At 61.1% G+C, this 57,671-nt stretch carries 38 protein-coding genes and 1 pseudogene (1 of these 39 running past the window's edge); 28 read left to right on the plus strand and 11 right to left on the minus strand.

Annotated elements, in window-relative coordinates:
* The first annotated feature begins 849 nt into the window (after positions 1-849).
* The gene (locus J2X42_RS12725) at positions 850-2,817 is read left to right on the plus strand and encodes an SIR2 family protein (RefSeq protein WP_310165642.1); all 1,968 of its coding nucleotides are present in this window, start codon (positions 850-852) and stop codon (positions 2,815-2,817) included.
* 179 nt (positions 2,818-2,996) lie between these two features.
* Here the strand turns inward: J2X42_RS12725 and J2X42_RS12730 are convergent, their stop codons facing one another.
* Positions 2,997-8,000, minus strand: coding sequence for a hypothetical protein (locus tag J2X42_RS12730; protein WP_310165643.1), 5,004 nt, complete (start codon positions 7,998-8,000; stop codon positions 2,997-2,999).
* A gap of 360 nt (positions 8,001-8,360) precedes the next feature.
* Between J2X42_RS12730 and J2X42_RS12735 the strand changes: the two genes are divergently transcribed.
* A complete protein-coding gene (locus tag J2X42_RS12735) occupies positions 8,361-10,181 on the plus strand; it encodes an AAA family ATPase (protein WP_310165644.1) in 1,821 nt (606 codons plus the stop codon).
* A gap of 181 nt (positions 10,182-10,362) precedes the next feature.
* Entirely contained in the window at positions 10,363-12,702 is a 2,340-nt protein-coding gene (locus J2X42_RS12740; protein ID WP_310165645.1) for a hypothetical protein, read from the plus strand.
* Positions 12,703-14,204: 1,502 nt separating this feature from the next.
* Here the strand turns inward: J2X42_RS12740 and J2X42_RS12745 are convergent.
* A complete protein-coding gene (locus J2X42_RS12745; protein ID WP_310165647.1) occupies positions 14,205-14,366 on the minus strand; it encodes a hypothetical protein in 162 nt (53 codons plus the stop codon).
* Between the two features lie 531 nt (positions 14,367-14,897).
* Here J2X42_RS12745 and J2X42_RS12750 point away from each other — a divergent pair.
* Positions 14,898-16,355 (plus strand): GntR family transcriptional regulator, encoded by a 1,458-nt coding sequence (locus tag J2X42_RS12750; protein ID WP_310165648.1) that lies wholly within the window; start codon positions 14,898-14,900, stop codon positions 16,353-16,355.
* Between the two features lie 664 nt (positions 16,356-17,019).
* On the opposite strand, the gene J2X42_RS12755 is transcribed toward J2X42_RS12750, so the two are convergent.
* The 3 genes and pseudogenes from J2X42_RS12755 to J2X42_RS12765 form a co-directional block, all read right to left on the minus strand.
* The gene (locus tag J2X42_RS12755; RefSeq protein ID WP_310165650.1) at positions 17,020-17,424 is read right to left on the minus strand and encodes a DUF6228 family protein; all 405 of its coding nucleotides are present in this window, start codon (positions 17,422-17,424) and stop codon (positions 17,020-17,022) included.
* Between the two features lie 378 nt (positions 17,425-17,802).
* Positions 17,803-18,234, minus strand: a complete 432-nt coding sequence (locus J2X42_RS12760) for a hypothetical protein (protein WP_310165653.1) — start codon at positions 18,232-18,234, stop codon at positions 17,803-17,805.
* A gap of 805 nt (positions 18,235-19,039) precedes the next feature.
* Positions 19,040-19,380 (minus strand): annotated as a pseudogene (locus J2X42_RS12765) (amylo-alpha-1,6-glucosidase); the annotation flags it as partial.
* 258 nt (positions 19,381-19,638) lie between these two features.
* Between J2X42_RS12765 and J2X42_RS12770 the strand changes: the two are divergent.
* From J2X42_RS12770 to J2X42_RS12785, 4 genes are all read left to right on the plus strand, one after another.
* Positions 19,639-21,033: an NAD(P)/FAD-dependent oxidoreductase gene (locus J2X42_RS12770; RefSeq protein ID WP_310165655.1), complete on the plus strand. Its 1,395-nt coding sequence runs from the start codon at positions 19,639-19,641 to the stop codon at positions 21,031-21,033.
* 26 nt (positions 21,034-21,059) lie between these two features.
* Positions 21,060-21,464: a Rid family hydrolase gene (locus tag J2X42_RS12775; RefSeq protein WP_310165657.1), complete on the plus strand. Its 405-nt coding sequence runs from the start codon at positions 21,060-21,062 to the stop codon at positions 21,462-21,464.
* Between the two features lie 137 nt (positions 21,465-21,601).
* Positions 21,602-23,083: an APC family permease gene (locus tag J2X42_RS12780; protein ID WP_310165659.1), complete on the plus strand. Its 1,482-nt coding sequence runs from the start codon at positions 21,602-21,604 to the stop codon at positions 23,081-23,083.
* Between the two features lie 177 nt (positions 23,084-23,260).
* Positions 23,261-23,929 carry a TetR/AcrR family transcriptional regulator gene (locus J2X42_RS12785; protein ID WP_310165664.1) on the plus strand — a complete coding sequence of 223 codons (669 nt, stop codon included), beginning with the start codon at positions 23,261-23,263 and terminating at the stop codon, positions 23,927-23,929.
* Positions 23,930-24,002: 73 nt separating this feature from the next.
* Here the strand turns inward: J2X42_RS12785 and J2X42_RS12790 are convergent, their stop codons facing one another.
* From J2X42_RS12790 to J2X42_RS12810, 5 genes are all read right to left on the minus strand, one after another.
* Positions 24,003-24,305: a Dabb family protein gene (locus J2X42_RS12790; RefSeq protein WP_310165666.1), complete on the minus strand. Its 303-nt coding sequence runs from the start codon at positions 24,303-24,305 to the stop codon at positions 24,003-24,005.
* Between the two features lie 185 nt (positions 24,306-24,490).
* Positions 24,491-24,934, minus strand: a complete 444-nt coding sequence (locus tag J2X42_RS12795) for a cupin domain-containing protein (protein ID WP_310165668.1) — start codon at positions 24,932-24,934, stop codon at positions 24,491-24,493.
* Positions 24,935-25,004: 70 nt separating this feature from the next.
* A complete protein-coding gene (locus tag J2X42_RS12800) occupies positions 25,005-25,829 on the minus strand; it encodes a fumarylacetoacetate hydrolase family protein (RefSeq protein ID WP_310165669.1) in 825 nt (274 codons plus the stop codon).
* Between the two features lie 9 nt (positions 25,830-25,838).
* Positions 25,839-26,627 carry a glucose 1-dehydrogenase gene (locus J2X42_RS12805; protein WP_310165670.1) on the minus strand — a complete coding sequence of 263 codons (789 nt, stop codon included), beginning with the start codon at positions 26,625-26,627 and terminating at the stop codon, positions 25,839-25,841.
* 473 nt (positions 26,628-27,100) lie between these two features.
* Positions 27,101-27,772, minus strand: a complete 672-nt coding sequence (locus J2X42_RS12810) for a TetR/AcrR family transcriptional regulator (protein WP_310165672.1) — start codon at positions 27,770-27,772, stop codon at positions 27,101-27,103.
* A 148-nt stretch (positions 27,773-27,920) separates the two neighbouring features.
* Here J2X42_RS12810 and J2X42_RS12815 point away from each other — a divergent pair, with 148 nt between their 5' ends.
* From J2X42_RS12815 to trpB, 11 genes are all read left to right on the plus strand, one after another.
* On the plus strand, positions 27,921-28,142 hold the full coding sequence (locus J2X42_RS12815; RefSeq protein ID WP_310165674.1) for a hypothetical protein: 222 nt from the start codon (positions 27,921-27,923) through the stop codon (positions 28,140-28,142).
* Positions 28,143-28,173: 31 nt separating this feature from the next.
* Positions 28,174-29,976, plus strand: a complete 1,803-nt coding sequence (locus J2X42_RS12820) for a helix-turn-helix domain-containing protein (protein WP_310165676.1) — start codon at positions 28,174-28,176, stop codon at positions 29,974-29,976.
* A 213-nt stretch (positions 29,977-30,189) separates the two neighbouring features.
* Complete coding sequence (locus tag J2X42_RS12825) at positions 30,190-31,137, plus strand: C-terminal binding protein (protein ID WP_310165678.1); 948 nt, start codon at positions 30,190-30,192, stop codon at positions 31,135-31,137.
* Positions 31,138-31,157: 20 nt separating this feature from the next.
* Positions 31,158-32,450 (plus strand): aminotransferase class III-fold pyridoxal phosphate-dependent enzyme, encoded by a 1,293-nt coding sequence (locus J2X42_RS12830; RefSeq protein ID WP_310165680.1) that lies wholly within the window; start codon positions 31,158-31,160, stop codon positions 32,448-32,450.
* A gap of 5 nt (positions 32,451-32,455) precedes the next feature.
* Positions 32,456-33,355, plus strand: coding sequence for a fumarylacetoacetate hydrolase family protein (locus J2X42_RS12835; protein WP_310165682.1), 900 nt, complete (start codon positions 32,456-32,458; stop codon positions 33,353-33,355).
* 30 nt (positions 33,356-33,385) lie between these two features.
* Positions 33,386-35,476 carry a hydantoinase/oxoprolinase family protein gene (locus J2X42_RS12840; protein ID WP_310165684.1) on the plus strand — a complete coding sequence of 697 codons (2,091 nt, stop codon included), beginning with the start codon at positions 33,386-33,388 and terminating at the stop codon, positions 35,474-35,476.
* 2 nt (positions 35,477-35,478) lie between these two features.
* The gene (locus tag J2X42_RS12845) at positions 35,479-37,239 is read left to right on the plus strand and encodes a hydantoinase B/oxoprolinase family protein (protein ID WP_310165687.1); all 1,761 of its coding nucleotides are present in this window, start codon (positions 35,479-35,481) and stop codon (positions 37,237-37,239) included.
* A gap of 83 nt (positions 37,240-37,322) precedes the next feature.
* A complete protein-coding gene (locus tag J2X42_RS12850) occupies positions 37,323-38,456 on the plus strand; it encodes a Gfo/Idh/MocA family oxidoreductase (RefSeq protein WP_310165689.1) in 1,134 nt (377 codons plus the stop codon).
* A gap of 184 nt (positions 38,457-38,640) precedes the next feature.
* Positions 38,641-40,590 (plus strand): 3D-(3,5/4)-trihydroxycyclohexane-1,2-dione acylhydrolase (decyclizing), encoded by a 1,950-nt coding sequence (gene iolD / locus J2X42_RS12855; RefSeq protein ID WP_310165693.1) that lies wholly within the window; start codon positions 38,641-38,643, stop codon positions 40,588-40,590.
* A 90-nt stretch (positions 40,591-40,680) separates the two neighbouring features.
* Positions 40,681-42,036 carry an aldehyde dehydrogenase family protein gene (locus J2X42_RS12860; protein ID WP_310165696.1) on the plus strand — a complete coding sequence of 452 codons (1,356 nt, stop codon included), beginning with the start codon at positions 40,681-40,683 and terminating at the stop codon, positions 42,034-42,036.
* A 134-nt stretch (positions 42,037-42,170) separates the two neighbouring features.
* On the plus strand, positions 42,171-43,493 hold the full coding sequence (gene trpB, locus J2X42_RS12865; RefSeq protein ID WP_310165781.1) for a tryptophan synthase subunit beta: 1,323 nt from the start codon (positions 42,171-42,173) through the stop codon (positions 43,491-43,493).
* 73 nt (positions 43,494-43,566) lie between these two features.
* Here the strand turns inward: trpB and J2X42_RS12870 are convergent, their stop codons facing one another.
* Positions 43,567-44,751, minus strand: a complete 1,185-nt coding sequence (locus J2X42_RS12870) for a Gfo/Idh/MocA family oxidoreductase (protein WP_310165699.1) — start codon at positions 44,749-44,751, stop codon at positions 43,567-43,569.
* 185 nt (positions 44,752-44,936) lie between these two features.
* Between J2X42_RS12870 and J2X42_RS12875 the strand changes: the two genes are divergently transcribed.
* The 9 genes from J2X42_RS12875 to J2X42_RS12915 all read left to right on the plus strand — a co-directional run.
* Positions 44,937-45,704: an SDR family NAD(P)-dependent oxidoreductase gene (locus J2X42_RS12875; protein WP_310165701.1), complete on the plus strand. Its 768-nt coding sequence runs from the start codon at positions 44,937-44,939 to the stop codon at positions 45,702-45,704.
* A 54-nt stretch (positions 45,705-45,758) separates the two neighbouring features.
* Entirely contained in the window at positions 45,759-47,519 is a 1,761-nt protein-coding gene (locus J2X42_RS12880; RefSeq protein WP_310165704.1) for an IlvD/Edd family dehydratase, read from the plus strand.
* Between the two features lie 70 nt (positions 47,520-47,589).
* Entirely contained in the window at positions 47,590-48,573 is a 984-nt protein-coding gene (locus J2X42_RS12885) for a D-2-hydroxyacid dehydrogenase (protein WP_310165706.1), read from the plus strand.
* Positions 48,574-48,719: 146 nt separating this feature from the next.
* The gene (locus J2X42_RS12890) at positions 48,720-50,183 is read left to right on the plus strand and encodes an APC family permease (RefSeq protein WP_310165709.1); all 1,464 of its coding nucleotides are present in this window, start codon (positions 48,720-48,722) and stop codon (positions 50,181-50,183) included.
* Between the two features lie 39 nt (positions 50,184-50,222).
* Positions 50,223-51,230, plus strand: a complete 1,008-nt coding sequence (gene iolG, locus J2X42_RS12895) for an inositol 2-dehydrogenase (protein ID WP_310165711.1) — start codon at positions 50,223-50,225, stop codon at positions 51,228-51,230.
* Positions 51,231-51,857: 627 nt separating this feature from the next.
* Positions 51,858-52,745 carry an ATP-binding cassette domain-containing protein gene (locus tag J2X42_RS12900; RefSeq protein ID WP_310165714.1) on the plus strand — a complete coding sequence of 296 codons (888 nt, stop codon included), beginning with the start codon at positions 51,858-51,860 and terminating at the stop codon, positions 52,743-52,745.
* Positions 52,742-53,740: an ABC transporter permease gene (locus J2X42_RS12905; protein ID WP_310165715.1), complete on the plus strand. Its 999-nt coding sequence runs from the start codon at positions 52,742-52,744 to the stop codon at positions 53,738-53,740. The genes J2X42_RS12900 and J2X42_RS12905 overlap by 4 nt, the downstream gene beginning before the upstream one ends.
* Before the next feature lie 67 nt (positions 53,741-53,807).
* Positions 53,808-54,776, plus strand: coding sequence for a sugar ABC transporter substrate-binding protein (locus J2X42_RS12910; RefSeq protein ID WP_310165716.1), 969 nt, complete (start codon positions 53,808-53,810; stop codon positions 54,774-54,776).
* A gap of 125 nt (positions 54,777-54,901) precedes the next feature.
* Positions 54,902-57,671, plus strand: partial view of an FAD-linked oxidase C-terminal domain-containing protein gene (locus J2X42_RS12915; protein WP_310165717.1) — the 5' portion only. Its footprint extends 170 nt past the window's final position; only the first 2,770 of its 2,940 coding nucleotides appear in the window; it begins with the start codon at positions 54,902-54,904; its stop codon lies beyond the right edge, outside the window.

The raw sequence follows: 57,671 nt of genomic DNA on the forward strand, positions 1-57,671 counted from the left end.
TCGCCGCATGCCAAAAGGCCGACATTGGACCTTCCGTCCGGTTGATGCGTGGATTGGTGTAGCCGGGGATTCGGTCATCGGCCCGGAGCGTTGTCACGCTTTCGTTGGTTTTGCACAACTGAGCAGGAGGGCGCCGCCCGTACCTGGGATCACGTGCCTGCCTGGGCACGCCACCTGAACAGCTGACACTTGCCTTGCTGCGGAGCCGGATGGCAAGGGTTTGGGCCTAGTCATGTGGTTGTGTGCCTGAAAGCTCATGAGATGGGTGAAGGAGGTGTCGCCGCGATGACGTTTTTGATTGTTGACCGTCGTATGTGCCGGTCGTTGAGTGCCGCCACCCGTGCGGGAGGCCTCAGCCAGAACGTGGGACGGTGCGAGCCCGTACGTCGTCCCGGCCTTGCCGGTGAAAGGAAGAACCGCTTTCCCTCAGCAGGGAATGCGGTTCTTGTTTGGAGCGCGCAAAACAGCGAATTTAGGGGTGTGCACAATGTGCACACTTTCGCCGTCGGACTGGGTCGTATGGGGGTCGGACTAGGCCGGATTCCGCATGTTTCCGCGGGTGCCCAGTGTTTGCGGGGGCTGGAATGCAGTTCGAGTCCCACCTCGGGCACAGTGTTATCGCAGGTCAAAGGCTTATTCCCTTTTTAGTGTTGACAGAGCTTGACAGAGGGCAGGCCTTGGTGTTGCGATATTCCCAATTTTGTGCCTGACAGCTCCTTTTCGGGTGGGTCCTCATGCCTTCCTGTTGGCCGGAGCAGACTGACCGTGCCTTCCTGCCGTGCTTAGGTTTCGCTGTCGACGCCAATGGCTAAAGTGGGGGTGTTCCGGCAACTTCCCAGGAGAACTTACATGCCTTCGCCCGACATGGCAGAGCTCGATCAGCTACTCAGCCTGGCCTTCTCATTGCACACTTCACCCGGTTCCTACGCATTTGTGCTTGGGGCTGGGATTTCAGTACCCAGTGGAGTTCCCTCTGCGTGGGGGGTCCAGGAACAACTGATCCAAAAGGTTGCGGCCGTAGAGAACGAATCGCCGACGGATCCGTTCGAATGGTACTCGCGACGGTTTGGTCTTGAACCGTCCTACGAGTCCTTGTTGGAGAAGCTGGCGCCTACGCAAGTTGAACGCCAGAGGCTTCTTCGTAGTTTCTTCGAGCCGGACGAGGAAGAGCGTGAACAAGCTCTGAAGCGACCTACGCAAGGCCATCGTGCGATAGCTAGGCTTGTGCGGTCCGGGGAGGTGCGAATTGTCCTGACCCTCAATTTCGATAGGTTGATGGAGGCGGCTCTCCGCGACGAAGGTATCGAACCTGTCGTCGTTAGCCATCCCTCTGACATTCACGGGTTGCCGCCGCTCCACACCCTCGGCGCTCTCGTCGTCCACCTGCATGGTGATTACCTCAATCCGACCGCGATGCGAAACACGCAGCAGGAACTGTCCGGCTACGAATTGCACGTCGATCAGTTTCTGGATCGAATCACTTTCGACTACGGGCTGGTGCTGGTCGGCTGGTCGGCAACGTACGATCCAGCACTCGTTCGTGCCCTGAGTCGTAGCCCTCGTCGCATTTACACCCCGTATTGGGTTGAGCCGAGAGACCTCAGTGAATTGGCTCAGGGCCTACGATCTGCACTCGGCGCTGTCAAGGTTTCCTCGACGGCGGACGCCGCCCTTGGGAATTTGGCTGACGCCGTTGACTCGTTGAAGGAGCGTGCTGCGCGGCACCCCTTAGCGGTAGCTGCCGCGGTAGGCACTGCCAAACGCTATCTTTCCGGCAGAGCCACTGCTATCGGGCTTCACGATCTCATCAAGCAGGAGCTTGATCGGCTAAGAAATCAGAACGATCTCCTCCAAAGTCATACGGGTGAAGAGTCGCCCGACGGCGGATACCACGCGATGGTCGCCCGCGTGGAGGAGGCAAGCTTCGTGCCGACCGCTTTGCTGGCCACAGCAGCCTACTGGGGGAGCATGTCCACGGACCGCTGGTGGATTCCGGAGATTCCCAGATTCGCCGGACAAGCCAGAGGAAGTGGACTGACAGATGTTCTTCGCCTCCAGATGGTTTGCGCAGGCCAGTTTCTATACTCCGCAGGCGTGGCCGCAATTGCCTCCGGACGATACGAACTCGCTCGATCACTGATTTGCATGCCGGTCCCGGCCCCGTATGAGGGAGTCAGGCTGGCTGGAGACGCGCTGACACCCGAAACCGTAGTTTCGAGTTCAGGCTCGCCAGCCAAGCTGCTGTTTCAGCGCATTGAGCCAATTTTCGTTGAACATCTGGCTACCGGAAAGCAGCAGTTCGACGATTCGTGGGAGGCATTTGATTTTCTGAGAATCGTAGAAATGACACTGCAACGCGCCGGTTCGCAGGTGGCCGCGGACAGGCTCCGAGCGTCCAACGGTGCCCTTGCGGCAGCCAAGGAGCGAATGGCCGCGGCAAATGCTTCTAACGATGCCGATGAACACGACGAGGCTTCGTCGGCGCTCCGGTCGGCGACGCAGGCAGCCGACCGAGCGCTTGGCCAGTACGCTGACATGATTCCAGTATTCCGCCCCTACCTACGGGTCCAGCACGCTCCTCGGGGAATGGGCCATCGTTCGGTCGTGGGCGGAAGAATTCTCGGACAGTTGGAAAATGAGGGCCAATCCTCGCCAATCTTGATCGCGGGATTTGGCGGAGGTGATCTTGAGCTGTTGATTGCCACGTGCCAGGCGGTCGACTTGGCAATCGGTCGAGTGGGGCACGAGGCTGCCATGGCCAGTCTCCCGCGCGGAGGCGGCATCGTTCCGGATCACTTCCGAATCGGGGACCTCTAGACGCGGCGTGATTGGACGATCTCACGGCCGCTGGTGGTTTCACTTTTGCGGTTTGTAGCAGTTGGATCCAGCCGAGGTAAAGCCTACAAATCTGCTGCGGGATACGGCTTTTGCAACCCGGGTGGCGCCGGATCGCTCGCGTGGCTTGCCCGAACTGCGTTTGTCACTTTCTCGTCTGTTCAGCGTGAGAATTCTGCGAGGGTCCTGTTGCCTGCGTACACCAGACGGTCGACGAGGTTGAGCCAGTTGCTTCCAGCTCCTCGTGCGTCGGCCTCGGGCTTGATCTCCACCAGCCACTCGTCCATCGGCGCATAGGAGACGAGCTGTCGGTCCGTCCGCGAAAGGCACAGTGCGTCAAGCCAACTCAGACCTTTGCTCAACTGCGCGTTGATTGGGAGTTGGCGCAGGAACCGGATGAGCTCGAGCAGGCATGAGGATCTGCCGGCCGCGTATGGGAGCCACCGAGGAATAAAGTCCAAGAGATCGTCGGGTTTCACCCACTGGAAGGCGTGGTGGCCGAGCTCATCATGCAGTGACTGGGTAGTCCCAGGATGATTCGGAAGAAGGTGGCTCAATGCGTAGTCATTGAAGCCGACTGCCTGGTCGTAGATGGCCCTGTTCGCTTCCACCTGGTCGAGGACGTGTGCGAATAGGGTCGGCCAAACTTCTCTCGCCGCCTCAGCGAGCTCTTGGGTCTCTGCTCCGACCGCGGCCAAGTCCCGCAGGAACGCGCTGAACACGTGGCTGGCGGGGGCAAGGGCCGTGACGTACTCAGACAGCAGGTCGTCGACTGGGTCCGCGCGCGACTGGATGTGCAGCAGTGCCCGTGCCGCGGAAATGGTCTGGGCGCCGCGGTCGTCAACAAAGTAGCCGTCGTCGGAAAGCTCCTGGGTGACCATGGCGTGTGCCTGTGCCTTCAGGAGCGTTTCCAGGTGCTGTTGGGCGATCTCGGCGACGCAGGCGCTGGACGAGGAGGCGCGCCCGAGCGCGCGGATGGATGCACTGAGGCGGGACGTCTCGAGCCTCTCCGGTGCAATCACAGGAATTCGAACCATGACGTCGCCGGTTACCATGACTTGGGGGAATTGCTGAAGCGCGTCATCGAACTCGCCGACTTCGCAGAGCCGGGCGAGGTCGAGCGCCCACTGGTAGGCGGTCAGATGCAGACATGGGTCCCCTGAGCACGGATGCTCCCAGATGGTGTCACACGCGCGGGAGAACCTCAGGCAGGTGTCCGTTGCTGCGAGTGGACCGAGGGCCGAGGCCGCCGCGGCGACATCGTCCGGGGTGGCGCCGGCCTTCTGGAGTTGTTCGGCAAGTTCAGGAAGAAGCAGGTGCGGGATTGCTGCGGCGGCGGCTCCTCGCGTTCCAATGTCGTTCTCAAACCTGAGTGCGTCGCTGTCGCGTGCGGCGTCCTGCGCAGCCCTTTCGAGGATGCCCAGGATGGAAGTGATCGCGAAGGAACTATTCTGGTCGAATGCTTCGGGATTTCCTTCCGCGGCGCTACGGATTGCGGCTGATGCAACGTAGGCGAGTGCGAGGAACGGGTCGGATGCTGCGAATGCAGGTGGGTTGTCGTGCAGGTCCTTGACCAGTGCTAGGTCATCCGCAATCTCAGCCGGAGTTGGCGGCGTCCAACCTTCTTTCTGCTGTCGTGCCGGAATCCAGTACTTGTTCTGGAGCCCTATGAGGAGGTTGCCGCGGGCCATGTCGGCTCGCAGCGGAGCGAGCTCTTCTTCGATGATCCTGGGCTCCTTGACCGAGATGAGCACTCCGCCCTCTGTGGGCTGGGTCGTCATGTTGCCTGAGTCGAGCGCGGCTGCCCAGCGCTGGACGGTGGACTCGCCAGCGTCATACCGGGCGGCGTTAGCGACTAGCTTAGTGCCCAAGTCTCTGAGCTCTTGTTGGCGCTCTGGGCCGGCGCTTACCGCAAGGACCCCTACGATGTCGCGCAGGTACCACTTACGTCGTTCGGGATTTGTGATGCCGTCATCGGGCGCACGCATGAATCCAACGGTCTCATGAGTAGCTCGGATGGAGTCGAAGTCCCAGACGAGCGGCTCGACAAGGTAGCGATCAAGCACCTTCGGGTCGTCGGCTAAGTGACGAATGGTGGCGCCGACAATGAGTGCAGGCATGGCCAGGTTCTCGCATCCGTTCAACAGCACTGTCGCCACATTTCCAATCGCAGCCCCGTCGGCGACCATGCGGTCGACCCACCGTTCAACCGCCTGGAGTGCGCTCATGCACGGGTACGGTCCATTGGTATTGCCCCGGTACCATCCCCAGACGTTGCTGTCTCCGACGTAGGCTCGCTCGGTGCCGTCGATCGCAAGCGTGAACTTCGAGCCGGCAGCGACAGCTCCTGAGCCGTCCTCAGCGAGGCAACGGATGTTTGCTGCATGGTTCAGTATCCGGTTCACGACCGGAACCCAGTCTTTGTGCTGACACATTCGCATCAGAACCCAGAACGACCCATACCCGTGGTTGCTCAAACTTTGGAAGCCGCGTGTCTGGTGGTCGCGTATGCCGTTCCATAGTCTCGAGCCGCTACCGCCCCGGTTGTCGATGTAGTAGGCCTCGGTGAGCTGGAGAAGGAACTTGGGGTCGTACAAACCGAGGCTCCATGCGCTCCAGTCGAGGTCGACTGCCGGTTGGAGTCTCGACGGCGAGTGTTCAGCCACCTCGGACAGACAGGCGCGTACATCCTCGTTGATATCTGGGCCGAGGAGCGCGACCAACCGGATGTACCGCTCCTGGGTAATCTGCCAGTTAAGGGTACTTTGGCGTCGTCTCTTGTTCGTGTAGCCGACAAAGACGTTGAACACGACCTCTTCCTTAGACTCCGTGGAGCTTTCTACGGGAGCGGTCGGCGGGTGGTGGTTCCGCCAGTGGTCAAGTAGGAGGTCTCTTAGAGCCATCCGGGTCGGGTTGCACGTGGGCAACCCGATCACGATGGCGGAGTTGAGCCATTCGCATACAAAACGGAACACTTCGTCGTCCTGGTGCCACAGCTCGTTGACCTCCTCGATCAGGAGGCGCACGACCGGCTCACCGCGTGGCACGTCGACCATGTTTTCGTGCCGCTGATGGAGCGAAACGACTCTGACGAAGGTCGCGAGAATGTCGTCCGAATCGGCGGCACCTGCGTCAAGGATGTACCGGAGAAGGTCGTACGCGTTCGGCATCTCAAGTACAGCTTCAAGCGGTACGTCCTTCCAGCGGGCCGTGGAATCGTCACCGAGGGCGTCGAACTGGGCCATCAGTGCCGCAAGCTCAGCATTGGGATCGTCCGCACCGGTGAGCTTGCCTTCGCATGCGAGCTTGGCCGCGGACATCGACCATCGCATGGGTCCGGATGTTTTCAAGGTTTCTGTGATGGATGGTGACCGTACCAAGCGGACGGCTGTCGCGAAGCGACGGACTTCTTCGTGCGCGAACTCAGGCTCGGCTTTGCGCAGGTTCTCTGGCGCCACCAAGAGGTCGGCCCGCAGAGCGTCGAGCGCGGCATGGTCAGGGCGAGGGGAGGTTCTCTGGGCCTCCGGCAGTTCGAGCTCGGCCTCGCTCATAGCCACCAGGGCTTCGCTACGCGCTGTCGCTGAACTCCCGCCTGCTGCGCGGCCGATGAGGTTCTTCCAAATCAGCTCAAGACAGCCCCAGTTATCCAGGGGCGTAGTTACCGTGCTGCCGGTCCGAGCTAGAAGATCAACGATCGCCAACCGCCGATACAGCGACTTGGCTGGCAGGTTGCGGAGCGCGCCGGCGATTGCCGGTACCTCCTCTCGTACGACATGTAACTCAGCGTCGTCGAGCCCGGGGACCTCGAACTTCCGAGGCTTCGAGTAGATGCCGATTAGTGTGCTGGCGGCATCCTCAGCGGCGGTGTCGGCGGCGATCAGGATCAGGCCGACATCGGCAGCATGTGCGGCGTCCGCGAGTTCTCGCAGGAGCGGAGCACGTCCTTCGATTGTTGCGTCCGCTGCGTCGACGATGAGGAGGCGCGATGGTGCCGACATCTCGCTGAGTAAGTCGGCGAGCGGCATCCCGAGGTCCGATGACAACGCCGCGACGCTGCCGCGGGTCCTCCGCAAGTTGAGGACGACAAACTGAAAGTCGTCGTCGGCTGCAGCGAGCGCCGAGGCGGCCGACAGCGTCAGAGCACTCTTGCCGGTTCCTGATTCACCCGTAATCAGGGCTGCCCTACGGGTCGTCCCGGCGAGAACGAGCTCAGCTTGGACAGTCTCCCTCAGCTTCGTGCGCAGGAGGTAAACCCCATCCGGCAAGTCGTGGCGGACGGCAACCATTGCAGAGTTTTGTTCGACATCGAGCTGCGCCCATGCAGCTTTTGATCTTCCGGCATGGGGTGCTAGTACGGAGTGGAGTTTGCGTCGAAGTAGGGGAAGATCAGCCACCGAGCCCTTCTGATCGAACTGCGAGGCCCCGGCCGACTGGAGATAGTTGCGGACATCAGCACCACTTTTTCCTGGCCGCGCGAGCGGGTTCAGCCGGTTGCCTATTCCCACCCAATCCGATTCGTCGTCGGACTCGACGCGGAAGCTTAGGATCCAGAGTCGCCTGAGAAGCGACCAGACAAGGCTCCGGTGTTCGTCTTGGGGTGTCTTCGGGCGAGCCGTCTTCACCAGCCCGGTCAGATGGTCGTATCGGTTTGCGTGGCCAGCGTGACGCTTCGGCTCGTGTATTTGAAGGTGGAACTCGGCCTCGGTCGCGTTGTCCCGCGCGAGGGAGGCGAGGAGCTGGACCTCCTTCTGTGCAGGTGTCATCCCTGCAACGGCCACCGCGACGTATGCGCGCTCGTCCTCGCTGAAGGTTTCGACCTGATCCAGGAGCGCCCCGACGAGCTCCGCAGTCTTCTTATGGCTCTTGATGAACTGCGGCGCACGCCGGGCGGCGACGTGAACAACAACCCGGGCTTCGCCCCTTTCAGCCTCTATCCGCAGATCATCAACAGGATCCGTGGGGTTGGTCTGGAAAGCAAGCCGAACGACCGGCAGCTCATCGGTTTCCTGGCGGCCTGCGCCGAGTAGCATGTCCGCAAGGTAGCTGGTTGCGACCCGATGACCAAGCGTGCTGCCCCCACCACCACCGGCGTAGGGGCTAACCACCGCCACCTCGTCGCCATCATTTGGCGCAGCCTGTTTGCGCGTGGTTTTATCGTCCGCCATGGCCCTAGTTTGCCAAGTCAGGCGTACTGGAGGAAGCCGACAGGCTTGCACTGCGGGTGTAATTTCCACTTCTCGACGACGAAAACAAAGCCAGGGAACCACCTTGCACCTCGAATGGAAGCTAGCGAAGGTCACGTTCAGTGCCAGCGGGGTCTCTGCTCATATTAGGCATGTGGTGAGAGGTCATCGCTGGCGTGGAATCTGCCTGCCTGAGAGAGCCCGTTGATGGCTCGGTGAGTGTCTATTGGAGTCCGCCCCGATGCTGCGGGCCAACAGCTGAATGGACGCGTGAGCTTGTTTCGGCCGTGCAGGTGACGTCGATCCCGTTCCTCGGGCCGCCACGCCTATAGACCGACCCGCGTGCACATAGATCGCGTTGACGTAGAGCGGCTGCTTGGGTTCGAGAAGCTGAGCATTGAGCTGGATCCGCAGCTCCAGCTGATTGCCGGTCCGAACAGTGCCGGGAAGTCGTCGCTGCTCCGTGTGCTGGAGACCTTCTTCGCCAACTCGACCGGGTCGGATCTTCTGCGGTTGAAGCCATTGCACGAGTACTACGTGCAGGGAGGCCCCAGGATGATGTCCAGCGTTATGGTGCACTTCGGGGGACTTGCCGATGCTGAGGCGGAGCTGTTCGCCGACGCGGTCCTCAAGAACGGCACTTTCTGGATCAAGATCTCATGCTCACGGGGCGGGAATATCACGTATGAAGCGAGTCGCAAGTCAGCACGCGCGAGTGAGCTCTATAAAGCGGTACTGCAATCGTTCAGCTTCGTGAAGATCCCGTCCGTCCGCGTGAGCGAATCCGGGCAGGGTGAGAACGACCAGTCGCTGGTCAGGCTGTACGAGACGCTTGAGGGCGTGCTCGTGAGATCGGGCGGCTCGCGCAAGACTCAGCTGCAGAAGGAGTTCGAGGACGCGATCAAACCAGTTGAGGACCTCGTGCACAAGGTCCTCAGCGAGTCCGTCGTCGCCGTGGCGACGGAGCTTCCGTTTGGGGAGCGTGAGCTTGGTATTAATTTGCCTGACTCAAGGCATGCTCTTCGAGGGATGCTCCAGGAAGCTGTGATCACCAGCCGGGACGAGGTTGAGGTCTCGATCGCCGAGCGCGGTACCGGCTTCCAGTCCGCGATGGTGCTCGGGATCCTTCGGTACGTGGCCTCTCAGAGCCAGCAGGCGGGTGGAAACGTGGTGTTCGCGATAGAGGAGCCTGAAGCCTTCCTCCATCCGCAGACGCAGCGGGCGATGGCAAAGATCCTGCGGGAGATCTCAGCTGGTGCGCAGCTTCTTGTGACTACCCACAGCCCCGTCTTGGTGGATTCATTCTCGGTCCGCCGCATCGTACGGCTTCCACTCAGTTCCGGTGGCACCAACTACACCGCGCGTCGTCAGGAGCTGACAGAGGCTGAAGAGGGCCGGCTGACCAGATACTGCGACGCAACAAATAGTGAGCTCGTCTTCGCGAACTCGGTTGTTCTTGTCGAAGGCCATGGTGACAAGCTCCTGATCGACCATCTCCTCGCTCGCATCACCGGCGGGGCGGGCGGCCACTACGCCATGGGTATCGCTGTCATCGAAGCGTCGGGCATCGACACGATCAAGCACCTCGTGGGTTTGGCGCAGTACTTCGGCGTTCGCGCCTACGTGATCACTGACAAAGACGGCGTGCACAAGCCAGGCGGCCAAGGCAAGCGTGTGTTGCTGGAGATCCTCAAAGCCAGAGATCCTGCCCCGTCCCAGAGTGAGCTTCAGGCTTTGCACGGCTTGGCCGATGAAACGGTATCGAACTTGAAGGCCGCACTTGAGCAGCAGGCGCGTCTCAATCGCGGCCTTGCAAGGTGGGATGCGTTCGTTCTGGCATCCGATCTTGAAGGCCTGCTGCTCGACACGATCGGTCAGAAGAAGCTCGCTGAGATGCTTGGACCGGCGGGTGAGAACGAGGTTGACCAGGTGGCGTCGGATAGATACGCATCAGGCGTCACGGGCAAAGAGGAGCTGGCGGCCTGGCTTGGCTCGAAGGGATGGAACTCCACGGGTAAGAAGTCGGGGAAGGTCAAGCCTCACTTGCCGTCGGCTCTCCTGAGAGAGCACCTTGCCACACGCAAGACTGCCCCTCAGGCGGTCAAGCCGCTTGATGACTGGCTTCGCACGATTATGAAGGATCACGAGCGGTCACCACTCTGAAAATTGTCGTTGGCGCGGCTGCACACACCAGCGTCGAGGTGACTCGCAACTGCGAGTATGGCCCCGATGGATGTGTCGCTCTTTCATCCCGTTATTTCCGTTAGCCACCGGGAAGCTTTCGTCACACCCGAAACATGGATCCTTGATGTTCTCGCGGTCCTAAATTAGTCAAACTTGGACCATGACAGATTCCTCGGAGGACGATCCATTGTTTATGCGTCTTCTCGAACAACAGTTGACGGCACTTGTACGGCTCTATGAAGCGTCCGAATCATTGGAGGAAGCACTTGAGAACATTACCCGGCAACTTGATGGCGCAATCGCGGAACTTCGGGGCATAGTTGCGCATCTGGATGCGTTCGATGTCATAGCGAACCTGTACTTGGTGTCGCTGCCTCCCGACATCGACTCCTACGTTGAAAGTCAGCATGAGTCGTTGCCGAGCCTAACTGAACTCGCGGCATTGCTGCTTGCCGAGCGCGAGCCGCGAGTTGTGGGTGATGTGACGCAGACTGCGGGCCCGGAGCTGGAAGATTTGCATGGAAAGCTACGGACCCTTTTGGATCTTGAAGCCATACGCTTGCATGTTGAATTGCAGAAAGCCGATGAGGTCCTCGCAAATGATCATGACACTCCGACGGATGTTGTCCCACCGCGTATCGAATCACGAATGCGTCTGTCGATCGTGTCGGCCGAGCTCTACATGCGCAACCGGCAGTACATGGACAAGGAACGGACACTGCTGCTGGAGCTGTTCTCGCCGCCTGCAATCGATTTGGCCGTCCGCGAAGTCCTCGGCTACGGGGTCGTGGATCTTCTTGAGCTCTTCGATTCAACAGCAGGCTGGCTCCAGAGGAAGCTAGTCGATTCAGGCGAAGAGGCCAGGAATTTTCTGGAAGAGCAGCTGGCAGTAAACGAGGATGTTCGAGTAGCCATTGAAGCAAGTGGACTTGGGGATGCCGAAGCTCTCGACCACCTCGTCCGGGCTGCCGTGTTCCAGCAGATAGCGGGCTATGGGTCTTTCTCAGCTGACGGTTTGGCTGGCGAGAGCACCATGGACGCTACCCTTTTGGTGAAGATGCTGTCTGATTTCTCTATCGACCTCGAGCTTCAGTTCGAAAACTTGGTGTCCGGTTACCTTGCAGGTGACAACCTCGTAAAGAGGAAGCCTTTTGCCAGCCGCATTGTAGACGGCGAACGGCGCTGGATTCTCATCCAGCCCACCTCCCTGCTCTATGCGATCCGACCTGCGCTGGAGAATGCACTCAAGCGCAGCCGATCAGCAACTGAGTACAGTGACCATCGCGGTGAACTCCTTGAATCGAAGGGCCTCGCGGAACTGGTCAAAGTGCTCAAGCCGGACATCGCTTACCAATCGGTTTACTACCAAGACCGTGATGAAACACAGGTATTTGAGGGCGATGGACTGCTGTTAATCGATCGCTTCGCAATCATCGTCGAGATGAAAAGCAAACCTCTTTCCCTCGCGTCACTCAGGGGGAACCCTGGCCGGATGTTTCTGGACCTCAAGAAGATCATCCTGGACGCGGACGAGCAGGCACGGCGACTGAGCGCACTCCTAAACGACGGGCAGATATTTCGTCTTAGGCGGGCCACGCTCCTGAACTCTGAAGGGCAGCCGCATTCCCAAGTGCAGGACGTCGATATCCCGATCGTTCCGGGGAGGGAAGTCCTCACGATCACCCTCTCGCTCGACAACCTAAACGCAGTCTCGACCGTTGTCGAGGAACTAACCCGGAGCGGACTGTTGAGTGGGCAGGATGACCCGCCCTGGATCGTGAACCAGCATGATCTGGAAATCATCACAGAGGTGCTTGGACGCCCATCTGAGTTCATTCACTACCTTCTACGCCGCCGCGAAATGAACATTTCCGGCTCATTCCGCGCTTCGGAGGAGCTCGACTATTTCATGAGGTACCTCAGCACCGGCCTCTATATCGAACCTGGACAGCCCGGGATCACTATGCTGCCGAGCCAGACGGACAGGCTTGACGCCTGGTACGAGTACTCTCGTGGAGATAGGGCAATTGCAGCCGAGAAGCCCCAACAGCCGATCCCGGCGGGCATGGCGGCCCTCCTTGACTCGCTCAGCGAACATCGCCCCTACGGTTGGCTTTCAGCCAGCATTGACCTTCTCGACCTCGACGGACCACTCCGGCGAGAAATTGGGGATCTACTCCTCACATTGCGTCGGGAGAGCCGTATGGACAGAAAGATGCACACAAAGTTTGTCGGCTTCGGCATCGCGGGACCAGGCAAGCGTCGGGGCATACTGTTCCTCAGCTTCGCTCGGGGCGTCACCCGGGACAATGCCATCCGGGAGGCGAGCTCGCGTCTGCGATTGCGGAAACACGCCCTACGTCTCGACTACCTGGCGGCTATTGGCGTTTGGGATTCCACTGAGACCTTCAACATTTTCGTGTTCAACGACGAACCATGGCAGCCGAATCCTGCCCTTGATGAGCTCGCGCGGCGCGCAGGCTACGAGCTAGACGAATGAGCTACGTGGCGTCGTACTGCATCGGGCCGGTGAGTGCTTTGAGAGCATGACAAAACTGCGGTGCCTCCATCGAGGCCGCGGCAGTCGTTTTGATGGGGCAGGAAGTGGGCAAAAAGGAAGTGTTGACAGTGTCAACACTTTTAGCTTCGGATTGCTTCATACATCGGCAGGTTTGGCTCGGATTCGGTACGTTTTCCGGACTTCCCAGCGTTTGCACGGGCTGGAATGCAGTTCGAGTCCCACCTCGGGCACGCATTCCCCCTCGTCAGAGGGGGTTTTGCTTTTAATGTGTTGACATTGACCCTCCGCGGGTCCCTCTGACTCTGGCCGCGGTCTGTGCCTGGCGCCGCGGTGACCTATGAAATTGTGTGAGTGGCGGGATCAGGGCCCTTGGCTGGTGGGCCCTCCGCCTGCCGGGATGTGGGGGTAATTGTCTCCTTCTCTTGCTTGTCATGGTGGCCTTGGTCGGCCATCACTCCTTCATGGTTATGGGTTGTGTTGACGACATGACCAATCTCAATTTGTCGGCATGACTTTCCCCCGTATTGGGGCTCCCTGCGGACCACGCTTGGTGCGCGCAAAGCCTGTTTGTCCGGCCAAAGTGGGTGTTGACACTGTCAACACTCGGTTGACGGCCAGCTGTCCGGCTCGCATCGTGATCCCTTCCGCAGACTGTGTTGCTGATAGCAGTTCATGCTTCCGGCCCTCCCCGGGTACATGACCTGCGGGGAACCTGGGCTAAGGATTGCGCTGGTGTCGCGGCAAACGTGCCCTCGAGGGCCCTAACTCGGGCTGACAAGGCCTTTGTGCCAATGTCTGGAAGATCGGGCATGCCGGGCCGCTTCGGGTTGTGTTTGCTCTGATACCTCTCCATGGGAGCCGCGGACCGTGCCGACATGACCGCACGTTGAGATGTTTACGAAGCCGTGCACTGAAAACACCCATGAGGCGGTCGGATGGCCACTTCGATAGATGCCCTGAAGGTTGGTGGTTCCCTGGCGCGGAGGGATTAAGGACGCAGGCCTGTTGGACCGAAGTCAACAGAGCCCCAGAACCGGTGAGGAAATGACGGTGTGTGGGATCGCACCCCGCGAACTTCGCAGTGTTGTCGCTGATTCAGAGGCGTTTCAGGCCAAGCACGTGTCCAAACATCCGCGGAAGTGTGGACACGTGCACGACCCTACTTCAATGACGTCCCAGCATGGACTGCAGCAGTGGTCCTTCCATGGCGAAATCCGGTTTCAGCCCATACAGCATAGAATTCACTTGACCTCGGGAGCTGCATCATCAAGCCGGCATATCCGCTTGCTGCCGTGCCGGGCGCGACGCTGACGGAAATCCATGCCGGTCTCGACGGGGCCACGGAATCGCTTACCGTCCGCCCGTGATTGCGTGGGCCGTCATCGGAGTCGTGCTGGCCGCTCTGGTCCTGCTATTTGCGTTGATCAGACCCGAGCCGCGGGTGGAGACGTCTCCTGCATTTCCATAGTTTTCGTGCGGCTTCAGGCGAAATCGGCGTCGAGTTCACGCATGAGCGCATCCCAAGCTTCCGGATTGTCGGCCCGGGACCGCGCCGGCGCTGGTAATTGCGGGAGGAGCGTCTGGCTGCGTGTACCGCTGGGAGCGAACGGGGGCAGGACGGATCCGGAGCTGCGGCGCTTCATCGTTGGCCTCCACTGAAAGCGGGAGCGTCCGCGCGTTGGCGGGCACTGTCGGGCGAATGGTCGGACCGGGCGCCTTCGCCGGAGAATCCACCGCCTGGCCCGAGCCCGTCGCGGGCGAGGTCATGGAGTAGCTGGTGGTAGCAAGAGAGGGCAAGAGGCGGCACCTGGTGAAGGGAAGCCATTGTCGCGCGGGGACGGTCCACGCGGAACAGGGCGAGGATCGCCATGTCTTCCTGCGCATCGTTCAATGTCCGGTAGGCGCCGATCGGGCAATCTGCGGTAAGTGCTCGTGCGTAGAGGAGGAGACGGTCGACCGGTGTCGGGTTCGCGGCTCGGTGCCAGACTTGGACGACATCCGTGCTATCCAACATGACCAGTGACTCCTTGGCTGAAGATCGAAGTGGTCGGGGACTCTGTCCCTTCCTTCTGATACACTTAACTTTAGACCTCCAATGTTAGATGTCAATAGACATCCAAGGTTAGATGTCAAAGTTTTGAATCATCGTCTATACGGTTTCAGGAGCGTGAGCCATGTCCAGCTGGAGAGACCGACTCGCGTTCGCGCCGTTGGAGACTGCCGAACGTGGCGAGGAGATCGCCCTTCGACTCCGTCATTCGATCGAGCTGGGCGTGCTCGAAGACGGAGTCCAGCTTCCTAGCGAAAGCGAGCTCGCGGCAAGGATGCGAGTCTCCACGATGACCCTGCGAACCGCCCTTGCGGAACTTCGTCATCTGGGACTTCTGGAAACAAGACGTGGCAAGGGCGGCGGAAGTTTCGTGAGGGCGAACACTGGAGACATCGCCAAGGCCCAGCGGGACACCCTTGCCGCGTACTCCCTAGGGGATCTGCGCGACATCCGAGAATACCGGGCCTTCCTGGCAGGTTCAGCCGCGACGGCGGCTGCCGGCCGATCGCAGCAGGTCTCCATCGGGCGCCTCGCTTCGATGGCGGCAATGATCGAGACGGCGCAAACGCCCGCTGAAATGACTCGGGCGGACAGTAGGTTCCACATAGAGCTTGCGGCCACATCAGGATCCGTCCTGTTCGCCCGCCAGGAGATTGCGATGCAGGCCGAGGTCGGGGCATTGGTATGGGTCAGCGCGTCTGACCGCCGCAGTGCGGCGGCGAACGAGCACAGGATGATCGTGGACGCCATACGAGCCGGGGACACAGCTCGTGCCCGGGACCTCGCCGAAGACCATGTGCGCCAGGACATGAACCGCCTCATCGACCTGCGGATGTCCATGGAACTTCCGCCACCAAGCTCGCCGCCCGGAAACGAGGGCATCGATAGCGCCATTTCTGCCGTCGAATCGTTCGCTGTGAGCCTCGAGGGGACTGTGACCGCGTCGATCCGCACCGTCGAAGAAGCCGCCCAAGCCGACCTTGACCGCGCAAAGAGCGGCAGGCTGAACGAGTTGGAGAGCGTCTACGACGTAGCCCGCCAGAATCTGAAAGCCATGCCGGCACTGTACGGGACGGGATTCGTGGCAGATCCCTCCTACTTCGGCAAACCGGGATCCATTTGGTGCTACCTCCCGTCAGGCCCGGAATCTCCGCAGCGATTCGAATTCGACATGGGCCCTGAGTTCTATGACTACTCGACAGCGCCATGGTGGCCCGCGCACGGTGACAATGACAAGATCCACGTCAGCAATGCCTACATCGACGCCCTCGGAACCAACGAGAATGTCGTCACGTTCGCCAAACGTGTCACGAGGGTGGGCAAGATGGCAGGCGTCGCTGCCGTAGACGTCCTCGTCAGCCGCCTCCAGGCTGAATTCAACCCGTTCCTCAGGTCCTTGCCGCCCAACACGTGCATCGTGGACCAGAACGAAGTTATTCTCGCAACCAACACGGCCAGTCTCGTCGGTGGAACCCTCTCCAGGTCCCATCAGGCTGAACGGAGAATCGCTCTCGCATCGCTCCCGTGGAGCCTCTGTTTAGGTGTAAGCACCGGAAATAATGCCGCTGATGCAGCCCGTTGAACCGTCGCCTGGCTCCCCTCGCGTTTGTCCCGGAGGGGATGGCGTGAACATGGCGCGTGCGGTGCGCGCCTCTTTCGGCGTGGCCGGCCAAGTCGCCAGTCGGCCGCGGCATCCACATGGCCCTTAGCGCATCACTGAAACTTGCGCTTACATCATCAAGCAGCGTAGTGGGCCCGTCCCTGAATCGCATGGTTGATAGCGGCATGCCTGGCCTGGCGAAAGATGGATTCCTTCGCGCAGACATACTGTCTGTCTTCGGCAGGATTGGGTTACGACGGCCGCCGGGTTAGTCAGAGATGCTGCCACCCTCATTGAGGCCGTCATGCCAGAGCTGGTTCCACCTGGATCCCACAACTAGGCGGGTCTCGACGGCTTTGCGGTCTTGCATCCCCGCGGTGGAGTCTGGGACGAAACTTGCTTCATAAGTGATGTCGGACGTCTAGTTCAGCTGGCGTGGTCCCGCTCGGGCGCCACGGCTCCGCAGCAACTCGGGCGTGACCAGTCGAAAGCACAACTAACGGCCCTGCACGGCCCCTATCGCGGGAGCTCCCCTATTCATTTTAACTGGCATGCACGGGTATTCATGCGCCGGGAGTACCTTCTCTGTCCGAGAAAGTGATGAGAATCTGTCCCAGGGCTGAGGAGTAGTTCCAGAAGCTCACGATTATGGGGCGGCCAGCAAGTGCCGGAGTGCCTCGACCGCTGCAGTCAGTTCTTCACCGGGATCTAATGTGAGTTCTCCCTTGGCCGCCCATGGAGTCGGGCGGTCGAATTCCCCGAGCTCGAAAGAGAGCCGCACGTGTCCGTCGTGCTTCGCGGACAGCCGAAAATCTCCCTCCAGGGAGTCGAAGTTTTTGTTCCCGTCCCAGCCGCGCCAATTGAGTGCGAGCTCTTCGAAAAAGGACAGCAGCCCCGACCAGCCGTCGAAATCGTAGACATTTTTGCTGGCTCGGAGTTCTTGCAGTTCCGCGGTGACCGTCAGGTTTTCTATAGGGCCGTCCGTACTATGAAGTGTCCCTTCAACGCGGAAGTTGAGCGCGCCCTGATGTCCGATTGCCACCTCATTCATGACCTCATTCTCCATCAGGAGCTCGAACGGTCTGGCCCGTTCCCTGTTTGTGGGCCGCCGCCATGTATTGGGCGTAAGCGGCGGCTGGGTCTGTGGCGTGGCGTTCGATGGTTGTGGGGGAGTAGCCGAGAGTTTCGGCGATGATGGCCGCGGGTGCGAGGTTGGTGGGTTCGTGGAGGGTTCCGAGCCGCGCGGCACTGGTGCTTAAGAGCCTGCTGAGGCGTGTTGTGAGGTGTCCGGGGTGGGAGCGTTCCGGTAGCCACCGCTGGTAGCGGGCGCAGCTGGGACAGCTCCTTAGCAGCAGGACTGATTGTACGGATAGACGATGAGAATTGTCGCGGTTTAACGGGGGGCCGGTCTACATCGTCCAGCTGAGCCTTATGTGCCTCTTAGCAGGTCGAAGGGCAGTGCCCTGTAGGCGGTGTTTTTGTTCATGTTCCAGCCGGCGACGATGCCGGAGCCGATCATCTGGTGGCTGAGGCGGGCGAGTCGGAAGGCGGGGTGGGTGTCGAGGGCGAGTTGGAGGAATTGGTGGGCTTTGCCGCTTCGGCCTTCCCACCAGTTGATGTAGCCGATGGTGGTGAGGACGGGTGGCGCGTGTTGGGGTCTGGTGCGGGTGTAGGCGTGCACGAGCACTTGTTGTGCCCAGTCGATGCGTGACGATTTCGGCGCGCCGTCGGTTTGGGCGAACTGGATGTGCTGCATGGGTTCGTCCAGGTCCGGGATGTCGGCGATGAGTCTGTCGCGGATGGCCGGGAACTGCAGCTTGGCGACGTGTGTGTGGGTGGTCCAAGGAGAAGGTTTTAGCACCGTTATGGCGGCTATTCCCTACGCGGGCATGGATGAGGCGATTGCCATCGAACACAACAGTCCGCAAGGCGCCTCACCGGGGCTGTTTGGGGTCCGGGTCCGGAAGAATTTGTAAGAATCGCAACCCACGTCCGCACATGCAGCGTCTCGGATATCGGAGCAGTCGCCAACCTGAAATGGTCCCGTCGTGGGTTCCGGATGTCCGGATTTGGCACAGAGAGAGGAGCTCGTGGCACCGAAGAATTCCTCACAAAGCAATCAATCCACTTGTGAAGCAGCACCGCAACGCAGCCGAGCCTCATCCCAGGAGATCATAATGTCGAACAAAAAGCGCATGGGATCTAGTGTGGCGCCTCGTGAAGGCCTCGCCGCATGTGAGGAAGACTGCCACTTCTGCATTGGTCCAGAAACTGACTGAGACCGCGCAGTGAGGGAGGTCCTGTACCACCGCCGCTCCTTCCCTTCTTCTAAGCTAGGAAAAAGGTCATGTCGGACGTTAACCGCCGCAGCGACAACCCCTCCCGGGACATCATCTTTCATGATCCGTTTATTGCACCGGGAAGGCCGCAACTAGCGCCAGTGCCCAACAGGCTGCCATACCGAGGGCAACAGCAAGAGCGGGGAAAAGGCAAAGGGCCCCGCTTATCTCGACAAGAAGCCAAGGCTCTGGCCGTGGCTCAAGTCGCCCTTGACCTCGAACGTCTCATGAAACGCGTGGAATGAAACTGCTCGGGTGAGAACACTTGAATCAATGCTTTCGCGTGCGGGCGACATTCGTGTGACGATATGATTCCCCATTCGGCAGCAGGGTTCCGTCGGCGAAGTTGATCCCGTCCCAGGAGTCTTTCCAGCCTTGGTTGATCAGACCCCGATCGTTGAGTCGCGCATACTCGACGAAGCCGTCTCCGTCTTTGTCCTCATAGTCCTGGATCCAATCCATCGCGGTCTGCGTGTGGCTGGAGCGCGGCAATGGATTCTTTCGCAAAACCCAAGCGGCTCACCTCGCCGAGCACCATCAGAAACAGCGGCGTGGCGTCGATGCTGCCGTAGTAGGTGGACTTGCCGCCCAAGGCCAGCCCGGTGGATACGTCCAGCCTCCTCGTGAAGGATCTTGTCCGGCTCCTCCTCACTCATGGGGTCCACCATGACGTTGAGCAGTTCGGAAGATCCTGCGGGGTACTTGCATTGGCATCGCGTAGAACGGCCAGAAATCTCCGGGAAGTACGTGAGCGCGCTCACTACAAGACACTCTTTGGAACCTCTATACAGTGCCTCTCTTTCTTGATACATTGCTGCCTAACGTTAGTTAGCTCACGGATTCTCGTTAGGTACATCACTAGGAACCCGACCCTCTGACAGCTGGCTGTGGCTGGGTCGGACCCTACAAGCAGGAAGAACTTCACAATGTCATCCACTAATAACGAGGCCGGCCACCAGGCCGATGCCATTATCGTGGGCGGCGGCCTGTCGGGAATGGCTGCCGCTTTCACACTGGCGCAGGAGGGACTTACGGTCACTGTCCTGGAGGCGAAAGACCGCGTCGGCGGTCGGACCCACTCGGACCCGGACACGCCCGGGGGTCCTTTGGACCTGGGCGGCATGCTGATCGGCACCACGCATGACCGGTCCCGCCTCCTTGGAGAGACCCTTGGCCTGTCATCGGTGCCGGCCCGCCCATCGGGCAGCATGACCTACCGGGCCGAAGGCCAGGTCGTTCGGGCACCCGATGGCGGCTACCCCGACGCCGTGGCAGGGTCAACCGCCCTGGACGCTGAGTTGAGGAGGATCAACGGGCTCTTTGATGAGTTGGCCGAACTCGTAGGCGCCGAAGGCCCGTGGGACATCCCCGACCACGCGGCTTTGGATGCCATAACGGTCGAATCCTGGCTTGAGGAGAATGTCACGGATGCGGTGGCCCGGCGCATAGTCAGAACCGACCTGAACATCATTGTTGGTGCGGACACTACCGAGATGTCCATGCTGTTTTGGGCCCAGTACGTTGCCAAATGCGAGGGCATGCGTGCGCTGCAGGTAACCGCCAACGATGCGCTGTGGCTCGGCGGGTCCCAGCAGATCTCCCAGCGCATTGCTGAGCTTCCCGGTGTCACTGTGGTCACCGGCGCCCCGGTCAGTTCCGTGTCCTACACTCGGGACTCTGTGGTCATCGAGTCGGCTCAGGGACGTTTCACCGCGCCTGCAGCAACAATTGCTGTCCCTCCCTCGGCTGCCAACGCGATCCAGTTCTCCCCTGAATTGCCTCTTGCCCGCCGCCAGCTTCAGGCACGGGCTCCCATGGGCCGGGAATCAAAAGTCCAGGTCCGTTACAGCCGGCCGTTCTGGCGTGATGCAGGACTTTCCGGCGAGGTGTTCGATCTGGACCTGGGTTATCTCTCACTTGACGTCACCCGCCCGGGGGACGAATGGGCAACCATCGTTGCATTTATCGGCGGCAAGGACTACGACGCGTGGTTTGCTCTCGGCGCTGACGCCCGAAAGCAGGCAGTGCTCGATTCCCTCCATGCCGTCCTTGGCCCGGAAGCGGCGGACGTGCTGGGCTACCACGAAACTGATTGGCCAAGTGTGCCTTACACGATGGGCGCACCGGTTACAGTGATGCCCCCGGGCCTGCTGAGCAAGATCGGGGATGCGTTGAACGCACCGGTGGGGGCCCTGCGGTTCGCCGGCACTGAAGCGGCCTCAATGTGGACCGGTTACATGGAAGGTGCCGTCCGGGCTGGGGAAGCAGCGGCACACAGCATCCTGGCTTCCCACAAAACACTCACGGCAGGAACAGTCTGATGACAACACAAGAATCAACGACAAAGATGGGCGCCACCGACTTTACGTATCTCATCCCCGAAGGTATGGAGGAAGTCGGTGAAACATACGGTCTCGCTCCCGGCGTGCGCAGCGGAGATCTCATTTTCGTCTCCGGTCAACTCGGGATCGACGAAACGGGCGGTATTCCGGCCGACGGCGCTCGCCAGGCAGAACTTGCGATCCTTGCAGTAGAACGTGTCTTGGCCGAGGCTGGCGCCACGCTGCGGGACATCGTTCAGCTGCAGACCTTTCACAAAGGCGGAATGGCCGCCACCAACGAATGGTTCCTGCCGGTCAAGTCCCGCTTCTTCCCCGCACCCTACCCGTCCTGGACAGGCTTCGGGGTCGCGGACCTCGGCGGAGAAGGGGCCATGATCGAGATCGGCGCCATCGCGCGCGTCCGCTCCTGAATCCTGTGACGGCCGCCCATTCATCAGTGGGCGGCCGCACAGGCGGGATCCCTCACGGTCCCATCTCTTTTCTGGCAGCCAGCCGGGGGCGGCTCCAGATCCTATATATTGATTCGCATCAAGAAGAGGCAAACAAAATGAGGAATACCACCCCTCCGACGGCGGCTCCGGGCGCCGCAGCCACTGAGACTAAAGAGCGGCTCTCGGGCGATCTGGGCACGACCTCGCTCGTTCTGAGCGTCCTCGCATTCTCCGCCCCGATTGTCACTGTCTCGGGCTTCATCGCCTTCACGGTCCTTTTCGCCGGAACAACGTCGCCCATTGCGTTCCTGACCGCCACAGTCGTCCTGACCATCTTCGCGGTCGGATTCACGACTATGACCAAGCACATCCCGCGCCCGGGCGCCTTCTACGCGTACGTCACGATGGGTCTCGGAAAGATTGTCGGCCTGGGCGGCGCTTACTTAGCCATCGTCTCGTACTCCATGATCATCACGGGACTGTACTCGTTCACCGGGATCACCATGGCGGCGCTGATCCAGAGTTTCGGCGGACCGGAAACCCCATGGTGGGTATGGTCGTTCGCCGCTCTTGCACTTGTTGGTGTCCTCGGCTACTTCCATATCGAGCTTTCCGCGAAAGTACTGAGCGTGGTCATGGTTCTGGAAGTCGTGGTCGTCATGACCTTCAACGTCGCTACCCTCTCCAAGGGAGGAGCCGAAGGGCTGTCTGCTGCGCCCTTCAACGCCGTGGAATTCTTCTCCCAGGGCGAAGTTGGCGTGGCACTGCTCTTCGCGTTCCTGACGTTCATCGGATTTGAAGCAACTGCTCTGTACCGGGACGAGGTCAAGGACCCGAACAAAACGGTTCCCCGGGCCACCTATCTGGCGGTGATCTTCGTTGGTCTGCTGTACTGCCTATCCTGCTACGCCCTCGTCAGCGCCTACGGCTCCACCGCGGTGGAGACCGCCACGAACAACCCGGCAGGTATGTTCAACGATGCCCTCGACCGGTTCGTTATGCCCGGATTCTCAAACGTCTCGTTGGTCCTTGTGGCTTCCTCCTGTGTCGCTGCCCTGATTTCAACCCACAACGTCATCGCCCGCTACCTGTTCAACATCGGCTCCGACCGTGCTCTGCCGTCCTACCTCTCCAAGGTCCACAAGCGCCATCACTCCCCGTACAAGGCGTCCGTCACGGTGTCCGTGGTGATCATCTTGGCCCTGCTCTCCGTTGTCATCTCGGGTGCCGACCCGGGACAGTTCTACGGTCAGATGGCCGGGCTGGGTTCCACCGGCGTTCTCGTACTCATGGCTTTGGTGAGCCTTGCGGTGGCGGTCTTCTTCTTCCGCAAGGGAGTGCCGGCCAGCGAAAACGCGTGGAAGGTGTTCATCGCGCCCATCGTGTCCGCGGTTGCGCTGACAGCAGTTGTGGTGTTCGCCATCATGCGCTTCGAACTTGTCGTCGGTGGTGAACCAGGCCAAAACCTTGGACTGCTGTATGTCCTGGGCGCAAGCCTGGTACTCGGCATCCTGTTCGCCGCATACGTTCGATCCGCCAAGCCGCAGATCTACAGCCGCCTCGGACGCCAGGAAACAGCCGAGGCAGACATGTCCTGACCCACTATGGTCTGAGGGGGCGCCTAATGGCCGCCCCCTCAGACATTTCTGGACGCATAAAGCATTTACAGCCGCAGCCAACGTCGCAACGTTATTCCTGGACTTACGATGGGAAGATGGTCCCCCTGAAGGCACGGCCAGGACAAGGACCATCGATGACACAAATTCAGGAGTGAAATGCAAGAAACGGCGCAGCGCGTGCAGGCCCTTGATGTTCTGCGGAAGGAGATCGCCACCTTCGACTGGTCGAGGCTAACTGAAGGAAAGCGGCTCATTCTGGACGCATTCCTGCGCATTGTCACCACCGAGGGCTACACGGCAGTGACTATGCGGGGACTGGCGAGGCACGTAAACATGAAGGCCGGAAGCCTGTACAGCCACTTTCCCGGCGGCCGGGAGGAAGTGGTGAACGCAGCACTCCGCTGGCATTTTTACCAGTTTGCCAAGGGGACCATCGAAGCCGTTGAAGCCACCACGGATGCGTTGGACTTCTGGACCACACTGGTCGACCAGCATGTGCGTCGGCAGCTGCAGGACCCCGAAAATGACATGTTTGACCTGATACTGGCTACAGACCGGATCACCCAGTTCCTCCCGGCCGAAACACGCCAGGACATAAACCATCTCGTTGACCTGAACGCTGCCTTGTTCAAGGGAGCTGCCGTGGATTTGGGATATCAAGGCGACATTGATCTGGCTGTATCGATCGTTATCACGACGCTCGACGGAGTCCACTCCTGGAGTCACTGGACCGGGGACGCGGATGAGGTGGACCGCATCGCAGATGCTGCCATACGGACTTCCCGGTCCACTCTGGAGGCGCACCTTCTGAGCAGCACCACCTAAACCCGAACCAGCGACAGCAAGGGCCGGCCCCGGACACTTTGACGTGTTCGGGGCCGACCCCTTTGTTTTGGGCTCAGAGAGCCGAATCAATAATGGCCTTCTCGGCGACATGCGTGGCTACTTCCTTCGCCACGGCAATGTGAAGAGGATGGGCCATGTAGTCCGCCAAGGCGGACTCAGATTCATGGTGGGACACAAGGACCAAATCCCAGTGGGTGCTGTCCTTGCCCAGATCGGGGCGAACCTGAAGGGCGAGCAAGCCGGGGATTTTGCCGCTGTCCAGTTTCCACAGTTCCGCTTGGGCCAAAGTGGACTGCTGGTGTTTGCCCTCCGCGTCCTCCGCACTTAGCCGGAAGGCAACGACGTGCTGAATCATTATCTCTCTTCTCTTTGAGCAGTTGGTGCTTTGCCTGGGCCTGGGCCTGGGCGGTGGAGCGGTAGGCCCCTGCCCGCTTGGTGTTTTCACCACGGACGTCTGTCCGGGTAGAACGAGGTGCGCCCCCTGGCAGGATGTGAAGCCTGCAGGGGGCGCGGGCACGTGATGGTGTCCGGTCGTGCGTATTAGTCGCGGTAGTCGATTTCGATATCGGCTACGTCCTGGTCGTGGAGGTTGACGACGATGTTGTCGGGCTGTCTTGTGGTGAGCCAGATCAGTTCCTTGGTGCGGCTTGCGTTGCCTTCGATGTGCGGCATGTGCGGGGGAACGAAGATGAAGTCTCCCTCATCGGCGTAGACGATTTCCTCGAATCGTTCCCCGAAGCGGAGGAAGGCGCTGCCCTGCAAAACGTACCCGCCTGTTTCGGCGATGCCGTGATGATGCGGGTCCGAGGCTTCGCCCACCGCGGTGTACACCTTTCCGAACCATAGGTGCTCGGCCTCGGTGTTTCTTGGCGTCACGCCCGCGTAGCGGCGTGCCTGGGAAGTCTGGTCCTGGTCCAGAAATGGCAGTTCGTCCGCCTTCTGCACGCTGGGACGCTTATAGTCGGTGGTGCGTTGTTCGGTCATGGTCTTATCCTTCCTAAGTGTGTCTGGTCGTGCCGTGTTGGTGGGAATCTCTGTCGTGTTGACGGCGATCTCATTGATCCGTTTCGATGTGGATGGTGTTGCGCAGTTCGCCGATTCCTTCGATTCGGGTGGTCATCACGTCCCCTGAGTGCAGGTAACGGGGTGGGTTCCTCACGAAGCCGACACCTCCGGGTGTACCCGTGGCGATGGTGTCGCCGGGCTCCAGCGTCAGGAACTGGGTGATGTAGACGACAAGTTGGGTGACGCTGAAGATCAGGTCGGATGTGTTGCCCGACTGCTCCACTCTGTCGTTCACGAGGGTTTCGACTCGTAGGCCGTCTTTCGGGGCGACTTCGTCGGGGGTGACGATGACCGGTCCCAGGGGTGTGGATTTGTCGAAGTTCTTACCTTGGAACCATTCCGAAGTCCGGCGTTGCCAGTCCCTGACGCTCACGTCATTGATGACCGTGTAACCGGCGATGGCTTCGTAAGCCTGATGCTCGTTGGCCTGGTTGATCCGTTTGCCGATGACAACTGCAAGTTCGGCTTCCCAGTCGATTTCCGTGCTCAAGCCTGGGAGACTGATGCCCGCCCGCGGCCCCGTTAATGCGGTGGAGACCTTACTAAATAGCGTTGGCACTTCAGGAACACCCTTGCCTACTTCTTCTGCGTGATCGTAGTAGTTCAGCCCCACGCAGATGGTCTTACCCGGCCTGGTGATCGGAGCCAACATGTCTTCCGGAGCCGGCGATTCTCCCTGCCGGGCCGGAAGTGAAGTCCACTCAGGAGTGTTGAGGAGCTGCCCCACGTCCGGCAGGTCATAGTAGTAAGTGCCGGTTTCGTTTTGCCGGAAAGCCCGGCTGTGATCGCCGTCCCGGATGGTACCGAGCTTCAAGAAGGCCTCCTAAACCAGGGTCATGCCGCCGTCAATCATGATGCACTGGGCTGTCATGTAATCCGAGTCCGCGGAGGCCAGGAATAGCGCCGTGCCAACAATGTCCTTCGGGTGCGCCATCCGGCCGCGGATGATCCCTTTTTCGTACTCATTGAGCGCCGTGCCCCGGCTCTCGATGTCACCGATCGCGTATAGGTCTTCATCCAGCTTGTCCCACAGTGGAGTGGCAACAACGCCGGGTGCGAAGGCGTTGACAGTGATCTCGTGCTTGGCCAATGCCTTGGCCCCCGACTGCGTCAGGGAAATAACGGCAGCCTTGGAGGCACTGTAGGGTGCGAAGGTTGGGAACCCTTCACGGCCGGCAATCGAGGAAGTGTTGATCACCTTCCCGCCCTGTCCCTGCTCAACCATCTGTTTCGCCGCCTCCTGCGTGCCGATCAGCACACCCAAAGCATTGATGTCCAGGACCTTCCTGAAGTTCTCTTCAGTGATGTCCAGGAACTGCATTGGGGCGTTGAAGCCCGCATTGTTGAACCAAACGTCCAGGCGGCCAAACTTGTTGACTGCCGTCTGGACAGCTGCCCGGACTTGGGCACGGTCAACAACATCGGCGACGGCGTATGCAGCTGCGCCGCCGGCCTCAACAATGCCCTCGACGGCCTTCTTTGCAGCGTCCTCGTTTAGGTCCACAACCAGGACCCTCGCACCTTCCTTAGCGAAGGCCTCACCAAACGCAAGACCCATGCCGCTCGCACCGCCAGTGATTCCAACAACTTTGCCTTCAAGCCTTCCAGCCATGAGAAGCCCTTCCTTCCGCGCCTCGCTGCGCCGCTTTGCCAAAAACGCCAGTTTTGCTAACTAACGTTAGGCAGCAATGTAGCAAACATCACGTCAAAAAGCAGCGGCATTCCAAAAAATCTTGCCCTAGGGTGGAAAGGCGTCGCGTGCCACTGCTCAGTGAGTATGACGATGCAGCAACTTTCCGGGATCCTTACAGTTACTTCCAGCAGGTAACGGGGGCGCGCTCGAAGGAGCCCGCCGGACCCTCACGTTTCCTTGGGCGACCCCGAGGACAACGTTCTATCCATACGCGGTCTTAGGGAGTGCCTGTGGACGGACGCCCGCATTTCTCCTCGCCCATGCGGACCCGCTTGTGTACAAAATCTTCACCTACTGGCAGCGGACCCTTGGTCGGCAGCATATATACGTATTAGCCAGAGTCGGTGCCACCGGAGGTCGGAGGGAAGTGGGGCGCATCTGTCCCAGCATTTCTACCGACTTGCAGACCTGCTCGCTGCGAAGTCCACGGCGAGAATTGCCCGGGAGAGCACAACGGCCCGGTCGGCCAGTTCTGCAAGTTCCGCGTCGCCGCATTCCCGTGGTGCCCAGCGCGTCGCCCCCTCGAGCAGTGTTATCACGACCTTGACGTGGTTCACGGCATCGGCGCAGCCCATGTCCTGCGCGGCTGCGACATACATGCTTTCGTGCAGCGCGACCCAGTGGTATACCTGGTCGCGCAGGTCTTTGGGCAGAATGCCGGCCATTCTGTCTGTCGCCACGAGCAGGTCCCAGAGGTTGCTTTCCGGCAGCCGCACCTGGCGTGTGAAGTGGAGCCTGACCATAGCGTCCCAGAATTGATCCGCATCGCTAGCTTGGCTGACTGCTTCGAGCAGGGCTACGCCGAACCGGTGGAAATGCCACCGCAGTGATTCGGCGACGATCTCTTCCCTTCCCTCGGGGAAGTGCGAGTAGAGGCTTGGCGGTTTGATGTTGACGGCATTGGCTATGGTCCGCATCGTTACGGAGTTGAACCCGTTGGCGATCGCAAGTTCGAGAAACGCTTCAAGGATGTGTTGCCGGGCAGCTTTTTGCCCCGCCCAGTTCCATTCCTTCAGCCGAAGTTCAAAAGCATCACGAGCAGCTTCGTGCGACATAGAGCTCATATCGCGTCATCCTAACAGGCGTTAGGCGCAGAGGCGTTTCTCGTCGTGCGCTATTCCCTAACGTCTGTTAGTTAGGTAGGCTGGAAATGGCGCAAAGCAGCACCGCTGCCGCCGTTACTCATGCTGTATGAGCGGGAAGAGCAGAACAATGGTCACCGAAAACACGAGCCTGGGGGCCTCTCGGAAAAACATCATCCTCGGAAGCGGTCTTTCGGGCATGATTGCCGCCTATATCAATGCCAGGGCGTTGGAAGACGACGCGGCCCACAACGCAAACTGGCACGCTCAGCAGGCCTTCCGCTCTAAGGGCAAGCGCTGGGGAATCAAGTGGTTCGCTTCCCGCCGCGGTGGTAACGCCGTCGTTTCCTGAACTCTCCACTCCACGAAGGAACGTGTCTGACATGGCCTCTGCCGAAGTACTTTCCCCTTGGCTGCCGCATGAGTCACTGCGCCAAACAGACCGGGTGCGCGAACTCTTCCTCATGCAGCCCCACGCCGACCTCACCGGAATCCGGCCCATCGTGGCGCGCTCCTGGTACAGAAGCCGGGCTGCCGGTGTAGACGCTGTAGCGGACCGAGGATTCTTTGACGAGGGCCGAGTGGACGAATACACCATTCAGGCGGCCGGTCCACACCTGCAGAAACTCGATGAAGTTGCCGCTGACCTTGGTGGCTACGTGAACCTGACAGCGCCCAACGGTGTACTGGTCAAAGCAGACTTCCTGCGTGATGACGGCTTTCCTGCCGGGTATTCACTGCTGGAGGAGAGCTGTGGGAGCAACGGTGAAGGCCTGGCCCTGGAAGAAGGACGCGGTGTCTGGCTTGCACCGGAGGAGCACTTCCGCGAGGACATGCGGGGCAACTGGTGCTTCGCTTCCCTGGTCCGGGATCCCTTCCACAACAGGGTTCGGGCTGTCATCGGGCTCACTCTGCCCGCCAGCCGGGTTTCCACGCTGGAGCCGTCATCCACGTTGTTGATGCTCGAGGGGGTTGCCTCACGGATTGAACGCGACATCGAGGTCCGGACGTCATCCAAGGAACGGGCGCTACTGAGTGAATATTTGACGGTCTCCCGCCGCAGGGGCAACCGTGCCGTCATTGCCCTCGATGGAAAGAACTCCCTTCTTAACGCCTCCGCAACGGCAACGTTGGAAGACAGCGACCTCTCGATTATTTCCGGCTACGCCAAAGCTGTGATGTCCTCCGGCCGGGAACTGAACTGTGAAGTATCGCTCCAGGGGCCAGGGCCTTCCACCCTGGAAGTTTCACCAGTCACCCTCTCGGCGGCCAACGTCGGTGCAATCGTTGTCGTCCGGCCACACTCACCTGTCAAGGAGCGTGTCTCCGCACCGAGCAGTATGCCGGACAAGCCGGAAACGTCCCTGCCGGACACCGTGGACCGGCTAATGAAGCATCTGGACGGGACGAGCATGGGGTTCAAGCGCACCCTCGACCTGGCCCGCAAAGCTGTAGAGCAGGAACGCTCGGTAGTTGTCATCGGTGAACTGGGCAGCGGGAAGCGCCGACTTGCCGGCGCCATAGCCTCACTGCGTGGCGAGCAGATGGTGGTAGACGCCAGGGGTGGTGCGCTCAGAAATCCTCAACTCCGGGATGTTATCCACCGCGTATCAACCGAACTGCCGTCAACCCTCATCATTGAACATGCCGACGAACTCTCACAAAACGAGGCCGCCGAGCTGGCCAGAAACCTCCGGGGCAACTCCTCCACCAAACTCGCATTCACCATCACGCGCCCCACGGATGCCACCCTGCTTCTCTCCGAAGCGTTCGATGTCCTGGAGATTTCGGTTGAGCCCCTGCGCAACAGGAGGGAAGACATCCCGCCACTCGCAAACGCGATCGCCGAAGAGATGGGGGACCGCAGGCTGTCCCGCCGGCTCATCACAACACTGACGCACGCAGACTGGACCAGGAACATCGACCAGCTGCGGGCTGTGGTATCCAATGCTGTTGAACGTTCCAGCGGCGCAGAAGTAACGGTGGATGACCTCCCGCAGGGGTTCCACCGGGTCCTGACCAAGGGCCGGTTGTCCCGGCTGGAGGACGCCGAGCTCAGCGAACTCCGTACAGCCCTCCAGGAAGCCGAGGGCAACCGCAGCCTGGCGGCAGAAACCTTGCAGATTGGCCGCTCCACCCTCTACCGCCGGATGGACTACTTCCGCAGCAGAGGGTTCGACCTCTAGTTCGAAACCCTTTGAAGCAGCTGGCCACCCCGGGTGGCTGGCTGCTTTCTGCTGCCCCCCGCGGTGCCCGGACAGTATCCCATCCGGGTGTCTCGATCTGGTACGGATGGGCCTGCTCATATCGCGTTCTACTTGAAATCACCCGGACACCGGCACCCTCCCCAAGGAGTGCTAGGCAGATAAAGAGGGTACAAAACGAATAGGACGACGACTATGACCCGCGATGCCCAGGGAACCATTCTTGTGGCCCCCCATCACTTTCCGAACCTGGACCGCGAGCACGCGCTCGCGAAGGAGTTCGGTTACATACTCAACACGGCTGCCGACACCGAATCCTTCCGTGAAGGACTTCCCGAAGCCGACATTGTGATGATCACGCCCTACGCGAAACTTACAGCTGTGGACTTCCCTGTAATGTCCAAATGCAAGGCGGTCATCAGGTACGGAATCGGCTACGACAACATCGACGTTGCCGCTGCCACCGAGGCCGGTATCCCGGTGTCGATTGTCCCGGGGACAGCTTCGGAGGAAGTAGCTTCGCACGCTTTCGCCATGGGCTTGGCGTTGGCCCGCAGGCTGCCTGCGGGTGATGCGTCGATCCGGGAGCTCGGCTGGGCCGGAACCATCGGCTACGACACGCCTGTACTGTCCGAGCTCGAGGTCGGTGTACTTGGGATGGGCCGCATCGGCCAGCATGTGGCCCGGATGTACCAGGCAGTTGGAGCCCGTGTGCGAGCTTACGATCCGTTCGTTACCGACAGCTTCGTCGAGCTGACCGGGCTGGCAGACATCCTCGAGAACTCCGACGTCGTCTCCTTGCACCTGCCGCTGACCGCAGACACGGCAAACCTCCTTTCAGGGGATGTCCTGGGGCGGATGCGGAAGGGCGCCGTGGTGGTCAACGTCTCCCGCGGCGGCCTCATCGATGAATCGGCTCTAGCCGACGCACTGACCTCGCGACACATTGCCGGTGCCGGCATCGACACCTTCGCCGAAGAGCCGCTGCGTGACGGGCACCCGCTGCGCTCAGCGCCCAACACCATTCTCACTCCCCACATCGCCTGGCGCTCCAACCGCTCGACGGGCGCGCTGCAGGACGGTGCCGTGGAACGGGTCCGCTTGGCCCTGACCGGCCAACCGCTCATCGACCTCGTGAACTGAAAAGACTGGAGAAGAACCAATTGGGAACACGAAACCACCTGGAAAAGGCCACGGAGAGCCACCCCGCGGAGGATCCACATCTTCGCAGGGGACCCCGAGGCTACCCCCTGCTCCCGGGCGGCTACGGCCGATCAACGTATTACACAGGAGCCCCGAGCCCGTATGCCATCCGCGGCGAGGGCTACCGCGTCTGGGATGACCGCGGCCATGAGCTGATCGACGCGAACAACAACTTCACATCGCTGATCCACGGCAACGCGCATCCCGAGATCACCGAGGCCGCGACGAAGGCACTCACCGCCGGCGCCAGCTGGGGAATCCCAAACCTCTACGAGTGGGAATTGGCAGACCTCCTGTTGTCCCGCCTGCCCGATCTTGACCAAGTACGATTTGCCAACTCCGGCACCGAGGCCGTGATGTCCGCAATCCGCATCGCCCGGGCAAGCACTGGACGCGAACGGGTAATCGTCACCAAGGCCGGCTACCACGGAACGTCCGAAGTGGCCTTGGTCCCTGGCGGACCGGCATATCAGCGGGGAGTGACGCGGGGTGTGATCAACGACGTCACTGCGGTGCCCCTCAACGACGTCGACGTGCTGCGTCAAGAGGTTGAAGCTGCACCGGACTCCTACGCCGCCATCATCCTGGACCTGCTGCCCAACAGGGCAGGTCTCCTCAGGATCTCCGAGGACTTCGTGCGCACGGCCCGTGAGCTCGCGACGCAGTACGGGATTGTCCTGATCATCGACGAGGTCATTAGTCTGCGCCTGGGATTCAACGGCTTCAGTGGTGAATACGGCGTTTCCCCCGACTTGCTCACCACAGGCAAGTTGATCGGCGGCGGCTTCCCCGTCGGCGCTGTGGCCGGCCGGGCCGAGCTGATGGCCGAAGTGGATCCGACCCGTCCAGGCAGCTTGCCGCACGGCGGCACTTTCTCCGGGAATCCGGTCAGCATGGCTGCCGGAGCCGTTGCCTTACGCCTCTTCACCCAAGAGGAAGTAAAGAGGCTCAACCACCTCGGTGATACCACGCGAGACGCTGTGAACTTGAAGATCGCCGACGCCGGCTGGGAAGTGCGCGGCCGAGGTTCCCTGCTCCGCGCGGTTCCTGCCGGCGCAGAGAAAGTCGACGAAACGACCCAGCACAAGCTCTGGTGGGCTTCGTACGAGCGGGGATTGCTCGGCTCGCCGGCCAATCTTCTCTCATTATCAACGCCCATGGACGAGAAAGTCGCGGCCGATATCGCGGATCGTCTCGCCGATGCTGTGCTCGCAGTAGCCGGGAAACCTTCCCTCACGGAAGACGGGAAATAGGAAATATGCAAATCATCTCTTACGAACACGAATCCGGTATCCGGGGTGGGGTCTTAATTGACGACTCTGTCCACGACCTCGAGCTTCTCCTGCAGGCTTCGAGTGGGGCAGTCAAGGGTTCAACCACGTCCGTCCGTGAATTCCTTGAGCTCTACGGCGACCGGATTGCGTCGATCTCGGCTGAGCTGTCTGCCCTCGCTGCGCAGGATCCGGCGGCCCGCGTCGGGGCGCGTTCCGAGGTTCGATTGACCACCCCGGTGCCGGACCCGGCCAAGGTGCTCTGCATCGGTCTCAATTACAAGGACCACGTGGCGGAAACTGGCCGCGCCTTCCCCGAATATCCGGATGTGTTCGCAAAATTCGCCTCCACCATGGTGGGCCCCGAGGACGAAATCGGCGGTACCCGGGTCAGCGATAACCTCGATTTCGAGGGGGAAGTTGCCGTGGTCATTGGCCGCCGGGCGAGCGAGGTCTCCGAGGACGAAGCACTTGACTACGTCGCAGGCCTGGCCCCGCTGAACGATGTCACGGCACGTGATCTCCAGTACCGGGGAACCCAGTGGCTTGCGGGCAAGGCTGTTGACGGTTCAACTCCTTGGGGTCCGGCACTGGTGACCCTGGACGAAGTGGGAGACCCGCAGACACTTGACCTTGCGACGCGGGTGAACGGCATCGAAGTGCAGCGTTCCAACACGCGGCATCAAATCTTCTCCGTCGCCCGCATCGTCTCCTACTTGTCGAGCTTCCTCACCCTCGAACCGGGAGACGTCATTGCCACCGGTACCCCACAAGGCATTGGTGCCAAGCGGAATCCTCCCGTCTGGCTTGAGCCGGGCGACACGGTGGAAATCGAGATCAACAAGGTGGGGCTGCTCCGCAACCTCGTCGGCAAACCCGAGCTATAACCCTCCAACTCTACGAAAGTTAGAAGACCCATGAGTGAAGTACAGACACAACCAGGTGAAGCGAGGTACCGCATCGCCGTCGATACCGGTGGCACGTTCACGGACGTGGTAGTGGGATCGAATACAGGCGACATGGCGGTTGGCAAGGCATTAACCACCTACGACCGCGTCTTCACCGGCTTTGAAGCCTCCGTGCGCCGGGCCGCGGAATCGGTTGGCTGGAGCGGGGATGACGTCCTGCGCCACGCGGATGTGATCGTTTACGGCACCACGCACGCCACCAACGCAGTACTGACGGGCAAGGTAGCCAAGACGGCCCTGTTGACCACGGACGGCTTCGCCGACACTTTGCTGCTCCGTGAGGGTGGCCGCCGGGACGCGTTTGACTCCAAGGCTGCCTACCCGCCGCCCTACATTCCCCGACACCTGACCTTTGAGATCACCGAACGCATTTCCGCTGAAGGCGATCTCCTCGTGCCGTTGGATGAAGAGCAGGTCCGTGAGGTTCTGGGTTCCTTTAGGGAAAAGGGAATCGAAGCGGTGGCCGTGTCCTTCCTGTGGTCGATCATCAACGACGCCCACGAGAAGCGCGTCGCCGAACTCATCCAGGAGATCCTGCCGGGTGTCCCGTACACGCTGTCCAACGAGGCCAACCCGACCATCCGCGAATACCGCCGCTCCTCGGCAGCCTCGATCGACGCCTCCCTCAAGCCGTTGATGGCTGACCACCTGGGCAAGCTGCGCTCCGACCTCCAGGAGTACGGTTTTGGCGGTGACCTGCTGGTGGTCACCTCTGAAGGTGCGGTGCTCGACGTCGTGGATGTCCTGGACCGGCCCGTACTGCTGCTGAACTCCGGACCGTCCATGGCACCGCTTGTGGGCGCGGCAGCTGCTCCGGAACGGGACACGGTAGTGGTCTGCGATATGGGCGGCACCACTTTCGACGTGTCCCTGGTTGAAGAGGGCGTTGTCCGCCACACCCGGGAAGCCTGGCTGGGTGAGCCCTTCGTAGGACACCTCACCGGTCTATCCTCTGTGGCCGTGACAAGCATTGGTGCCGGTGGCGGCAGCATTGCGTGGATCGATGGCGGCGGCCTGCTCCGTGTGGGCCCGCAGAGCGCCCGCAGCACTCCTGGCCCGGCCGCATACGGTCGCGGTGGCGAGGAACCTACGGTCACCGACGCCTGCGTCGCGCTGGGTTACCTTGACGCAGATGGCTTTGAAGGCGGGTTCACGCTGGACCGCGAGGCAGCGGTCCGTGCCATTGATACCCGCATCGCAGGCCCACTGAACATGGACACCTTGCAGGCCGCACAGGCCATTTTGGACGTCTCGGCAAACCACATGGCCACGGCGATCCGGCAGGCATCCTTGGAACACGGCGTGGATCCGCGCGGCGCGCTCATCGTAGCCGGCGGCGGCGCCGGGGCCATGGTGGCCGCCACAATCGGCGTGCTGCTTGAAACCGACACAATACTGATACCGGCGACGGCCGGTGTGCTCGCCGCCTACGGTGCCCATCGCGCCCCGATCGCGACGGAATTCCTCTCACCGCTGCACAACGACACGCGCAGTTTCGACGCAGGGTCTGCCTCCCGCGCGGTGGAGGACCTGACGGGCAAGGCGAACGCCTTCGTCGAGCGCTTCGACGGTGTGGGCGATGCACCCAATGTCACCTACTTCGTCGACGCGCGCTACCCGGGCCAGGCATGGGATTTGCGGGTATACCTGGATACGGCCCCCGACACCGCAGGTGATGCTGCAGGGATCATTGAGCGGGCTTTCCACGAAGAGCACGACCGCCGCAACGGAACCCACGATTCGGACAGCCGCGTGGAGATCATCACGTGGGGTGTCCGGGTGGAAATCCCGAGGCCCGAGCATACCAAGGACAGGGCCGAGGTCAGCATTACCACCGAAGTCCACCGCACAGACTCCATCGTGTTCGGCGGCGAAAGTTTCAGCACCCAGCGGTACCGCGGCGTCACGCTCGCACCGCGGGACAAAATCGTTGGTCCCGCTGTCATCGACCAGCCCACAACCACCATCGTCGTGCCTCCGGAGTGGAACGCCACTCTCGACGAACGATCCAACATCTACCTCACCCGTAAGGAGGCGTAACCGTGACGCGCGAATTTGATCCCGTAAAGCTCTCGGTTCTTGCCAACGCGTTTGACGGCATTGTCCGCGAAATGACCAGTGGCCTGCTGCGTTCGGCCCGTTCCTCCGTCATCAACACCGCCCGCGATTTCTCCTGCGCCGTGTTGACAGCAGATAACCAGCTGCTCGCCGCGGCGGAAGGCGTCCCCGTGCACGTCTTCGGAGCCGGCCCGCTCGGCGAAGACATGGTCGAACTGCATGACGAGATCCGGGAAGGCGATGCCTTCCTGCACAACGACCCCTACCGCGGGAACTCGCACGCAGCCGACCACGTGATTCTGGTGCCGATCTTCATCCACGGGCGGCACCTCTTCACCGCCGTCACCAAGGCACACCAGGCCGACTGCGGCAACTCGTTGCCCACTACGTTCTTCGCCACAGCCCGTGACGTTTACGAGGAAGGTGCCCTGATCTTCCCCTGTGTACGGGTCCAGCGCGACTACACTGACATCGACGACATCATCCGCATGTGCCGGTCCCGCATCCGCGTACCGGACCAGTGGTACGGCGACTACCTCGCCTCGGTGGGGGCCTCCCGGATCGCCGAGCGCCGCATCCACGAACTCGCCGAGAAATTCGGCGTCGAAGACCTGGTGGACTTCGTGGACGCCTGGTTCGACTACTCCGAGCGCCTCACCGCCAGCGCCATCGAGACGCTGCCCGAGTACGTCCTGCACGGGACCACCGCCCACGACCCGTTCCCGGGCACCGGCCCCGATGGCGTGCCCCTGCAGGCAACCATCGAGGTCAAGCCCAAACAGGGAAAGATCACCATCGACCTGCGGGACAATCCGGACAACCTTCCCAACGGCCTGAACCTCACGAGGGCGACGGCGACAGGTGCGGCGCTGGCTGGCATCCTGTCCGGCATCCCGGAGAACCTGCCGAGCAACGCTGGAACTTTCCGCAGGATAGAGGTGCTGCTGCGTGACGGCTGCGCCGTCGGCGTCCCCAAACATCCCTTCTCCTGCTCATCAGGCACCACCAACCTGGCAGACCGAGTCGTGAACCTTGTCCAAGCCGCCTTTTCGCAGATCGACGACGGCTACGGCACCGCCGAGGGAGCTGCCGGGCAGGCACCCGCAAAGTCAGTCATCTCCGGAATCGACGAACGCAACGGCAACGCTTATGTGAATCAGATCCTGGTCGGTGGCGTCGGCGGTCCCGCAACGCCATTCGTTGATGGCTGGCCGACCTACCAGCGGCCCGTCTGTGGAGCACTTCTCTACCACGACAGCGTTGAGGTAGACGAGCAGCGCTACCCGATCCTGGTCCACGAACGTACCCTGATTGCCGACTCCGGCGGAGCCGGCAGGCAGCGGGGCGGACTGGCGACGCGGGTCACCATGGAACCCCGGGCCGAAAGCGTGACCATCACCTACGGCATTGAGGGCAAACTGAACCCACCCAAGGGCGTCCGGGGCGGGCACGATGGCGCTGTACCGTCGGCCTGGGTTGAAGACCTCAAGACCGGCGAACGCCGCGAGATCCCCGTGGTGGGCCGCTACGATCTGCAGTCCGGCGAAAAGGTAGTGTCCATCACTCCGGGTGGTGGCGGATACGGGGACCCGCTCGAACGTGACGTCTTGGCGGTCCTCGATGACTACCGTGAATCAAGGGTTTCCCTCGAAGCGGCGGTTGCCGAATACGGCGTCGTGATCACCGAAGGCGCCATTGACGAAGCGGCCACGGCAAAGACCCGCCAAGAGCGTCTGGCCAGTTAGAAGTACCAGCCCTAGCAACTGATTCCGGGGCGGGGTATATTCCTCGCCCCGGAAGGTTTCACCAACTACTGACGGAGATCCACATGGAACCCATTCGAGTCGGCATTATCGGCGTCGGAAACGTTCTCAACCAATACCTGGACAAGATCGGCGTCCACCCGGACGTCGACGTCGTGGCACTGGCAGACGTTAACGCGGAGGCCGTGAAAGCCCGGGCAGCTGAATATTCGGTTCCCAAGGCCCTCACCCCGGACGAACTGCTGGCCGCTGACGAGGTAGAGCTGGTCCTCAACCTCACCCCGCCGAAGCTCCATGCGCCCGTGACTCTCCAAGCCATCGCCGCAGGTAAGCACGTCCTTTCGGAAAAGCCGTTTGCCACCTCCCTGGAGGAAGCGCGCCAGATCCTGGACGCCGCCCGCGAGGCTGGGGTGAAAGTGGGGTCCGCTCCCACCACCTTCCTCGGTTCCGGCATGCAGACCAGCCGCAAGCTCATCGACGACGGTTGGATCGGCGAGCCCGTGGCTGCCTTCGCGTCCTTCGCATGCCGCGGCTACGAGCACTGGCACCCCAACGTCGACCCGTTCTACAGTCCCGGAGCCGGCCCAATGCTTGATATCGGGCCGTACTTGATCACGAACCTTGTGAATTTCTTCGGCCCGGTCAGGCGGGTTTCTGCAACAACGCCACGTTCATCAGAGACCCGGCCCCGTCCCGGCAAAGAGGGCGAAGTTATCCAGATCAAGACCCCAACGCACGTCACCGGCACCCTCGACTTCGAGTCAGGCGCGACCGCTACAGTGATTGTCAGCTGGGACATCTGGAACCACAATCTGCCTCACTTGGAGATCTACGGAACGGGCGGCTCGCTGGCGGCACCAAACCCGGACCACTTCTCCGGGGCGCCCGTGCTTCGCCGTGGCGAGCCCGGTGACCTGGCGTTGGACATGACTCCTCCCGGAGGCGGTGATTGGCGGGAAACGCCCATCACCCACCGAGATGACGCCTACCGGGGCATCGGTCTGGCCGAGTTCGGCTACGCTATCCGCAAGGGTGTGGAGCCGCGTACCGGCGGCGATTTCGCCTACCACGTGCTGGAAGTCCTCCTCGCCTTTGAAACGTCGTCAGAGCAAGGCCGTCACATCGAGATTGAAAGCACCTGCGAGCGGCCGCGGCCCCTGCCGTCGGTTGGACCCCAGGAGCCTTACCGCTTCGACTAAAAAGCCCATAAAACAACAGCAGCCGACGGCGGTACTTACGTGCCGCCGTCGGCTGCTGTTTTTGTGCCCCCTGGGCAGGACGCGTATCAAACTGGGACACACCAGGGCCTCGCCGCAGTGAAAACCTGATGTTCGGGCGAATCGGTTTGCAAATGCCGACGCACCTACGAATTTAGGAGATCGCATGACAAGCACAGCCGCTGCTGACACCGGCACCGAGGTCGACATCAAGGCCGTCCGCCGCCGCACTGTAGCACAAGCAATCGTTGAATACCTTCAGGTCCAATACAGCGAATTGGACGGTGAACGGAGGCGCCTGGTCGCCGGCATGTACGGCATCTTCGGACACGGCAATTCCGTCGGCATGGCGCAGGGAATCGACGAGTATGGCGTGGACTTCCCCCACTACCAAGGCAAGAACGAGCAGTCAATGGTCCACGCGGCCATTGGCTTCGCGAAGGCTTCCAACCGCACAGCAACCCTCGCCTGCACAGCGTCTGCAGGTCCAGGGTCCACGAACATGGTTTCCGGTGCCGCCACGGCAACTACCAACCGGCTTCCGGTGCTCCTGTTCCCAGCGGACATCATCAATAACCGCTTTGGTGATCCTGTGCTGCAGCAGATCGAACACCCGGTAGAACGGGATGTCTCTGCCAACGACTGCTTCCGTCCCGTCAGCCGCTATTTCGATCGGATCACTCACCCGGCCCAGCTGCTGTCCACCCTCCCTGAGGCCATGCGTGTCCTTACCGATCCCGTGGAAACCGGCGCAGTTGTGGTCTGTCTGCCACAGGACATCCAAGGTGCAGAATTCGACTTCCCGGAATCATTCTTTACCCCGCGTGTATGGCACATCCGTCGTCGTCCGGCGGTGGAGGACGAGTATCGCGATGCTGCCGAAATCATTGCGAACGCCGAGCGCCCCCTGCTGATCGCAGGTGGTGGGGTCCGTTACTCGAAGGCGCAGGAGGAGCTGGCACGCTTCAGCGCCGAGTTCGGCATCCCGGTGGCCGAGACCTACGCGGGCAAGGGAAGCGGCCCGGTCAGTGAACTCAATCTGGGCGCCCTCGGCGTGACCGGCACGGTGGGGGCCAACGAAATCGCTGACGGCGCGGATGTTGTCATCACTGTAGGCTCACGCCTCCAAGACTTCATCACTGCATCACACTCACTGTTCCAGAACACCAACGTGAAGTTCGTGAACCTCAACGTTGGCTCATTCGATGCCCACAAGATGGGCTCATTCCCCGTCATTGGCGATGCCAAACTGTCCCTTGCCTCGCTGCGGGAACGCCTCGCAGCCGTTCACTATGGCACGTCCGATGACTTCCGCAGCGACATCGCGGACGCCCGGAAGGCCACCTTCGAGGTACGCAAGCGCGACCTTCAGGCATTCCCCGGTGAGAACATGAGCCAGGCCCAGGTGATCGATGTGCTGAACCGCACGACAACCAGCCAGGACGCCCTGATCCTGGGCTCTGGCGGTGTGGTTGAAGGCATCCACAAGGCCTGGGATCCGTCCAACGGCACCGAGATCCACTTCGAGTACGCCAACTCCTGCATGGGCCATGAAATCCCGGCAGGCCTCGGCTACCGGATCGCCCGCGGGGACGCACCAGGCGAGGTGTACGTCCTGATCGGTGACGGCACCTACTTCATGCAGCCTACCGAGCTGGTCACGGCGGTACAGGAACGGAAGAAGATCATCACCATCGTGATCGACAACCGCGGGCACCAGTGCATTTGGCCGCTCCAGGTGTCGAAGGGCGGCCCTGGCCGCGAGTTTGGTACCCAGTACCGGGAACGCAGTAAGGAGTCCGGTCGCCTCGACGGAGCAATTCTGGAATTCGACATTGCGGCCAACGCTGCCAGCATGGGCTGTGCAGCCTGGTCCACCTCCACAATTGAGGAGTTCCAGGCGGCGCTCACGGAGGCCAGGGAAGCGGACGGCCCCGCAGTGATCGTGGCCCGTGTGGAGCCTTGGCGCTACCTGTCGGGCACCGGCGCTTTTTGGGATGTTGGAGTTCCCATGACCTCGCAGCGTCCGGGCAGCCAGGAGGGGACGGCGAAGCACCTGGAAGGCCGTGCCCGCCAGCGCTTCTACGCAGCTACGACCGCACCTGACGCGCGCTAGGCGCACCGGGCGGGACCGCCACACTGCGGCCCCGCCCGGCGTATTACGGGGCAAATCCCGTTTCGAATTTTCTGACAAGGAGTATCCACCATGAGCGCATTTGCCGTTATTGATCCGGCCACGGGAACCACCCACGCGCAGTACCCGGCGGCCACAGGCGCAGAGGTCGAAGCAGGCCTCAGCGCAGCGCAGAAGACGTACCAGGAATGGTCACGCACCACCACCGTGGCTAAACGGGCAGCTCTTGCCAAGCGCCTGGCCGAGTTGTTTGTGGAGCGCAAGGACAAACTTGCGGCCATCATCAACCGTGAGATGGGCAAGCCCCTGCAGCAGGCAGTAGGGGAGGCCGAGTTTTCCGGCGCCATCGCCGCAGCCTTCGCCGAGCACGCGGAGGAATGGCTCGCGGATGAAGACCTTGAGGTTGCCGACGGCTTGCGGAGCTTCTTCCGGTACCAAGGCGTGGGCGTGATTCTCGGCATCATGCCGTGGAACTACCCTTACTATCAGGTGGCACGCTTCGCCATCCCCAACATCATCCTGGGCAACACCGTCATTGTCCGCCACGCAAGCCAGTGTCCGGAGTCGGCACTCGCGCTGGAGGAGCTCTTCCGCGATGCAGGCTTTCCGGAGGGCGCCTACGTCAACCTCTTTGCCACTCACCTGCAGATCTCGGACATCATCGCGGACGACCGCGTCCAAGGGGTCTCCCTCACGGGTTCGGAGCAGGTAGGAGCGATCGTGGCCGAGCAGGCCGGGCGTGCCCTGAAGAAGTGCGTGCTGGAACTCGGCGGCGCTGATGTGTTCATTGTGCTGGACACCGATGACGTGGACCAAGCTGTTAGGAAGGCCGTCATGGGCCGGATGGGCAACACAGGCCAGTCCTGCAATGGTTCCAAGCGGATCGTGGTGCTGGACAAGTACTTCGATGAATTCTCAGAGAAGTTCAAAGCCGCTATCGCCGGCCAATCCTACGAGAACGGTGATTTCGGTCCGCTCTCTTCTGATTCAGCCACCAAATTCCTCAAGGAGCAAGTGCAGGGAGCCCTCGACCAGGGCGCCGAAATCCTGGTGGGCAACAACCAGCCCCAGGGCAACGTCTTCACTCCGACAGTGATCACCAACATCACTCCCTCCATGGACATCTACAGCGAAGAGCTCTTCGGCCCCGTGGCGCAGCTCTACAAGGTCAGCAGCGACGAGGAAGCCATCAAGCTCGCGAACTCATCGCCCTACGGTCTAGGTTCTGTACTGATCTGCGACGATGGTGAGCGCGCTGAGCGCGTCGGCAACCAGCTCGACGTCGGAATGGTCTTCGTTGGCGCCTACGACCTCAGCGGGGCCGATGTTCCGTTCGGTGGTGTCAAGAAATCCGGCTACGGACGTGAACTGGGCAAAGTAGGCATGCTGGAGTTCGCTAACAAAAAACTGTTCCGCTTCGCGAAATAGCGCAATCTAGGCATTGTGCGGGGAACGGTTGCGGAAAGAGCTTCTACCCAGCCTCGGCACCATTCGCCAGCACGCCGCGCGGGCGAATGGTGCCGGACATCAATGACGACGACGAACAGGGGATGTTAAGGCTGATGACCAATTCGCCAGCAACCGGTTCTGACGAGGATCGAGCCCATGCGTCCTGGACACGGGACGGCGCCTCGCTGCGCCTTGCCCCAGGACCCTACTTCGGCAGCTATGGCGGCCGATGGATGCCAGAATCACTGATCGCCGCCCTCGATGAAATCGAGGACACGTTCCAGAAGGCCAAAGCCGATCCGGACTTCATCGCACGTCTCGAGGACCTCAACGAGAATTATTCGGGCCGGCCGTCCCCCCTGACCGAGGCCCAAAACTTTGCAGTGCACGCCGGCGGCGTCCGGATTTTCCTCAAGCGCGAGGACCTGAATCACACCGGCTCACACAAGATAAACAATGTGCTGGGCCAGGCGCTCCTTGCCATGCGGATGGGCAAGACACGTGTAATCGCCGAGACGGGCGCAGGCCAGCACGGTGTGGCAAGTGCCACCGCCGCAGCCTTGCTGGGCCTCGAATGCGTCGTCTATATGGGTGCCCAGGACTGCCGCCGGCAGGCGCTGAACGTGGCTAGGATGAAACTCTTGGGAGCCACGGTGATACCGGTGACCACTGGGTCCCAAACTCTCAAGGATGCCATCAACGAAGCCCTCCGGGACTGGGTGGCCAACGTTGACGGCACTCATTACATCCTGGGGACGGCAGCCGGCGCCCACCCGTTCCCGGCGATGGTCCGGTACTTCCATCAAGTTATCGGTGACGAAGCCCGCAAACAGATACTGGAGCGGACCGGCCGGCTGCCGGATGCGGTTTGCGCCTGCATTGGCGGCGGGTCCAACGCCATCGGTATCTTCCACGGTTTCCTGGATGACCCCGCAGTGAAGATCTATGGCTTCGAAGCTGGTGGCGCCGGCGTAGAAACCGGTAGGCACGCGGCCCCGATTACTCTCGGTCTGCCGGGTGTCCTGCACGGTGCCCGGTCTTACCTGATGCAGGATGACGACGGTCAGACCATCGAGTCGCATTCCATTTCTGCAGGACTGGATTACCCCAGTGTCGGGCCCGAGCACTCCTACCTGGCTGACATCGGGCGGGTCACCTACGAGCCGATCACAGACAGCGAAGCCATGGAAGCGTTCGGTCTCCTGTGCCGCACCGAGGGAATAGTCCCCGCGATCGAGTCCGCTCACGCACTTGCCGGTGCCATCAAGGTGGGACAGCGGATGGCAACCGAAGATGGGGGCGCGAGCAACGTGAACGAAAAGGTGGTGATCGTGAACCTATCGGGGAGGGGTGACAAGGACGTGGCGACCGCTGCGGAGTGGTTTGATCTTGCGAACCAGGACTCAGACGAGGCCGCTGCCGGCAAAGAGCAGTAGACAGTTATTGCAGAAGAGGGAGGCCGGATCATCGCGATCCGGCCTCCCTCTTCGGCAATGGCGGGTTGTGGGCTCAGGCCTGGTAGGTCGTATTCCCCGAGACTTCCGGGATCTCGACCCAGTCGCCGGAACCCGCGCTGCGCAACGAGGCATCCACGAGTTCGGAGGCTGACCATCCGTCCGCGACGGAGGGACCAAGCTGCTTTCCTTCCGCAACTGAACGCAGGAAAAGCGCCGCCTCAATGGTCTTGAGATCGTTGAATCCGATTCCGGGCCCGGGGCCGGGCTGGAAGCGGCCGAACTCGCCGAATGACGGCGGTGTCATGATGGTGCGGTAGCCGCTGCGGTCCGTGGCGAGCTCAAGCTGGTTCATGCGCTCGAAGTTCCACCGCAGGGAACCTTCAGTGCCGTAGACCTCGATGATGTATTCGGCATGGGGTCCGATGGCCACGCGCGTGGATTCGAACATGCCGATAGCACCGCCTTCGAAGCGGGCCAGCATGGCCGTGTAATCTTCGTTTTCCACCTTCCGGGTGACGTCCGAGGCCTGGCCCATGTCGAATGAATTCGAGGAGTTTCCCGCCGGCAGGGGCCGGTCCTTGATGAAGGTCTCCGTCACGGCATTCAGCGACGTTATGCGGCCCACCAGGAACTGGGCGAGGTCGAAGCCATGGCTGAGGACGTCGCCAAGGACGCCGGATCCTGCTCGGGCCTGCTCATAGCGCCAGGTGAATACCTGGCTTGGATCCGAGGCGTATCCGGTGAGGAGACGGATCTGCACGTTGGTGATTTTGCCAAGTGTTCCCGACCGGATCAGCCTGCGGGCTTCCGCCACTGCCGGGGCGTGCCTGTAGTTGAACCCGACTGAAGTGATGAGCCCTGCGGCCTCAGCGCCTTGTGCAATCTCGCGGGATTCTTGGGCGCTGCGGCCCATGGGCTTCTCAATCCAGAAGTGCTTGCCAGCCTCGATGGTGGCAAGTGCTATTTCGTGGTGGAGGAAGTTGGGAGAGCATATGGACACAACGTCCACTTCCGGGTTTTCCAGCACCTTGCGGTAATCCGTGGCCGTTTCCTTATAGCCGAGTGCGTCTTCGGCATGATGGCGGCCAGCGTCGTCGGGGTCCGCGGCAATCACCAATTCAGGATGTCGCGGCAGTTCCGGAAAGAACTGCTTGGTTGCCAGGTACGCGCGCGAATGCAGCCTCCCCATCCATCCGACCGAAATCAAGCCAACCCCAATGCGGTTTTGCTGTTCCAAGAGCACTCCTTAGTCTCTGCCGCTGTCCGGCGGTGCTGTGCCGCAGACTGGCGGCATCTGCTGATCAGCCTATGGACGCTGGCTGCGTGCTCTGTGTCTCAATGTGAGACAGCCGGAGACAGGGGAGCGCTGTTTTAGTGGAACGTACTAGCCAGCCACTGCCAAGCAAGAGGAGCCCGTCGCCGATGATGGACCGCGACCAACAACTTCGAACGGAACCCCTTCGGGTTCTCATCACTGGTGCAACCTCCGGCGTTGGGGAATCGACGGCAAAGCATTTCGCGAAACGCGGTGCTCGGGTGGCGCTGCTGGGACGGCGTTCTGCGGAGCTGCAGCGCGTGGCTGCGGAGATCGGCGCCGATGCCCACACCGTGGTCGCCGATGTCTCCGATGCTGACGCAGTCAGGAACGCCGTCCGGAGTGCGATCCACGCACTGGGCGGTTTGGACGTAGCGGTCAACGCTGCGGGCGTAGCCGGGCATGTTGCTTTGGAGGACCTCACCGAGGACCACTGGCAGGAAGTGCTGCAGACGAACTTGTCCGGCACCTTTTACGTAGCACAGGAGGCCGCGCTCCATATGCGGCGGTCCGGGGGAGGCTCGATTGTCAATGTGGCCTCCGACCTCGCCGCCATGGGCGTGCCGGGGCTTGTTCATTACTGCGCGTCCAAAGCCGGCGTTGTGGGACTCACCCGCGCCCTGGCGCTGGAACTCGCGCCCCTTGTACGGGTGAACGCCGTCTGTCCTGGACCGATTGACACACCCATGGTGCGGGCGGGCCTGGAAGCAGCGCCGGATCCGCTCGCGGCCCGGAGGTTGAAGGAAAGCACCGTGCCGCTGAAGCGCCTCGCGGAGCCGGACGAGGTGGCCGCCGCAATCTACTTCCTGGCCGTCGAAGGAACCTTTGCTACCGGAACCAGCATGGCGTTCGACGGCGGCACATCAGCTGCGTAGGAAACGCCACCAATTACCTGTCAAGACCGAACAAGCCAAGGAGCTTAAAAGGATATGGAAGAGTCGAACTACAAGGACCTCCGCAGTGCGCGGTGGTTCGCGCCGCACGACCTCACCGGATTCGTTCACCGCACAGCAATCCAGGCCGAGGGCTTCTCGCGCTTTGCCCTCAAGGACAAACCGGTCATCGGCATCGCCAACTCCTGGTCGGAGCTGGTTAACTGCAACATCCACTTCAAGCTGCTGGCAGACGCCGTCAAGCGCGGTGTCCTGATGGCCGGCGGACTGCCGCTGGAATTCCCCACCATCTCGCTGGGCGAAAGCCTCATGAAGCCGTCGGCTATGCAGTTCCGAAACCTCATGGCCATGGACGTTGAAGAGTCCATCCGCGCCTACCCGCTGGACGCAATCGTGCTCCTGGGCGGTTGCGACAAGACAGTCCCGGCCCAGCTCATGGGTGCCGCCAGTGCGGACGTCCCCACCATCATGCTGACCGGCGGGCCCCAAGAGCCCGCACACTTCCGAGGGAAGCAGCTCGGGGTAGGCACCGACACCTGGAAGTACGCAGATGAGCTGCGGGCAGGGAAGATCACCGAGGCGGACTTCGACGAGCTCGAGTCCGCCGCGAAACCATCTGCCGGACACTGCAGCGAGATGGGCACAGCCTCCACCATGACGTCCCTCGTCGAAGCACTCGGCATGTGCCTGCCGGGTACAGCGTCGATCCCTGCGGTAGATGCGCGTCGCGCCCAAGCGGCGGAAACCACCGGCCGCCGTGCAGTGGAGATGGCTCTGTCTCAAGGGCCAAAGCCCAGCGAAATACTTACAAAAGAGGCCTTCGATAACGCCATCACCCTCCTGATGGCAGTGGGCGGGTCCACCAACGCCGTGGTGCACCTCCTGGCACTCGCAAGGCGCGTCGGCTACGAGCTGCCTTTGGACCGCTTCCACCAGATCTCCCAACGGACCCCTCGCATTGTCAACGTCCGCCCATCCGGCGAGTACCTGGTGCAGCAACTGTTCCAAGTCGGCGGCATCTCCACCGTACTAAAGGAACTGGCGCCACTGCTGAACAAGGACGCCATCACAGTCACAGGGGAGTCCCTCGAGAGTGGCTACAGTTCGGCCCCCGAACCTGACGGCGTCGTCGTCAGTACTCTCGCAGCCCCCTTCGATGCCTCCGGCGGCATCGCCGTCGTCCGCGGCTCCCTGGCGCCCAACGGAGCGGTCATCAAACGGAGTGCTGCGTCCAAGGATCTGCTGCAGCACAAGGGCTCAGCAGTGGTATTCGAGGACATCTACGACCTGGGACGCAGGATTGACGATCCCGAGTTGGACATTACCGAAGACTCCGTTTTGGTCCTGCGCAACAGCGGGCCGGTAGGAGCTCCCGGAATGCCCGAATGGGGCATGCTGCCCATTCCCGAGAGGCTCCTCCGTCGCGGTATCCGCGACATCGTCCGCATTTCCGATGCCAGGATGAGCGGCACCGCATTTGGGACCACAGTGTTGCACGTGTCTCCCGAGGCCGCCGTGGGCGGACCGCTGGCGATTGTCCGGGACGGGGACCCCATTGTGCTCGATGTTGAGAACCAGCGCCTGGACTTGGACATCCCTGCCGAGGAGATCGAGAGGCGACTTGCGGAACTAAATCTTCCAGAACCGAAATACCGGCGCGGCTACGGACGGCTCTTCATCGACCACGTGAACCAGGCCGACCAAGGCTGCGACTTCGACTTCCTCAAGGGCCTTCCCGACGAGGAGCCACAACGCTTGCCGTACGGCCTGATGAGCGGTTGGCAGGGCGGCTGGTAAACGGCAGCAAACTCCAAACGCAAGAACAAACGGGGGCTGCTCCTGAAAGGCGCCCCGGGAAGGGGAAGGTGTGTCACAACCAAAAGTGATAGCGATTGTTCAGGAGGGCCGCCCGCTTCCTCCGCTGGAACGGCTGGAAGCCGAAGCAGACGTTGTTGTGGTCCGCACCGCAGACGAATTCCGGGCTGCGCAGCCCGGTGCGGAGATCCTGTTCCTCAACGACTTCAGGACCAAACTCCTGCGTGAGGTGGGGCCGGGGGAACTACGCTGGATACATACCTCAAGCATCGGTGTTGACAGCCTGATGACGGACGAAATCATCAACAGCGACATTGTTGTGAGCAACTCCCGCGGCGTATGCGAGCGGCCGATCGCCGAGTGGGTCCTGGGCGTCCTGCTGATGTTCACCAAAGACCTGCGCCGCACCATAGAGCTGCAGCAGGCGCGCACCTGGCAGCACCGCGAAACCGAGCCGCTGCTGGGACGGAAAGTCCTGGTGGTGGGGCCGGGTCCGGTTGGCCGCGAAACAGTCCTCCTCCTGCGCGCTGCAGGAATGGACGTTACTGTTGTGGGCCGGTCTGCCAGGAATGATGCGCAGCTGGGTTCCATCTCCGGCTTTGATGAGCTTGACCGGCTCCTCGGCCAAGCCGATGACGTGGTGCTGACACTGCCACTCACAGAAGAAACCCGTGGCCTGTTCAACTCGTTGCGGTTCGGCAAGATGCGGTCCGGGGCCCGCCTGGTCAATGTCGGCCGCGGAGCGGTGGTGGTGGAGCAGGATCTGCTCGATGCCCTTGACGAGGGACACCTGGCCGGGGCGGCGTTGGACGTGTTCGAACATGAGCCGCTGGATGCCGGGAATCCGCTGTGGAGCCGTCGGAATATCCTGGTCTCGCCGCATGCCTCTGGTGACCTCATCGGCTGGCGGGGGAGAGTAGTGGACTGCTTCGCCCGGAATCTCAGGTTGTGGAAAGCGCACGAGCCGCTAAAGGATGTGGTGGACCTGAAGAAGCTTGGTCTGGCTGCTCCTGCCCTGTCGGCTGAAACGCCCTGATCCAAGCCACCCCCGTGGGGTATTCCGGGAACCGGAAAACAGGCCGGAATGCCCCATGGGATCCTGTGTCCCAAGCTGGTACAGTGCTCCCACGATCCCCGTCGATAGTGTGATTCAGCACTCAAAAATTTCGTGACGAGGATTACATGTCAAGCACAATAAGAGTTACGACGAAAACGCCGACCCAAACCCAGGAACACAAGCTCAGCGGCAATATGGGAGTGGGTGAGCTGGTGATGAACGTGCTCGCCTTCTCCTCCCCGCTGACAACAGTTGCAGGCACCTTGCCTGTGATGCTCCTTTTCAGCGGTCACACGGCGCCGGGTATTTACCTTCTGGTGACCCTGATGCTGCTGATTTTCTCCGTTGGCTTCGTGAAGATGAGCCGCAGCGTTGAAGCGCCGGGCGGGTTCTACTCGTTTGTCACTGCCGGCCTGGGTAAACCCGCAGGCCTCGGAGGGGCGCTGCTGGCCCTCTTCGGGTACGTCTTCATTGGGTTCTTTGCGCCCTCCCTTTTCGCGTTGACTCTCCAAAGCTTCGTGGTGAACACGTTGAACGGCCCCGACATCCCGTGGTACTGGTACGGGCTAGGCATTATCGCCATCACCACACTCCTTGCCTATAACCGCATTGATCTCTCGGCGAAGGTCCTGACGGTCGTCATGCTGCTGGAATCGGCAGTTGTCGTCGTCTTCGACTTCGCGGCTTTCGCCACAGGGTCCGGTGTAGTTGTCCAGGGGATCGGATTCTCGATGCCGTGGATCACGGATGCCGGGTTGGGGCTGGCACTGCTGTTCGCCGTCGGAAACTTCTTCGGGTTCGAGGCGACGGTTATCTACCGGGATGAAGTCAAGAATCCGGACCGCACTATTCCCCGGGCCACCTACATCGCGGTAGTGGGAATCGGGTTGTTCTACGCAGTGGCGGCCTGGGCGTACACCGCGTTCATCGGGGCAGACAAGGTTCAGGGTGAAGCTGCGGCCAATACGGTGAACCTCTTCAATGATGGTGCCACGATCCTGGTTGGCAAGATCTTTGCGGACATCGCCGTTGTCCTTCTCATCACCTCGATCCTGGCGTCAATGCTCTCGATCCAGAACATCGCCGCGCGGTACAGCTTCTCGCTGGCAGCTGACGGGGCGCTGCCCTCCATGCTCGGCAGGGTCCACCCCCGCCACAAGTCGCCCTATGTTTCCGCGCTGGCAGTCGGCCTCGTGTGGGCCGTGGCCACAATGGTCTTCACCGTGGTGGGAGTTGCTCCCGAGCTCCTATACCCCATTGCCAGTGGCAGTGGAACATTTGCGGTACTCCTCCTGATGTTCATCACCAGCTTTGCAGTTCTCGTGTATTTTGTCCGACGCCGCAGTTTCGCTCCGGAGTCCGTCTGGAAGACCATCGTCGCTCCCATAGTCAGCGTGGTCTTCCTGGGCCTGATCTCATATTTGGCAATCACTAACTATCCCGAACTCATCGGCGGTTCCGCGTTGATGACAGCCATCTTCATGACCTTCACTTTTGCTTTGTTCTTCGGCGGGATTGCTTATGCATTCCTGCTGCGGTCCAAACGCCCGGACATTTATGCGCGCCTGGGCCGGCAAAATCTGGACTAACATTCCCTTTTCCGCATACAAATGCATCGGAGATCTGCAATGACGCAACAGATCAGAATTGGCCTGTTCGGAACCGGACGTATAGGCCAAGTACATGCCATAAGCGTGGCTACCCTGGACGAGGCAACGCTGTCCTGGGTATGTGATCCATTCATCGAAGGCGCAAAACAAACAGCTGCCGAATTCGGCGGTCGGGTGACCGACGATCCTGATGAAGTGTTCGAATCCGGCGAGATCGATGCTGTTATCGTTGCCTCTCCCACGGCGACTCATTTGGACCTCGTGGAGAAGGCGATCGACGCCAACGTGCCCGTGCTTTGTGAAAAGCCCATCGACCTGGAAATATCCCGGGTGAATGCCTTCCGGGATAAGGCCGCAGCATCAGACGTTCCGGTAGCACTTGGATTCAACAAGCGCTTTGACCGGCACTTCGTGGAGCTGAAACGCCGTGTGGCCGCCGACGAAATCGGAGTTTTGGAGCAGCTGCTCATCACCAGCCGGGACCCAGGGGAGCCCCCGGCAGCCTACCTCCAACAATCCGGCGGAATCTTCCGGGATATGACCATCCACGACCTTGATATGGCGCGGTACTTCATTCCCGACATTGTTGAGGTGTCGGCACGGGGCGCGGGCGTCTTCAGTGAGGGCATACGCGAGGCGGGCGACTTCGACTCAGCGGTAGTCACCTTGCGGGGTTCCAAGAATGAACTCATTACGATCCTGAACTCGCGTCACTCGGCGTATGGCTACGACCAGCGCATCGAGGCGTTCGGTTCAGCCGGATTGCTCCAGGTAGGCAACAAGAACGACAGCCTGGTGCGCCACTGGGGGTCCAGGTCCGTCGAATCGGCCGGTCCCTACCAAAACTTCTTCCTGGAACGCTATGCGGAGGCGTACCGCCTGGAGGTAGCCGAATTTCTCCGCGCGGTCCGCGGGCTGCCCTCGAGGAGCCCAGGATTTGAGGACGGCCGCGCAGCGCTGATCCTTGCCGACGCTGCTGAACAATCTGCCCGGACCGGTGCTGTGGTAGCAGTGGACCTCACGTGACCGGCCAATGAAGCCGCCTGCTCTGGGCCGCGGATGTTTCGCAACAACATCTGCGGCCCAGAGCAGGCCTTTTTCTTTCAGGCATCGCGAAGAACCAACTAAGACGAGAGGCGCAGTAGGCCGGCATGGGGGTAGTTGATGGGGCAAAGGAAGAGATGCAGGCAGATTGGACGCCAGCAGCGGCCTTTTGGGAGATAGCCGAAAGCGGGGATGCAGTCCGCCTGCAAAAACCGGGCTGGCCACCGCACGAGGGATACGTAGACGACAAGACTCCCGACGGGGACATCGTGTGGGTTGTCCGGGTGGGTGAGCTTCGGCTATTCCACAGAGCCGACGGTTACAGCCTGATTGTTTGTAGATAAGTCCAAACTTTTGCAAGCAGTTCTAAGCCGGACAAATCGTAAAACCTAATTGAATCGATTCATTCGTCGTGTTCCAAAGTGGCACACATGCCGCAATGCCGAATCCGTCAAAGTTCAAGTAAGTGAAAAAGTGTGGTGAGCGTCACGCGGACTTGGCGTCTTTAGAAAGCCCAGTTCTGCACAAATCAGACATCAGAGTTTGATTGACCCTTGCTGAATGTGATTCACGGGTTCGTTTGCATTTGCCCTATCAATCGAGGATGAAATGACCGATGCACCACCGGCGACACCTCCACTGGTCGCCCTTAAGGACATACATAAGACATTCGGGGCGGTCTCCGCATTACGCGGCGTCAGCATCGATGTCCAGCCCGGCGAAACCTTCGCGCTACTTGGCGACAACGCCGCCGGCAAGTCGACGCTCATGAAGGTACTCACCGGCGTTTACCAACCCGATCAGGGTTCCATCGAGCTGGATGGAAAAAGGACGGAGTTTCCCACGCCGTCCGCCTCCCGCGACCAAGGGGTGGAGATGGTTTACCAGGACTTTGCCCTGGCAGACAACCTGGATGTTCGTACCAACATTTTCCTTGGGCGGGAACCGCAAAAGAATATCCTCGGCCCATTCCTGCGCATCATCGACCGCAAGAGAATGGAAATTGAGACCAAACGGGTGCTTGAACGCCTGGACATCCCCATTAACCCCCGGCTCAAGGTCAAGCGGCTCTCCGGTGGCCAGCGGCAGGCGGTCGCGATTGGGCGAGCACTGGCCTTTGATGCCCGGCTGATCATCATGGATGAGCCGACCGCCAACCTTTCCGTCGCGAAAGTGGACAAGCTCATCGAGGTGACCCAGCGTCTTAAGGACCTGGGAATTGCCGTCATCATCATCACGCACCGGCTGGACGAGGCTTTTGCCGTGGCCGACCGATTCGCCGTCATGCGCCAGGGACGAGTGGTGGGACGTTTCCGTGTGGGAGACGTCACCGAGTCACAAGTGGCGCACCTGATTTCCCACGGCACCTTGGACGACTATGTCGACGACGGGAACGGTATCCCTGAAGAGCGACGCAAGATCGGCAGCACCTCATCCTTGCCCGTTGTCAACGCAATGGCAGCACGTGGAACGACGATCAACGGGAGCGACTCGTGACCCTCACAATGGATAACCTCAAGGCAAAGCTGGGGCCTGCGGACCTCAAAGGCGGGTCCGCCGCCACCAAGGTGAAGCGCTTCATAGGGGACTATGGCATACTCGTGTTCTTCGTGCTGATTGTCGCCTTTCTGGCTTTTGCTGCTCCCAACTTCCTCACGCTGAACAACCTGGTCAACGTTGTCAGGCAGTCGTCCATCATCGGACTTATCGCCTTGGGCATGACGTTCATCATGATCACAGCCGGCATCGACCTCTCGGTCGGCTCCATCGTGGGCCTCGCCGGGATGACGTTCGCCCTGCTTGCCCCAGCCAGCGGTGGCGCGTTCTGGTTGCCGCTGATAGCGGGCCTGGGCGTAGGCCTGCTGGTGGGTTTCCTCAGCGCGGCGATGGTGGTGTGGGGAGCCATCCTGCCCTTCCTGGCAACACTGGCCACTATGGCCATAGCCCGCACGGCCGCCCTGGTCATCACGAACGGGCAAGTGGTTTCCGGCCTGAGCGGGCCGGCCGAATGGCTGGGGTCAGGCTTCGTCGGTCCCATTCCTGTCCCCGTGATCATCTTCTTGCTGGCCGCGCTGATCTGTGACTTCGTTTTGAGCCGCACCAAGTTCGGTTCGCACGTCTACGCCGTTGGTGGAAACGAGGAATCGGCCAAAAAGGTGGGAATCTCCACAAGCCGGGTACTTTTCACCGTGTACCTCATCGGCGGTGTCACCGCCGCACTGGGTGGCCTTGTCCTGACTGCACGTCTGGATGGTGCGGCCCCTGTCGCCGGTACCGGTTACGAGCTTCAGGTGATCGCCGCGGTCGTGATTGGCGGGACGAGCCTCTTTGGTGGCGTCGGCACCATCCGCGGAACCGTAGTGGGGGTCCTCCTGCTAGGTGTGGTGATGAATGGCATGAACCTGCTGGGCGTGTCCTCTTATTTCCAGCAAGGCGTACAGGGCGTCATTTTGGTGCTCGCCGTCCTGCTGAATCGGTGGAAGTCGGACTGACCGGCACCCCCACCACGCAACAAAAAAATCTCCTTGAGCACAAACAAAACCACCGAAAGGAACAACCATGAGCATGCCACGTAAGATCGCCGCGGCGGTCGCCATGATGGCTGCGGGAGCCCTCACCCTGACAGGGTGTGCCGGTAGCACCAATGCAAGCAGCAGCGGCGGGACAGAGAAGACCTACAACATCGGCGTTGTGGTGCTTGACCTGCAGGACCCGGACCTGGCCCACATGACGGACGCCATGAAGAAGACGGCTGATGAAAAGGGCGTCCAACTCAACATCACCGACTCCAAGAAGGACGTCGGAAGTGAACTCAACCAGGTCGAGGACCTCCTCACCCGCCAGGTTGACGCCATCATCATGCAGCCGTTGGACGGCGACGCCAGCCAAAACGCGGCCAAACGGGTCATCGCCGCCAACATCCCGCTGTTCATCCTCTCCACCGAGTTCGCCGAGGGGGCGGACGTTGGATACAAGAGCTACATCGGCGTGGACGATACCGTGGCAGGCGAAATGCAGGCCGAATACCTGAACAAGACACTTCCGGAAGGCGGCAACATCGTGTTCGCCGCTGGCATCTACGGAGCCTCCTGGACGGATCGCCGGAAGAACGGCTTCGACAGCAAGATCAAAAAGAACTTCAAGGTCGTGGCGGAATTCCAGGCGAAGGGCAGCCGTGACGATGCCAAGCGCAATATGGAGGACACCCTCCAGCGCTTTGGCGCCGGCCAGATCGACGCCGTGGTGGCCAACAACGACGAGATGGCCATTGGCGCAGCCTCCGCCATTGCTGACGCGGGCCGGACAGCCGAGTTCAAGGCCGTGGTCGGCGTAGACGGTACGGAACCGGCACTTCAGGACATCAAGGCCGGCACAATGTCGGCAACGGTCCGTCAGGACTCTGCCGGGCAGGGCGCCAAGGCCGTTGAGGTTGTAACCGACTTCCTCAAGGGCGGAAGCGTGGAGAACCGCTACACGCTGCCGTTCACACTCATTACCAAGGACAACCTTTCCGAGTTCTTGAAGTAGACAGTTCCATCATTCCAACGGGCACAGCGGATCCATCCGCTGTGCCCGTTCTGTTTTGGCACACCCCAGCGTGCTCCGTGCCTGCCTACACTTCCTGCGGACCACTACGAATGGAGAATGCGACCATGCCCCATGGCGACGACGGTGACACGAATCTGAGGCAGTTGCTCTCCCGGTTGAAGGATCACGGCATCGAGGTGGACGACTCCCGGCGAAGGCGCTCTGAGTACTCCTATGATGCATCCAACTATCGGGTACGGCCTGCCGCCGTCGCCTTCCCGAAAGACGTCCACGACGTGCGGACAGTTTTGCGGGCATGTTCGGCCATGGGGGTGCCGTCCACCGCACGCGGCGGGGGTACCTCGATGGCGGGGAACGCTATAGGCGACGGTTTGGTGTTGGACCTTTCCCGCCGGATGAAGACGGTTGGAACCCTCGACGCCGACCAGGCGACGGTCTGGGCTGACGCCGGGGTTGTCCTCGGCGAGCTGCGCGTGCACGTTGAGAAAGCCACCACAGGGACGTTGACGTTTGCACCGGACCCTTCGTCGCTAACACGTGCCACAATCGGCGGGTCCATCGGGAATGACGCCTGCGGAAATCACTCGGTGGCCTATGGCCGGATGAGCGATCACTACCGGGAAGTGGAGCTGGTCACGGCTGACGGTGCGTACCTCAGGGCGGGGCGGGATTTCCTGCGCGCCGTTGACGAAACCGATTCCCATTCCGTTGCCCGGGCCCAGGAGCTTCTGGAGGGTCTGAAAGCGCTGGCGGCGGCAAATCTGGCGTCCCTTCGTGTGGAGCTGCAGACCATTCCCCGGCAGGTCTCCGGGTACCACGTTGGCCATCTGTTGCCGGAGCACGGCTTTGATGTGGCACGTGCGCTGGCCGGCAGCGAAGGTACGTGCGCCGTTGTTGTACGGGCGAAGTTGGGCCTGGTGCAGAAGCCCCGAACCGTAGCGCTGCTGTGCCTTGGCTATAAGGACACCATCGATTCTGCACGCGATGTGATGACCATCCTGTCCGCAAAGCCGAGCGCCATCGAGGGCCTGGACGCATCGATCGTGGACATCATGCGGCACCGCCGCGGAGCGGCCAGCGTGGAGTCGTTGCCGGAGGGCAAGGCTTTCCTCATGGTCGAGTTTTCGGATGACACCCTTCAGCAGGTGGCCGCTTCCTGCGGAGACCTGGTTGGCAAGCTTCTCGTCGACGGCCGCGTTGTTGACCACTTGATCGTCACTGAGCCCCTGGAACGGGCCAAGCTGTGGCGGGTGCGCGAAGACGGCGCCGGGCTCTCATCACGTCGGATCGATGGAGTGCAAACGTGGCCCGGGTGGGAAGATTCAGCGGTTGCCCCGGAGCGGCTTGCCGACTACTTGGCGGATTTGCTCCCACTGGTGAACGGGTACGGCTATACGGCTTTTATGTATGGCCACTTTGGTGCAGGGTGCGTCCATATGCGGTTGGATTACGATCTGCGCACTGAGTCCGGGATACGCGTATTCAGCGACTTCACCCGTGAGGCGGCCAAGCTGGTGGTGGCCCATGGCGGTTCGCTGTCAGGAGAACACGGTGACGGTCGGGCGCGGAGCGAATTGCTGGAGGTGATGTACTCCCAAGAGATGGTTGGCATCTTCAAGGCCTTCAAACACCTCTGGGATCCGGCAGGAATCCTCAACCCCGGGATCATCGTCGACCCGGCACCTTTCTCTGCCTCGCTTGCTTTGGAAGGCGTAGCAAAACCCGGCCCCACCCACGATGAGCTGACCGCAGCCCCGACGGCCGCCGTCGTATCTTCCTCCGGAGACCGTGCCCTGCTCCCGGTGGCGAGTCCGTTCGTCGGGAACACCCACGCCTGCATTGGTGTGGGACGGTGCCGGTCCACCACCGGCGGCTTCATGTGCCCAAGTTACCGGGCAACGAAGGATGAAAAGGATTCGACCCGCGGCCGGGCCCGGGTGTTGCAGGAACTGACCCGGACCCAAGGCAGCAGCAAGGACGGCTGGTCGAGCGCGGAAGTCCGGGAGGCACTGGACCTCTGCCTGTCCTGCAAGGCCTGTTCCACTGACTGTCCCACAGGCGTGGACATCGCTGAGGCCAAGTCGGAACTGATTGACGAGCATTATCGCGGGCGCATCCGGCCCTTCACGCACTATTCCATTGGCTGGTTGCCCCGGTGGCTCCCGCTGCTGACGCGCATGGCGCCCTTGGCTAATGTGGGGACAGCTTTCGGCCCCTTCCGGCTTGTGGGGGAATGGTTGGGCATCAGCGCCCGACGACGACTCCCGGCCTTCGCGGCGAACGGAAGGATCCGAAAACGGGTGCGGGAAGCCGAATTTGCGGACAACGCCGACGTCCTTTTGTTCATCGACAGCTTCACACGCGCATTCAGGCCCGAGGTGGTTCCGGCTGCAGCCCGGGTGCTCCGCGACTCCGGGAGCTCCGTGGGGTGCACTCCGGACGTTTGCTGCGGCCTCACTTGGATCTCCACCGGGCAACGTGATGGGGCCAGGCGGCGACTGGCCCGGTTGATCAGGAAGCTCGACGACGGCACGGACCGGGATATCGTCGTCATCGAACCCAGCTGCGCGGCGACCATCCGCGACGAAGGTCCAAAACTGGTGGGCGGCGCGGCTGCTGCCAGGGTCGCGGCAAGGGTGCGGTCATTCTCCGTAGCTGTGGATGAAGCCATCAAGCGGGGGTGGAAGCCGACGGCGATGCCGCCAGTAACAGCCGTGCTGCAAACCCACTGCCATGAGCATGCAGTGTTCGGTTCAGGTGCCCAGAAACGCGTCCTGGAAGCCTGGGGAGTTCGACACCTCGTGGAATCGTCCTCCTGCTGTGGCGTGGCCGGTAACTTCGGCTTTGAGGCCGAGCACTTCGATATGTCCATGA

It is taken from the genome of Arthrobacter sp. BE255, assembly GCF_031457335.1.
In the GTDB taxonomy this organism is placed as follows: Bacteria; Actinomycetota; Actinomycetes; order Actinomycetales; family Micrococcaceae; genus Arthrobacter.

Bases quoted from the DNA above. Each gene is read 5' to 3' on its own strand.
- J2X42_RS12810 (WP_310165672.1), bottom strand. From the start codon at position 27,772: ATGAGCTCTATGTCGCACGAAGCTGCTCGTGATGCTTTTGAACTTCGG.
- J2X42_RS12795 (WP_310165668.1), bottom strand. From the start codon at position 24,934: ATGACCGAACAACGCACCACCGACTATAAGCGTCCCAGCGTGCAGAAG.
- J2X42_RS12805 (WP_310165670.1), bottom strand. From the start codon at position 26,627: ATGGCTGGAAGGCTTGAAGGCAAAGTTGTTGGAATCACTGGCGGTGCG.
- trpB (WP_310165781.1), top strand. From the start codon at position 42,171: ATGACCAATTCGCCAGCAACCGGTTCTGACGAGGATCGAGCCCATGCG.
- J2X42_RS12875 (WP_310165701.1), top strand. From the start codon at position 44,937: ATGATGGACCGCGACCAACAACTTCGAACGGAACCCCTTCGGGTTCTC.
- J2X42_RS12820 (WP_310165676.1), top strand. From the start codon at position 28,174: ATGGCCTCTGCCGAAGTACTTTCCCCTTGGCTGCCGCATGAGTCACTG.
- J2X42_RS12750 (WP_310165648.1), top strand. From the start codon at position 14,898: ATGTCCAGCTGGAGAGACCGACTCGCGTTCGCGCCGTTGGAGACTGCC.
- J2X42_RS12900 (WP_310165714.1), top strand. From the start codon at position 51,858: ATGACCGATGCACCACCGGCGACACCTCCACTGGTCGCCCTTAAGGAC.
- J2X42_RS12910 (WP_310165716.1), top strand. From the start codon at position 53,808: ATGAGCATGCCACGTAAGATCGCCGCGGCGGTCGCCATGATGGCTGCG.
- iolD (WP_310165693.1), top strand. From the start codon at position 38,641: ATGACAAGCACAGCCGCTGCTGACACCGGCACCGAGGTCGACATCAAG.
- J2X42_RS12825 (WP_310165678.1), top strand. From the start codon at position 30,190: ATGACCCGCGATGCCCAGGGAACCATTCTTGTGGCCCCCCATCACTTT.
- J2X42_RS12880 (WP_310165704.1), top strand. From the start codon at position 45,759: ATGGAAGAGTCGAACTACAAGGACCTCCGCAGTGCGCGGTGGTTCGCG.
- J2X42_RS12790 (WP_310165666.1), bottom strand. From the start codon at position 24,305: ATGATTCAGCACGTCGTTGCCTTCCGGCTAAGTGCGGAGGACGCGGAG.
- J2X42_RS12730 (WP_310165643.1), bottom strand. From the start codon at position 8,000: ATGGCGGACGATAAAACCACGCGCAAACAGGCTGCGCCAAATGATGGC.
- iolG (WP_310165711.1), top strand. From the start codon at position 50,223: ATGACGCAACAGATCAGAATTGGCCTGTTCGGAACCGGACGTATAGGC.
- J2X42_RS12815 (WP_310165674.1), top strand. From the start codon at position 27,921: ATGGTCACCGAAAACACGAGCCTGGGGGCCTCTCGGAAAAACATCATC.
- J2X42_RS12745 (WP_310165647.1), bottom strand. From the start codon at position 14,366: ATGAAGCGCCGCAGCTCCGGATCCGTCCTGCCCCCGTTCGCTCCCAGC.
- J2X42_RS12775 (WP_310165657.1), top strand. From the start codon at position 21,060: ATGGGCGCCACCGACTTTACGTATCTCATCCCCGAAGGTATGGAGGAA.
- J2X42_RS12785 (WP_310165664.1), top strand. From the start codon at position 23,261: ATGCAAGAAACGGCGCAGCGCGTGCAGGCCCTTGATGTTCTGCGGAAG.
- J2X42_RS12740 (WP_310165645.1), top strand. From the start codon at position 10,363: ATGACAGATTCCTCGGAGGACGATCCATTGTTTATGCGTCTTCTCGAA.
- J2X42_RS12890 (WP_310165709.1), top strand. From the start codon at position 48,720: ATGTCAAGCACAATAAGAGTTACGACGAAAACGCCGACCCAAACCCAG.
- J2X42_RS12755 (WP_310165650.1), bottom strand. From the start codon at position 17,424: ATGAATGAGGTGGCAATCGGACATCAGGGCGCGCTCAACTTCCGCGTT.
- J2X42_RS12850 (WP_310165689.1), top strand. From the start codon at position 37,323: ATGGAACCCATTCGAGTCGGCATTATCGGCGTCGGAAACGTTCTCAAC.
- J2X42_RS12835 (WP_310165682.1), top strand. From the start codon at position 32,456: ATGCAAATCATCTCTTACGAACACGAATCCGGTATCCGGGGTGGGGTC.
- J2X42_RS12725 (WP_310165642.1), top strand. From the start codon at position 850: ATGCCTTCGCCCGACATGGCAGAGCTCGATCAGCTACTCAGCCTGGCC.
- J2X42_RS12770 (WP_310165655.1), top strand. From the start codon at position 19,639: ATGTCATCCACTAATAACGAGGCCGGCCACCAGGCCGATGCCATTATC.
- J2X42_RS12840 (WP_310165684.1), top strand. From the start codon at position 33,386: ATGAGTGAAGTACAGACACAACCAGGTGAAGCGAGGTACCGCATCGCC.
- J2X42_RS12860 (WP_310165696.1), top strand. From the start codon at position 40,681: ATGAGCGCATTTGCCGTTATTGATCCGGCCACGGGAACCACCCACGCG.
- J2X42_RS12780 (WP_310165659.1), top strand. From the start codon at position 21,602: ATGAGGAATACCACCCCTCCGACGGCGGCTCCGGGCGCCGCAGCCACT.